Here is a 56107-nt window from a genome sequence, read left to right as displayed (position 1 = left end):
GCGACTTGCCCGCGCCGACTTCGCGAATCGCCTCGATCAGCTCGATCGTGTCGATGTCCTTGACCACGTAGCCGCTGGCCCCGGCCAGGATGGCATCGAGCATGGCCTGCTCGTCGGTGAACGAGGTGAGTATCAGACACCGCAGCTCGGGATGCTGATCCAGCAGTTCACGGCACAGCTCGATGCCATTGCCGTCGGGCAGCCGCACATCCAGAACCACGACGTCCGGGCGTAGCGCGGGAATTCGCGCCAAGGCCTGCGACACCGTGCCCGCCTCACCGACGACCTCGAGATCGGACTCGGTATCGATCAGATCCTTCACGCCGCGACGCACGATCTGATGGTCGTCGACCAGGAAAACACTTGTCATCGCAAATACCTCCCAGCAGGGTCCCTTCAGCCTAGTCACCTGTCGGCGCCGCGTCGGGTCGATTGCCGATCGGTGCCGAAGGTCAGGTGTGACAGTGACTTTCGGCCCTCCCGTCGTCGATGTGGCGGATGTTGCCATCGAGTCCCGAGGGTCGGAACCCAGCACAATCGAATAGTGAGGTCGTCATGAGTGCGTCAGGGAAGTGGTCCACCCCGGCCTTCCCCGACATCGTCGTGTTTCCGTGTGGACCGATCGAGGAGTTGGAACTCGAGCGCGTGGCCGGGGCGGTCGGGCGACTGCTCACCCGGAGTGGGGTCGGGGGAGGGGCCAGGGTGCGAGTCGTCGGCGCGAATTGCCGGAGTGGAATACAGCTGGTGCAGGTGAATCTGTGCGTGGACGGTATTCCGGCGCGCGTGCAGACGGTCACGCCGGTGCCGGGCATGGTGCTGCCGGTCGTGCTGCGGCTCGAGCGGCTGATCGAGCGGTTGACCACGAAGCAACGGGTGGCGCTGGAGTTGGAGCCGATGCGGCAACTGCTCGCGGCATCCGGCCAGGGCACGATCACCCGCCGCAAGAATTACTCGCTGCTGGTCGGCCCACCCGATGTGGCGGCCGCGATGCTGGACGCGATGGATTATGACGCGCACCTGTTCATCGACGCCGAAACCGGTGCCGACGCGATCGTCTACCGCGCCGATCCCGCGGGCTTCGGGCTGCTGCGTGCGCTCGACCCGCCGGCCGAACCGAGGCCGATTCCGGAGTTGTCCGAGACCGCGGCCGTGGATCGGCTGTGCACCGTCGGCCTGCCCTATCTGTTCTTCATCGACCCCGCCAGCCACCGCGGGCACCTGCTGTACCGCCGTTACGACACCGACCTCGGGCTGATCACCCCCCGGCTGGCCAGCTGAAGGTCGCGTTCAACAGCGCTGGGACCAATGTCCCCGGATCTAGGGCATCCCGGCTCTGTCGACGACCATGTCATCCCGGGCACAGTTGCATCGGAGCCGGCCACCAAAGGTCGGGCAGCAGCAAGGCGGCACGAACGGTCAACCGCGGGAGCGAATCTCGGGGTGGGCGATTCGACTCACCGGAGCCGTGCGGGCAACGGATGAGTCGCATGTGGCGATGGACGACCACACCGCGATCCGACCGACGAATTCGGCCGTCGCCGCCGAAAGCTACTTGCCCACTGTCGTGGCCGGTTCCGTTGTACGGTCTCGGTGATTACTGCGCTCGCAGGACCATGATGCCCGGGGTAGTACGCACGTAGTCGGCGAAGGGGGAGTCGACCACCTGGTTGTCGGCGGCGAGCGAGGACGCGTTGCGGAAGACCGGGCCGTTCGGTGTCATGACGAAGATGCCGACGTGGGTGACATCGAGTCCCGGCTGGTCGGCGTACGCGCCGACATAGTCACCGGTGCGGAGTCCACCGATGACGCCCTGGTCCACCGCGGCGCTGGGGATGTAGGTGATATCGCGATCGACGACCGGCAGGCCCGGAAGATATGTTCCGCCATCGGCTTTCGCGTTGAGGTGCTTGTAGACGGTCACCGCGACCGGGCTCAGTGTGCCGGTGATATCGGTGGCCGCGATGCGCGCGGTATGCGACCAGTCGCTGAAGAAGTGCTTGCGCTGCCGGAACTCGACGCGGCTATCGGTGTAGCGGGTCGCGATCAGATTCGCCACGAACTGGTCCCGATCGATCGATCTGCTCAGCGCCTCGACATAGTCGAGATAGGTGAAGCAATCCACTCGCCGCAGGTCGATGACCAGCTGTTCGGGCTGGTCCGCCGAGCCGATGAGCATATCCGCGCCATACGGTGTCCCGAGCAAGCGACTCGACAGCCGTTCGATCAGCTCACCCTTGCTCGCACCGGGCGCGGTAGCCCGCAGCGCCAGCAACTCATCGATCTTCCCGGTGGTGACATCATCGGTGACCGGTGCCCCGGCCGCGGCGGGCACAGTCGGCATGGCAATCCCGACGAATGCCGAGATGATGAGCAGTGCGCGGGCGATGCTGCGCAAAATGCCGCCAGCCGGGTCCGGGTGCGGGGTCATTTCTGCCACGTTAGTCGGCGTCCCGCGTTCTTCGGTCGCCGAACTCGAAAACGCCGTGGTGGCTTCATGATCCGCTGGTGATTCCGTCGCGAACCCTTCATTCCGAGTCGAACAGTTCGGACACGGGATGATCACGATGTTGCCGTTTCGTTATGCAAACGGTGCTCCGGTGGACGGATATTGCCTGGTCGAGCGCGAATCGACCGGACTTACAAATGCAAGCTCGTCGCGGTGTCCCGCGGGCGCCGCACTCGGCGCGACGATTCCCGGCAAGTGTGGCAGGCTCACTGATCGAGGCCGGGGTGCAGAGGTTGCTACTCGCACAACGGTCGGCGTAACCACGGGAGACCCCAGCTCCGGCTGGGGTCTTCGTGTGTCGGCGGCATGTTCGTCCTCGAACGGCGCTCATTGATGCCTATTCCGCATTGATGTGAGCTCAGTAACGGTATCTGTTAAGCATCAGTTACCGACGTAAAAGTTCGTTACGGCCGACCCGCTGCGTTTGTTGGCGCGGAACCTTCGTGTAACGATACTTTCAATCGCGAACGAACAAATCATCCCGAAGTGTTCACCCACGGTAGATACGGTCCCCATCGTCGCACCGGATTTGTCTCCTTCGGTGTGTTCGCATGCGGGTCGAATTGCCGGTCGTGGCTGTCTCGCGCATTTCTGCGCGAAAAATGAGGAATGGTGCACGTGAGTGAGTTCTGGAGTCTGAGTTCGTCGGCAGCTTTGGTCAGCGTCGGCATCTCATTGTATGGCGTCGTCGCATATCTGGTTGGAATCATGGACGGCGGCACGCGACCGCGTATGGCGTCGTGGGTGGCCTGGTGTACTGCCAATACCGTATTCGCGGTAGTCGCATATCTCGAGGGCGCATATCTCGCCGCCGGTATCAATGCCGCGTCGGCAAGTATGAATGCCGCTGTTATCGCCCTCGGTTTGCGGCGCGGTACGAGTCTGCGGCCCAGCGACAATATCGATTGGGCCTGTCTGCTCTCATCCATCGCATGTGTGCTGGTCACGGTGGAGATTTCGGAGAAGACGTTCGGTGCGCTGGTGGCCATCTGTGCCAATCTCATCGCCACCGTCCCGACGCTGCGGCACGCCTGGTCGAAGCCTCAGGAAGAAACCTGGCAAATGTTCGCCGCGAATGCCTTCGCCGGTGCGCTCGGTGTGCTCGGGGTACTGTTGGCGAGCGGATATCAATTAGCCACCGTCGCTGGTCCGCTGATTACCACTTTCGGAAATGTCGCATTGGTATCGCTCACCGTCGGCCGCGGGCGGATCATCGAAGAAACTGTTGTGCCCGTGAGAGTTGGTTAGCCGACAATGCGATCGATAATCTCCAATATCGGCGACTGTTTCACCGATCCCGGTGAATTGACCCCGGGACAGGCGCGCCGGGCGCTGGCCATCCACAATATCTGTTCACCGAGCTGTCGCATCCTGCAGCAAGCAAAATCGACTCCGGCTGCCCCGTCGACGCATTTGGTGGCCGGGGAGGGCATGACTGCGCAATATGCGACCGTAGAATTGATCGGATACGGCGAAGTATCCACCGGATATCTACACTGAGTCCTCCAGCAATAATCCGGTTTCCGGGTCGTACCAGCGGCGGGCCTGCGGCGGCACGTGCAGGTTCAGCGCATCGCCCTGGTCGGCCCGGAAGTTCGGTGGTGTCTGAACTTTGACGGTCTGTCCGCTGACCTCGGTGGTCAACAGGGTGGACGAGCCGAGCGGCTCCAGTACCTGGAGTTGCGCGCGCACCGAATCGGTGCCGGCTTCATCGCCGACGACAATGGCCTCGGGCCGGATGCCCAGAGCGAGCTTCTTACCGTTGAACGATGCGAGCGTGGCGGGAGCCGGCAGCGACTGCCCGCCGAGATCGATACTCGGTCCGTCGTCGCCGACATCGACGATCCCGGTCAGGAAGTTCATCGGCGGGCTGCCGAGGAAGCCGCCGACGAATTCGGTTGCCGGACTGTCGTATACCGCTGTCGGCGAACCGCACTGGACGATCACCCCGTCGCGCATGACCGCGACGCGATCGCCGAGCGACAGTGCCTCGACCTGGTCGTGGGTGACATAGATCGTGGTGGTGCCGAGCTCGCCGACCAGCTTCTTCAACTCGGCGCGGAACGACAGCCGCAGCAGCGCGTCGAGATTGGACAGCGGCTCGTCCATGAGCAGCACATCGGCATCCATGACGATCGCGCGTGCCACCGCGACGCGTTGGCGTTGGCCACCGGACAACTTCGCCGGATACCGATCCAGGTACGGCGTGAGTTGCAGCAGATCCGCGGCCCAGGCCACTTTGCGCCGGATCTCCACGGCGGGCACGCCGTGCACTCGCAGCCCGAAGCCGATATTGTCGGCGACCTTCTTGTTGGGGAAGACGGCATACGACTGGAACACCATCGACAGATTGCGTCGCCGCGGCTCGAGGTAGGTGACATCCTTGCCGCCGATCACGATCTGCCCCGAATCGGGCAGTTCCAGCCCGGCGATCATCCGCAACAGCGTCGTCTTACCGCAGCCGGACGGCCCGAGCAGCACCATGAACTCGCCATCGGCGACCTCGAGCGTGACCTGGTCGGTGGCGCGCACCGTGCCGCCCGGGTAGGTCTTCACCAGATCCCGCAGAATCACCTCGGCCATGTGCGGTACACCTCTGTCATCCCTACCTCTGTCATCTCAGCGTCGTCCCCCACATATTCACCAGATAGCGCCGCATCACGAAGATGAAGACCAGTGCCGGAATGATCAGCGCGAACCCGCCGGCGAACCGGTACGGCGTGGACGCCTCACCGAGCGTGGTGAGCACCTGCGCGGGCAGGGTGCGGTGTCCGAGCGTCACGATTGTCGCGCCGAGGATCTCGTTCCACGACAACACGAACGTGAAGATCGACGATGCCGCGAGACCGGGAAGCGCCAGCGGCACGACGACTTTGCGTGCCGCCTGCCAGCGGGTACAGCCGAAGACGCGCGCCGCCTCCTCGAGGTCTGCCGGTACCGCTACGAAAATGCTCGCCGTAATGAGCACGGTGGTCGGCAGTGCGAGTGTGGTGTGCACGAGCGTTACGGCGAATACCGTGTCGTAGACATCCAGCCGCAGGAACATCGTGGCCAGTGGCACCGAGAGCACCACGATCGGCAGCGCCCGCACAAACAGGATAAATATCTGGTAGGTGTCCTTGCCGCGGAAGGTATTGCGGGCCAGGGCATATCCGGCGGGTGCACCGATGACCAGCGACCACAGCACCGTGTAGAGCCCGACCAGCACCGAGTTGCCCAGTGCCGGAATGGTTCCGGTCGCGCGGAAGAACGAGTGCAGCGTCTCGGTGGAGAATTCGCTGGGCAACAATGGCTTCGGGTACTTGTTCAACGCCTCGCGCGAGGACACCGCGGCGAGTCCGATCAGCAGGATCGGCAGCGCCATGAACAGCGTCACCGCGATACATGCCACCTGTACCCCGATTGCGCGCCAGCGACGGCGGCGCAGCGGTGCGCGATCGATCGGCGGCAGCGTCGTCGGCTCACTCATCGCGACCCCTCCGGTGCCCTGATCGTCCGCAGATAGAACACCGCGGTACCGAGCGAGATGGCAAGCACCACAAGCGAAACCGCGCTCGCCACCGCCGGATTCTGCAGATTCGAGTACCACTCGTAGGTCTCGCCGACCAAGAGCGGAAAGTCGCGCCCGGTGAGTGCCTGCGCGACGGCGAAGGCCTGCAGCGCGAGGATGGTGCGCAGGATCAGCGCGACCTGCAGACTCGGCCCGAGTTGCGGCAGCGTCACATGCCGCAGCCGCTGCCAGAAGTTGGCGCCGAATACCTGCGCGGCCTCGTCGTAATCCCGTGGAATCAGCTGCACGCCCGCCACCACGATGACGAAGACCAGCGAGGTCGCCCGCCAGATCTCGGCGATCACCACCGCGAGCAGCATGGTGCCGGTGTGCTGATAGTTCAACCACTGCACGCCGTCCTCGGACAGCCCGAGCCAGACCAGCAGTGAGTTCAGGTATCCGCGATTGCCGAAGATCGACAACCACACCAGGCCGGCGGCCAGTTCGGAGATCGCCAACGGCACACACCACAGGTAGAAGTGGCCACTCGCGAACCGCGGCCGCGCCTGCATCAGCAGCGCCATGCCGACCGCGAGCACCAACTGGATCGGCACCACGATCACGATCAACAACAGCGTATTACGCAGTGATGTAAGGAAATACGGGTCGTCGAACAAACGCCGCCAGTGCGCGAGCGTGAAGCCGTGATCGTCGCCGAACGCGTCGAAGATCGCCCGCACCAATGGCCACCCGAACAGCGCGGCCAGCAGCACGATCGAAGGCAGCAGCAGAATCCACGGGGAACCGAGTCGCGCGCGCATACCTACCCCACCCCGCAGCGGTCGGCGACGGGATCCGGTGCCCAGCACGGCACCTTCAGTTCGTCGAGTATGCCCTGCAGCACCCGGGCCTGCTGATCGAGTGTGGATCGAATATCGGCTCCGTCCAACACAATCGAGCGGAAGCTGTCTTTGAACACCTTGCTCACCTCACCCTCGCGCTGACCGAGACCGACCGGCGGCAGTGACAGGATCGCGCCCGACGCCTGCTGCTGTCGGTGCACGGCATCGGCTTCGAGCTTGACCGCCGGAGGCAGATCCTCGGGGATGGCGGTGTCGACCGACGGGAAGAAGCCGTTGGAGCGCAGCAGTTCGATCTGGGTTTCCGGCTTGGTCAGCGCGCTGATGGTGCGCTGCGCGAGTTCGGCATCGGTGCTGCCCTTGGGAATCGCGAGCCCGGCGACCACGGCCATATAGCCGAGACCGTGTTTGCCGCGCGGTGCGGGCAGCATGCGCCAGTCCTGCGGGTCGTGCTCGGGCGCGTGTACGAGGCGGACGACGTGATCCCAGGCCATGCGCACCTCGCCACCGGCCAGTGGTTCCTGCATGAAGTCGTAATTCGTACTCGACTGTGCGCAGTTGGCCCACAGTTCGCGGAAGTACTGCCAGGCGGTCACGGCCTCGGCCGAGCGGAAGGTGGTGATCTGACCGCCCGTGAACGACGGCAGCAGGTAGCCCTGTGTGAAGCGATGCAGCAGTCCCTTCGGACCGGCGGGCAGTCCGAGCATCGGTCGGTTGCCATTGGCGCGGCGCGCGGCGATCGCCCAGTCGAGGAACTGGTCGTAGGTCAGTGCGGTGGCATCCGCGCCTGACGGCAGGTGTTGCAGTGCGTCGGCGTGCGCGGCGAGTACATAACTCGCGGTTGCCCAGGGGATATACCACGTCCGGTCGGTGCCGGACCTGGCAAGCTGCAGGTAGGCGTCGGGCCAGCCGCGATTGCCGAGGTCGGCGAGCAGGCCGGTGAGATCCTCGAGGTAGCCGTCGGCCAGCGGTGCGATATCGCCGTGCAGCCCACCGAGCAGACCGATCTGCGTCGAGCCCGCTCCGACCTGGCTGCGTACCTGACTCGCGAACGGACTCTCTTCGATGGTCACATAGCTGACGCCGGGTGCGGTCTTGCCGAGCAGATTGCGGAACCGCTCGGCCTCGTCGGCGGGGCGGAATTGGGTGGAGAGGAAGACCATGCCGCCACTTCCGGTAGTGGCGAAGCCGGTGCACGCGGCAGTGAGCGCGAGGGTACCGATGCCCGCCGCGCCGAGGAATGCCCGACGCGTCAGTCCGGATGTCGGCATATGTGGCTCCCGAGGCAGGATTGGGGCCGGGCGAGCCGATACCAAACCATCATGCCCAGATACAAACAGATGCACGCGCACAATCGAGCGTGCAACTTCCCGTGACTGAGAATAAAACCCGAGTTGTGTTGCGGCACAAATAAAAAGGAAGCTACCCCTCTCAAAAAACTTATGAGAATCTTTGGATAACGAATTCTTTACGCACCGCCCCGCCGGATGGCCGCGCCCCCTATGCTCGGGGCTTTCACGAGTGATAGACGCTGCGATAGATGAAGAAACGGATAGCCGCATGACCGCCAGGACCGACCTAGAACACGAACTACGCGGCCCGCTGGCGGCAACCGGGCTGATCACCGAGCAGGAGGCCGCCGAACTGCTCGAGATGTTCCGCTCGGCCAAACGACTCGAGACGGCGGCGCTCATCGACGCTATCGATGAGATGGTCGGCGCGCTGCCCCGGCCGTTCCGAGCGGTGACGAAAAAGATCATGTTCGGGAGTCGGCTCGGCTGATGAGTGATCTGGTAACCGGTGCCCAGATCGTCCTACTGTCACGGACCTTGCATGCCCCCGTGGAGCGACTGGCGCATCTGGAGCGGTTGGGCAGTGAGAATCTGCACGAACTCCAGGAACGGCTGGCGGGACTGATCTTCGACCAGCACAACGAGACGTTCGAGCGGATCAGCAAACTGGTGCCGATCATTCCGCTGCGCATCTCGATGCCGCTGGTGCAGCGCCTCGTCCCGCCGATGATGACGGGCCGGGCCGCGGGCGCGGTCGGTGTCGATCACCCGAAAAAGGCAGCCGAGACGGTTGCCATGCTCGCGCCACCGTATGTGGCGGACTGTGCGCCGTATATGGACCCGCGCACCGTCGGCCAACTCGCCGGGGTGGCGCCGCCGGAACCCATCGTGCGGATTCTCAACGAGATGTTGGCCCGCAAGGACTACATCACCGCGGGGCCGTTCCTCGACGCCTTCGCCACACCGACCCTGGTCGCGGCCTTCGAGCAGGCCGTACTCGATGACGAGGGTCTGATCTACTCCGCCGCGTACGCCTATTCGGTGGCGGGCGTGAGCACCATCCTGCGCCAAATGCTGACCGGGCCGCGGCAGCGGATGCCGCGGATGTTGCACACCGTGGTCATCGGGTCGACCGGGCTGCAGTTGGCCGCGCTGTCGACATTCGCGCGCTGTGAGACCGAACTGACCGCGTCGATCGGCGATGTGCTGCTCAGCATCGGCTCCACCGAAATGATCGGCAATCTCATCGCGACCTATTTGCGGGCCGGTGCGGCGCCGGAGCTGTTGACCTTCATCGGACGGCTCAGTCCCTGGGCTCTCGGCGCCTTGGCCGCGAATCCGATCGTCGCGAACGACGCGGCATTGGCCGGACTCGTCGGCAGCCTGGAAGGCCGCATCGAGTCCGACCTGTGGCGTGGACTCTTCAGCCTGATGTCCCATGCCGACGCCGGGATCCAGCGACGCATGGTGGCCCTGCTCGCGCAGATGAACGATGCGATGGTCTCCGCCCTGCCCGGCATCGCCACCGACGCCCACTTCTGGCCGCTGCTGCTGGACCTGGTCGCCGCCGCGGACACACCGGTCCGCGGCCGCTTCGAAGCGATGTGGTCGAACCTGCCGCCGGAGCGCCGCATCGACCTGGAGCACCGCATCAGGGAACTCGGCCTGAACATCCGCCTGGCACCGGTGACCACCACAACGCTTTCGATAGACGAGGTGTTCTACCGCCGCCGCCAGATGCGCCGCCGCTACAACGCGGCACAGAGTTGGGACTGAGTGCGCACGGCGCGAGCATTGCTCTAGCTGCGAGATTGCTCGCGCGACGGTGGCCGGAAATCCCGATTCGGGCAGGTTGGGTCAGGGGCTGACGAAATCTGCTGTCTATCTGACCGATCCGGTCGGGGCTACCGACAAAGCCTGGATTCCGGCGTTCAATTTCGAGCACATCGCGTACTACGCGACCTTTCGAAAACGCCTGGAAGGTAAGACAAATGACCGAGTTCGTGACATTCGAGGAGGGGCGGATCGCCTGCGATGTCGTCGGGGACGGACCGCTGGTGGTGCTTTCCCACGGCATCGGAACTTCCCGGCACGACTATCGTCATCTCGTACCGCGACTGGCCGCCGCGGGCTATCGGGTGGTGAATGCCGACCTGCGTGGACATGGCGAATCCAGCCCCGGCTGGCCGTCGGTGACCGGGAAGGCGGCCATCAGCCGGACCGATGTCGCGGGCGATCTGCTCAGTGTGATTCGGTATTTCGGCGGCCCCGCGGTGGTAGTCGGCCACTCCCTGTCCGGCGGTGCGGCGACCATTGCCGCGGCCGAGGCACCCGAACTGGTCAGTGCCATTGTCGAGATCAACCCGTTCACCAGGAGGCAGCGACTGGATGTCGGCGCTCTGTGGGCGGTGCCGCGGTACCGGCACGGGGTGGTGCGGTTGCTGGGCGCGCTGCTGCTCGGGTCGCCGCGGCTGTGGCGCAGATACCTCGATATCGCCTATCCGACCAAGCCCGAGGACTTTCCGAGCTACCTCGACGGCGTGTTCACCACCTTGCGGGAACCCGGCCGGTGGCGCGAGGTCCGCAAGACCGGCAAGACCACCCCGGCCGATGCCGAGGTGGCGCTGTCGCAGGTGCACCGGCCGACGCTGGTGATCATGGGCGCCGAGGATCCCGATTTCCCGGACCCGAAGGCCGAGGCCATGTCGATCGTCGCGGCCATGCCCATGGGCATCGGCAAGGTGGCCGTCATCGAGCACGGCGGGCACTATCCGCACGCACAGTTCGGTGACCGTGTCGCCGAATTGATCATTCCCTTTCTCGGACGGCATGCCGCCGGTGTGGTCGCGCCGGCCCGGCACGCGGGGTGATCGGTCTGCACATTGCCGGGACAGTCCTGGGCGTGTGCGGTGATGATAGGGATGTGTCGACGCCTCGCACGGTTGTCCTCGTGGTCTACGACGGCATCCAGCTGATCGAATTGGCGGGTCCGATGGACATCTTCGGTGCCGTCAACGCCGTCGTCGGCGCGCCGGCCTACCGGGTGGTGACGGCATCGCCGCGCGCCGGTGCCGTCACCGTCGACGGCGGGTTGACGATGAATGTCGAACATTCCCTGCCGGAACTCGCGGCCGGTGCGGACGAAATCGACACCTTGATGGTGATCGGAGGCAACGGTGCCTTCGTCCCATCGGTATCCGCCGACGTGGTGCGCGAGCTCCCGGCCATCGCTCGGCGATCGCGGCGGGTGACGTCGGTATGCGCAGGCTCGCTATTGCTGGCCGGGGCCGGATTGCTCGACGGTTATCGCGCGACAACGCATTGGGGCGCATGTGCGGTGATGGCCGAGCGCTTCCCGCGGGTGCTGGTCGAACCGGACCGGATCTACGTCAACGATGGCAACCGGTGGACCTCGGCCGGGGTCACCGCGAGCATTGATCTCGCGCTCGCCCTGGTCGAGGCGGATCACGGTACCGAGGTGGCGCAGTTGATCGCCCGGTGGTTCGTCGTCTTCACCCGCAGGCCTGGGGGCCAAGCGCAATTCAGCGCTCAACTACGTGCGCAACCGGCGCGTACCCCGGCGATCCGGGCCGTACAGCAATGGCTGCCCGACCATCTGGACGAAGACCTGGGTGTGGCCGCGCTTGCGGCGCGGGCCGGGCTGAGCGAGCGCGCCTTCGCTCGTGCATTCCGCGCCGAAACCGGCAGTACCCCAGCGGCTTTCGTGGAGAATCTGCGCATCGAGGCGGCCCGGCGACTGCTCGAGACGACAGATCTGACGGTGGTCGCGATCGCCAAGGTGGTCGGCTACAAGCACGGCGAGACGCTGCACCGGGTCTTCTCCCGACAGCTGGCCACCACACCCGATCGCTACCGACAGCATTTCGCGATTTCCGGTTCCGGTCCGGATACAGACGATGTCAGCTTCCGGGAAAGCCGGGCGGCAGCGGCTGGAAGTCTGCCTTGAACTTCGGCCCCGGCGGCAGACCACGCAGCACTGCGCTGGTCCAGGCCACCGCGGGCGGCCAGCCGGTGACGGCATTGACAATGTGTTCGGGGACGGGAACGGTGTAGAAGCGCAGATCCGCGCCCCGCTCCCAATAGCTTTGGACAGTCGGCAACACCACCGATGGCGGGATCAGTTCGTCCCACAGGCCGTGCCACCACAGTATCGGCGTATCCGGAAGGTACTTGCCCAAGCTGTTGTCCCGCAACACCCGAAGGATCTCCGGGGATGACTCCAGCGACTTGCCGGGCTGATAGTAGGCACTGATGGGTCGATAGACGCCGGTGAGCGCAATGGTTGCATAGCAACGACTTTCGACATCCGCGAGGATCTGCTGCCCGTCAGCCGTCAGCAGTTCGGCGGGATCGAAGACATCCGGATACTCCCGGGCCAGACTCGCGAAGCCGAGCCACATGGTGAAGTTGCTCGTGCCGGTGAGTCCGGGTTCATATCGGGTCGCGTACCCGGCCTCCGCCACCAGATCGCCGGGTGTGCCGCCGACGGTGGTGCCGAGCAACCGCACGTCGGGTGCGTAGCTCGCGCGCAGCTCGGCCGCGCGCATGGAACCGGAACCGCCGCCCGAATATCCGTATAGCGCGATGCCGGAATCGGTCAGTCGGAGGGCCGGATCGTTCTTCACCGCGCGCAGGCTGTCGAGGACCATCTTGCCCTCCGCATAGGTGTTGAAGGTATTGAACTTTCCGTCGAAGTCGGGCACGTTGATCGCGAAACCCTGTGCCAACCAATAGATCACCAGCGCCGACTCCTTCATGGTGCCGGTCTGCAAGGTATGCGAGGGATTGCAGGCCGAATCGGTGGAGTCGATCGCCTCTTGGAAGGACAGCACCGGCCGGGGGCTGCCCTGCCACGGGATGCCCGGCACCACAACAGTTGTCGCGGTCACGATCGGATTGTCGTGCACATCGTTCGAGCGGAACAGCAGTTGCTTGGTGTAGACCGGGAACGGAATGCCGAGCACCCGCGTCTGCACTTCGCGGCTGCGCACGATCTGCCCTGGCTGATACGAATTCAGAGCCGCGGGATCGTCGTACCACGGGTCCTGATCCGGTGACGGGATCGGCAGCAGATCGTAGATCTGCGGCTCGGTCGGCAACTGCGGCAGTTGATTCTGATCCGGCGGGAAGGTCGGCGGGAAGACCGGATCGGCGGCTGCCACCCCGCCACTGCCCACCGTCAGACCTGCCGCCACCGTCAGGCCCGCTGCCGCCGCCAGCACCGCGAGCCGCCGCCGAGATCGCTTCATCGCATCCTCCGAATCTCCCTTGATCCGCCAGCCGATCCTGGGGTCGGCTTGCTGGATTCAGCTCACCGCAATCGGCCGCGCCGGGCTATCGGCATGATGCAGAGCTTGGACTTCGGGTTTTGTGCATGTGCACGAGCCGAGCCCGGCCGGGGTGTCGAACGCGGCATCGCCCCGCGGGGTCATCGGAGTACCCGTTGAACCTTCAAATAAAACGCATTGAATGTGCCGCTAAATAACGGTACATTCTTCCGCGACATGACTGCTCACTGGAAGGCCTGGTCATGATCGCAGTTCGGGGACCAGTCGAGTTGTCGGCGCTCGCGGATGCACTGCACGCCGAGGATGTCGGTTATCGCAGATCGCTGCGCGCGCGCCAAGTGCAGATGATCGCGATCGGCGGGGTGATCGGCACCGGGTTATTTCTCGGTGCCGGTGGCCGGCTCGCCAGCGCCGGACCGGGATTGTTCCTGGTGTATGCCGTATGCGGCGTATTCGTCTTCTTCATCCTGCGCGCGCTCGGCGAACTCGTGCTGCATCGGCCATCCGCCGGATCGTTCGTCTCCTATGCGCGCGAGTTCTACGGGGAGAAGCTGGCTTTCGCCGTCGGATGGACCTACTTCTTCCACTGGTGCATGACGGGGATCGTCGATATCACCGCCATCGCCACCTATGCGCACTACTGGGGCGTGCTCGAGGTCGTCCCGCACTGGGTGATCGCGCTCATCGCCCTGATCGCGGTGGTGAGTACCAATCTGATCTCGGTGCGCTGGTTCGGCGAACTGGAATTCTGGGTCGCGCTGGTCAAAGTCGTTGCCCTGGTCGGCTTTCTGATCATCGGCACGATCTTCCTGGCCGGCCGCTTCAAGATTCAGGGTGCGCCGACCGGTATCGGGGTGGTCACCGGGCACGGCGGACTTTTCCCGACCGGCCTGCTGCCGCTGGTCACCGTGACCACCGGTGTTGTATTTGCCTATGCCGCAGTCGAACTGGTCGGTATCGCGGCCGGTGAGGCGGAGCATCCGGAGACGACCATGCCGCGGTCGATCAACTCGGTCATCGCCCGTATCGGACTGTTCTATGTCGGTTCGCTGGTACTGCTCGGACTGCTTTTGCCCTATACGGTCTTTCGGGCCGGTGAGAGTCCGTTCGTCACGTTCTTCGCGAAGATCGGCGTGCCGGCGGCAGGTTCGATCATGAACCTGATCGTGCTCACGGCTGCCTTCTCGAGTCTCAATGCCGGGTTGTACTCGACCGGGCGGATTCTGCGTTCGATGTCGATGAACGGCAGCGCGCCCGGTGTGGCCTCACGCATGTCGCGCAGCGGTGTACCCTACGTCGGCATTCTGGCCACCGGTGCCATCGCCCTGGTCGGGGTCGGACTCGATGCGGTGGTGCCGGACAAGGCCTTCGAGATCGTGCTGAACGCATCCGCACTCGGCACCATTGTGTCGTGGACCGCGGTCCTGCTCTGTCACCTCAGACTCTGGCGCGAATGGCGCCGCGGTTTGGCCTGGCGCCCGGCCTCCCGCCTGCCCGGCGCCCCTTACACCGATGTGGCGACCCTGCTCTTTCTGGCCACGGTCGTAATCCTGATGGCCTGTAGCGGCGATATGGTCCAGCGCATCGCCGTACTCGCCATGCTCGTCATCCTGGGGCCGGCCCTGATCGGCGGCTGGTTCCTGGCTCGCCGAAAAGTATTGCGAATAGCCCGCATCCGCCAACATCACACCGGCCAATTCGCCGTAGTGGCCGAGCGTCCACCGCTCGGTCCATCCGCCGAGCCGGAAGTGATCATCGAGACCGCCAAGGCCCGCTACGTCAACCCGGACTCGTTCTAGGAGCCGAAGCACGTCGGGTGCTCATCCGACGATTCGTGCGACAGCAGCTGCTCGCGATCGCAGCGATGGGCGGGCAATTGTCATTATTCCTCGATCGGGATGTCTTCCGTCGTCGGGATCGACCGGTTGCCAGCGCTGGAAAGTGCTGGGATACCGACACTTCCGCCCAGTAGCTGGCCACTTGTAACCCTTGGTTCTCGATGACCATATGTGCCGTTACGGTGTCCTGCGCGCGTCGAGCCGCGCGAATATTCCGCGACCGCGCGGGGCGAACAAGTGGTGAACAGCTGCGGTCGGAGTGGATACGAAAAGCCAACGGGCTCTGATGGTTTCGCTGTGCGCTGTTCACCGATCGGAGGGGGGTCGTTCAACGCGCGTCGTTAGCGTTGATGGTCATAGCCGGAGACTGTTGAGCAGCTCCGAGGGTCTATCGGCTTCGATGCTCGTCTTGCCATGCCGTGCCTGTGTTTGGGGTGCGCGGAAACGAATCAGGTTGTGGTAGTGAACAACTGGAGATCGGATTACTGGGATCCGGATCGATGGCAGTTGCCCGCGGTGCTGCGGCGGTGTCGTACGTGGATACGCGCGACGCGGCGGCGGCGCTGGACGGTCGCCGTCCTGCTCACAGTCTTCGTTTTGGTTGTCTTCCCGGGCCTGCTCGGTGCCACGGCCTCGGCCACGGCCGAAAGCGGCACCCGCTCCGCCGGGTCGTCGGTCGGCAGCGCGCTCGGCTGGACCCATGTCGCCGATTCCTCGGGGGTCGAGGCCGCCAGCTATGTGTTCGCCACCGACCACGGTGGTGTGCTCAATCCGGGAAGTACCGCGATATCCCTGGTGATCGGCCTGGAGTTCGCGGGCTGGAAAATCATTGTGATCACGGCGATCTGGCTTATCGGCTACGCCCTGAGTTTCGAGTGGCTGAACATCTTCTCGAAGGCTCTGCTCGGGGTGGCGCACAGCCTGACCGGGCAGATCGCGACGCCGATCATGTTGGTGACCGCCGCGACGATCGGTGCGTTCTTCGTCGCGTGGTTCGTCGTACGCGGCTTCTACTCCAAAGCCACCCTGCAAATGGCAACCATGATCATGGTTGGGTTGCTGGGGCCGATATTCCTGGCCGAACCACTGGCCGATGTGCTGTCGTCGAACGGTCTGCTGGCGCAGGGCCGCGATCTCGGCATTTCGGTGGCGGCCGGATTGAACGGCAATAACAATGTCGATCCGTCCCACATGGTCGCGACCATGCAGGGCACGCTGACCGACAACTTCGCCCGTCGTCCACTGCAAGTCTGGAACTTCGGGCATGTGGTCGACGAACGGACATCATGCCGTGCCGCGTGGTCGGCCGGTGTCACGGCGGGCAGCGAGGACCGGGTGAAGCGGGGCATCGGTTCCTGCGGGGACAGCGCGGCCAAGGAATCGATGGAGAACCCGAATTTCGAGCAGATCGGCACCGGCCTGTTGCTGCTGCTGGCCGGGGCCATCCTGCTCGCCTTCGGGGCTGTGCTCGCGATCAAGGTGATCCGGGCCGCACTCGACACGATCTACCACGGGTTGATGTCGATCTTCGGTTTCGCCGCAGGCGGATTCGTCTACGGACCGACTCAGACGTTCCTGATCCGCAATATCGTCGACAGCTTCGTCGCCGCGGCACGCATGACCGCCTACACCATCTTTCTCGGCGTGTATGTGCTGATCCTGGGGGACCTGTTCAAGCTCGCCGGCGATCAGGTGATGGTGGTGTTCATCATCGGCGCGATCTTCGAAATCGTAGCGATCCTTCAGCTCAAACGCCTCAGTCACAGTCTGGACCGCGGCAATGAGTGGATCGCGAACCGGTTCGCACTGGCCGTGCAGGGCAGCGGTGGTGGCGGACGCGGTTCGGGTGGCAGCGCGACCGCCCTCGGTATGGGCGTGGCCGGGGCGGGGCATTCCATGCGCATGGGCATGCTGCCTGCTCTCGCCGCCTTCAGCACCGTCAGCAATTCGCCTGCGACCGAATGGTTGTGGGGACGGACCCGTTCACCGTTGCGGCCGTTCTCCCGCACCGAGCGGAGTGCCCAGTTGGGTCAGTGGGGGTTTTGGGGTGCGCCAGGAATGGGTGGGCCCAGGGGTTCCTACGCCCAGGCATACGTGCACCGGCCCGTATTCGGGCGGGCCGCCCGGGAGGCCGCGATTGCCGCGCCGGGCGGTGGCATCAATACCGTTCGCGGCGCGGCTGCGGCGCTGCAGGGTTTGGAGGATATCGGCGGGAAGATCAGCGATGCACCGGCTGCGCTGCTCGCCGCCGGATTCACCGACGAGAACATCGTGTTCAACGCCATTCGCTCGTGGTCGATTGTCGACGGCAATTCCAAGGACTGGACGATGGCCAACAACCATCTCGGCCACGTGGTCGCCGCGGTCCAACGCGTCCAGGACTCGTCGCTTCGCCTCATTGCGGGTGGCAGCGATCCCGGTGAGGTCGCAGCGGATCTCGCCACCCTGCAGGCCGCCGCATTCCGATACCGGCGCTCGGTCCCTCAAGGCGTCACTCTCGATCAGGGCGCAGCCAACGGAGCAGAGCAGCGATTCGTCGATGCATACCTGAACGCACCTACAGCGGAAGTGGCCCAGGATCTCCAACGAGTCGCCAATGGCGCTGCCGCGACCGGTCCGTTGGCTGGTACTCAATTCGACCAACTGGCCGCCCAGCGCATGATGGGGGCGATCGGAAGCAGGCAGGCGGACCGTGTGCTGGACAGCGTCAACGACGCATTGCGTGATCCGACGAACCAACAGTTGCTCCGCGTGGCTCGTGGCAACATCTCCGACGCGACCCTTACCGACCAGGCGTTGAGTGGAGCCAAACGAACCGCGACGAATACACCGACGCCTCCGGCGCCCAACAGTCCGCCGCGGCCCGGCTGGGCTCGGCCGATGGCCCAGGTCGGCCGTCGGCTCAACTGAACTGGTGCGCTATCCGGTCAACGCATCCCGGCTCATCGGCCACGACCTGTGCAGATCTTCTTGCCGATGGCCCAACGAGTGGTGCCGGTGGGGCGCAGGTCGTAGTGGCGTGGATGTTCAGCTGCCGAATGTTTTGTGTCGCTTCACCGTCGACCGCCGGGTGCGTATCGCACATGGATAATCTGCCGACTTTCCCGCCGGGCGATCACAGGGTACGGCGTTGGATCTGGTCGCCAGCGGGTCCTGAGTCTTCGCTATCCGGTGCGGCCGGTAGTCCTTCGCTCGCCCGAAGCTTTTCCGCCATGGTGGCGAGCAGATTCTGCGAGTCCTCGGAAAGGTCGAAAGCTCGGCTCGATAGCCGGCGCAGGTGATAGCCCTGGAGCTGCGACAGCAGTTCCAGGTCGTGGTCGATTTTGGCGGCGTAGACATCGTCGAAGAAGTAGTCCGGTTTGACCTTGAAGAATTTGGCCAGGGCGGCCATGGTCTCGTTGGACGGGTTGGTTCGCTGGCCCGATCGCAGCTGGGACAGATAGGGTTTCGAGATCGGGTGCCCGGAGTTCGTCAACGCGTCGGCGACCTCCGCATTGGTATGCGATCGGCGGCCCGGGGGATGCACGGTTTCGAATAGCTTGTTCAACCGCTCGGCGAAATCAGCCATCTGAGGTGCCCATCTTCTTCGCTGTCCTGGTGAACCGGTCGTCGGTTCGATGTGCGCTGTCGACGAAAACCGCTCCAGTCCATCGGGTCCGAAGTCGAATCGCAAGTGTGTTCGGTTGAGTACCCGGGATTGCCCGGTAGGAAACGGATCGAAACATCGGCCTCGCAGGTTACCGTGCCCGGTCACGGACCACTCGGGCGACGTCGGCCCGCTCGACACCATCGGACTCGATCCGGCCACCTCGGCCGCGCAACTCGATGTGCAACCGTCGACGAGGATGGTCGAGCGACTCGGCGCCGCGGACTTACAGCACTCGATCCGGTGCGACGGAACGGATCGGTCCGCTTAGCATGGAAGCCACGTACCGGCATGGCAAGGGGGAGCGGCAGGGTGGCAGACGCGTCGGACCATGAACGCGCACGCGAGCAGACCTTGAGCTGGTTGGTCGCGGCGGTTCGGCGCGGCGACTACAGTGAGGCCGCGCAATGGCTGGAAACCCTTGCGGCCGTGGATGATCGGTTCGAGATCAGTGGTCCGCGCACGGTGGCTCGCTGGCATCAGCGCGCCAAGCTGTACCGGCAGGCGGGACGGGTGCCCGATCCGCTCACGGTCGAGGGTGCGGCCGCGGACTACCGCGGGATGTTCGGCGCGCTGCTGAAACACTCCTTCGACGGCATCGCGGTGAATGCCCGTGGTTCCCAATGGTTTCTGGAGGTCAGCGATTCGTTCTGCGAACTCACCGGATACCGGCGCGAACAGCTGATCGGCTGGACGGCCGTGGATCTCGGACTGGTCGCCGACGATGCCATCCGCGCCGAAATCGTACGGCGCACCGGTGTGGGACTCGAGGGTGTCTACCGAAGAACCTTGCGGCGCAAGGACGGTGCGGTCCGGATCGTCGAATTCTCACAACAACTGCTGCCCGGCGATGAATTGGTGATATCGATTATCCGCGATATCACCGATCGGCCGCACCCGGACGAGATCGCGGCCGATTCGGATAGGTGATCCCCTGCTCAGAGCTCGTTCAGGCCGATGTGCCCGTCCTGCAGTGCGCGCGCCGGCAGTGCGGCCTCGGTCGGTGCCGGTCGCCCGGCGGCATGGTTTTGTCGCGGATGCGCGAATGCGAAACCGGCCGGAGCGGTTCGTCCTCGCTCCGGCCGGTTCGTCACTTGCGGGGAGTTATTCTCGGTTGAACCGCTCCCGGACCGCGTCCATGCGCGCACGCAACTCCTCCGGGACGATCAAGCCACGATCCATCAGCGTGTGGGCGGTCACGACGACCGATCGGGTATGTACCGGAAAGTCGTGGTAGATCGTCTCACCGAGGGCATCCTCGGCATGGCGGCGTTCCAGATTGTCCAATGCGCCGCGCCAGGACAGGCATTCGCACGTCGCCTGCATGCTCGACTCCCAGGGGTCGGGCCTGCGATCGAGTTCGGGGAGCGCGTGCTCGCGCCGCGATTCGGGATCCAGGGTGTGCAGAAGCATCTCGTAGGGACTGGTTGTCACTGCCCACTCCTTCCCGAGGCGGCCTCGACCTGGTCCGGCGGTGCCTGCGCGGTCCAGTCGACCTGCGGCACCGCCACGCCGATCATCGTGTCCCGGGTGACAATGGCCGCCAGCTGCTCCTCGGTCCAGCCCTCGGTGCCCGCCGGGCGCATCGGCATCACCATGAACCGGGACTTCTGGTTCGAATCGTGCACCCGGACCTCGACCTCGGGCGGAATGTGCAGGCCGAATTCGGCGAGTACCTCCCGGGGCCAACGCACCAGGCGCCGACGGTAATTGGGGGTGCGGTACCAGTCCGGAGACATACCGAGTACCGGCCGCGGATAGCACGAACACAGCGTGCAGACGATCACGTTGTGCACCTCGGGCGTGTTCTCCAGCACGTAGAAGTAGGTGTAGTCGCTCGGCGTACCGGATCCGGTCGGGTCACGCCAGTCGATGCCGACCTCCTTGCATGTTTCGGTCCCGTCGGCGAGTAGGCGCGCCTTGAACTCGGGATCCGTCCACGCCCTCGCGACCAGTTTCGATCCGCCGTGCGGGCCGACCGATTCGGCCCATTCGGAGAATCGTCGATGGTCTTCTTGCGAAAAGAGGCCTTTTTCGATGGCGAGCTCGCGAACCGCCGTCTCCAGAATCTCGAACTCGCTGATCTCTGAGCTCGTCTGGATCGGCGCGTGCGCCCCGTGATCGTGGGTCTGACTCACTTGGCATCCTCCTCTGCGGGCTCGAGCCAGCGCTCGGAGACCTCTGTCTCCAGGGTGTCGACGTCGAAGCCGGTGTATTTGGGCCACAGATCTGTCTGACGGAACCGCACGACGTAGAACGGTTCGAAGCGACCGTCGTCACGTCCCCATGCCTCGTCTTCCGGAATCACCCACTCGGGCCGGTATTCGACGACGACACCCGTGCGGCCGCGCGTATATGACTGAGTGCGGGTGTGGAACATCGACGTCGCGTCGCGCACCGTGACGCGATCGCCGATCTGGTACTTCCTGGTCATTGCCGCGCCTCCATCCGTGCGCGCACCTCGTCCAATTTCGCGGACAACTCGTCCGGGGTGATCAACCCCTTGTTGATCAATACCTTCGCCGCGACGGTCGCCCAGCGCGCGTAGTAGGGCAGACCGAAGTACAGGGTCGCGCCGAGGTCGTTCTCGGCCCGTCGGCGTTCTTCGGAATTCCACACACCACGCCAGCCGAGGCATTCGCACGTGACATAGGTGTTCATCTCCCAGGGTTCTTCGACCTTTTCCCGGTATTCGATCGGCGCATCCGGCTGTCCGCCCACGTCGTGCAGGACGTGTCGGAGGGCGGTAAATAATTCGTTCGATATCTCGTACGGCGAGTCCAGCGGTTTGCGGAACGCGGGAGCGAGATCTGCTACGCGGGTTTGAACTTCGTCGAATCGGTTCGGTGCACTCATGAGGTCTCCGTAGTGACGGATCCGATGTTCCCCCGGCCGGGTGATCGCATACGGCGTACATCCGGCTGCGGGGCGGCGAGCCCCTATCCAATTGCGTTGATCCGACTATCAAGGGTACACGTCAAGATCGTTCCATTGCCGCCGTCGCCGCCCGTCGTGTCACCCGAAAGGCCGCTGTGACCTGCATGGACGCCTGCATCGGCCGCGCGACGACAGGCTGCACTCGGCTAAGCGCATACCCCGCGGGGTATGCTTGGCTATTCGATCGAAGCGAGTCGAGGAGAAGGTCTCATGGTTGGTGACGAGGAGAGCATCGCCCAGGTGCTCAACCGCTTGCGCCGCGCACACGGACAGCTCGCGGGCGTGATTTCGATGATCGAACAGGGCCGGGACTGCAAGGATGTGGTCACCCAACTCGCCGCGGTATCCCGCGCGCTCGACCGCGCGGGCTTCAAGATCGTCGCCAGCGGGCTGCGCGACTGCCTGACTCGGGAAACGGCCGATGGTTCGGAACCGATGACCGTCGACGAACTCGAGAAGCTCTTCCTGGCGCTGGCCTGACCCGAAGGGGCCGTGGCGAACTCGTGTCGCGGCCTTCGGCGCGGCAGCACCGGTCACGATCGTGGCGGCTGCGGCGAGTTGCCGGGCAGGCGGTGTGCGGGGCGGGTGTTCCTACTCGGTGCCGTGGGGTGCTGGTTCTGCGGGGTGGCCCTCCAATTCGGCTGCGGCTCTAGAGATTTCAGCTGCGTCGGCGGGTGGGACGCCCAATGTGACGAGGCAGGCGCGAGCCGCTGCCACGGCCGGATCGGCCGCCGTCCAGGTTTCGTCGTTACGAGCCTCGAGCAGGGCCAGTACCAGGCCGGTGAGGGCGCGCGAAAGCACTTCCGGGGGCAGGTGGTCGGAGAAGACGCCGAGTTGCTGGCCGTGGCGCAGCATCGCCGTCCCGTGCTCGTGTACCGGTGCCAGCCGTTCCTCGATCCGTGCCCCGAGGTTCGTTGCGGTGAGTCGCAGCAGCAGGCGGTACTTGTCGCCGACACGCCAGAGGGCCATCGTGCACCTGGCCGAGGTGATCGCGACCGGTTCGTCGGTGTCGAGTGCGCGGAGGGTGCGGGCGAGGTCCTCCGACGCCAGGTCGAGGATGCCGTCTATCAGCGCGTCGCGGGTGGGGAAGTGACCGTAGAGAGTTCGGCGCACGACACCGGCGGCCTGCGCGATCTCCTCCATGCTCGCGGCGGGATTGCGGGCCAGCTCACCGGCGGCGACGTCGAGAATTCGCCGCCGATTGGCCTGTGCCCGGGTGCCCGGCGTCATTGGTGCGGTCATGGTTCTGGTCGCGGTCATGTGAGTCCCTTCACGTTGCAGGCTCTCACAGTTGCACGGTGTTGTGCAAATCCCCTAAGTTGCACATGAACGTGCAATTGCACATCGGCGTGCAACTAACGAGAGGAATGCAAGTGTCTTTGCTAGTCACCGAACCGGTCGAACCGGGCACCGTCTACGGCCGACGATGGGCCGCGCTGGCAGTGCTGTGCCTGAGCGTTCTGATCGGCGTCATGACCAACACCTCGCTGATCGTCGCCGCCCCCGATATGACCATCGATCTGGGCTTGTCCAGCCAGGACCTGCAATGGATCATCGACGCCTACACCATCCCCTATGCCGCGCTGATGCTGCTCATGGGCGCGATCGGTGACAAATACAGCCGCCGCGGCATGCTGCTGCTCGGCCTCGGCATCTTCGCCGGCGGCGCGGTGCTCGGCTCGGCGGTCGACAGCGCCGACTGGGTGATCGCCGCCCGCGCGATCATGGGCGTCGCGGCGGCGATGATCATGCCAGCCACGCTCTCGCTGCTCGTCGCGACATTCCCGAAACGGGAACGCGCCGTGGCGATTACGATCTGGACCGCGACCACCGGTCTCGCGATCGCCGTCGGCCCGCTGGTGGCGGGCTGGCTCCTCGAGGACAACGGCTGGGCATCGACCTTCCTCATCAACGTGCCCATCGCGATCGTCTCCGCCGTCGCGGCCCTGGTACTGGTCCCGCCGTCACGGGCGCGCACCACACAGCGGCTGGACCTGCTGGGCGGCGGCTTGTCCGTGCTCGCCGTGGCCGCGCTCGTCTACATGATCATCGAAGGTCCCCGCAACAGTTGGCACACCTCCGCGGTGGTCGCGGGCATCGTGGGCGCCATTGCCGCGGCCGGGTTCATCAGCTGGGAATTGCGTCATCCCAACCCGATGCTCGATGTCCGCAAGTTCGGCAACCGTGCGTTCGCCGGTGCGAATCTCGCTGTGCTGCTGTTCTTCTTGGCCGCTTTCGGTTCGATCTACTACGTCACGCAGCATCTGCAGTTCGTGCTCGGATACGACGCGCTGGAGACGGGTGTGCGGCTGCTGCCGTTGGCGGGCGCTGTGTTCGTCGGCTCGGCGATCACCGGCGTGCTGACGCCGCGCCTCGGACTGCGCGCCATGGTCGTGGCGGGCATGCTGCTCGGCATTGTCGCCCTCGTGGTTCTGACCCGGGTCGACGCCGAATCCGGCTACGCCGCGTTCGCCTGGCCGCTGGTGCTGATGGGTCTCGCCATCGGCCTGAGCGTCTCACCGGCCACCGACACGATCATGGACGCCTTCCCGGAACGTCTGCTCGGCGTTGGTGGCGCGGTCAACGACACGTCCGTCGAATTGGGAGGCACGTTGGGGATCGCCATCCTCGGCTCGCTGTTGGCGACTGCGTACGGCGATGAGATCGGTCCCGTCGTCAACGGTCATCTGCCCGCGGAAGCCGCTGACGTGGCACAGGATTCCATCGGCGGCGCGCTCGTAGTCGCCCAGCGGATCGACGCCGCCGGCATGCACGAACAGGCTGCCCGACTGGTGTCCGCCGCGGATGCCGCCTTCGCCCACGCGGTTTCGCATACCAGTCTGATCGCCGCGATCGTGCTGACGGTAGGCACGCTCGGCGTTGCGGTGCTGCTTCCCGGGCCGCGGCGACGGTCCACCGTTGTGCCCGCTTCGAATGCGGTCGAAGAACCGGTGGTGGTCGGCTGACCGTGCCCGGCCGGCCGAGGGGCCGGACGCCGGTTCCGATGTCGGGCCCGACCAGCTGGAGCGGAGGGGTGCGCGGGTTGCTGACCATTGCTGCGTTTATGATGAAATCGTCAGTTACTGTGTTATCGTACCAGTGTTGTGCGCGATCGCTTTGCTGATGTGTCAATTGGTGTATCGGTGAGAGGACCCGTATGTCCCGGTATCTATTCGCCCTCGGTCAGGTCGTAGCACGTCGCCGCTGGTGGGTGCTGGCGCTGTGGATCGCTGTGCTGGTCGGTGCGATCGTCTTCGCCGCCGGTACCGGTGGCAAGACCAACGACAACTTCACCGTTCCCGGCACCGAGTCGCAGGATGCTGTGTCATTGCTGCAGCAGCGGATGCCAGCGTTCAGTGGTGCGCAGATGCAGGTTGTTTTCGCCACCCCCGGCCTGGCCAAGGTGACCGACCAGCAGGTGACCGCTGAGATCGAGAAGGTCATGGCGGGGTTGAAGGGACTGTCGCAAGTCGCGGCGGTTGTCGATCCGTTCCAGGCGCAGGCGGTTTCGCCGAATCAGCGGGTGGCCCTGGGCAGCGCGCAGTTCTCGGTGTCCGCGGGGGAGGTCGGCGAGCAGACCCTCGACGATGTGGATCGCATCGCCGATTCGGCGCGCGATGCCGGTCTCACGGTGGAATTCTCCGGTGCGGTATACCCGGGCTTCACGGCCGAGATCCCGCATACCCCAGAGGTTCTCGGCATCGTCGCGGCATTCGTCGTGCTGCTGATCACCTTCGGCGCGGTTGTCGCCGCAGGCCTGCCCATCATTACCGCGTTGATCGGGGTGGGCATCGGGCTCGCCGGGATTCTGGGCGTGGCCGCTTTCGTCGACGTCGCCTCGGCGGCGACGTCGCTGGCCTTGATGCTCGGTCTGTCCTGTGGCATCGACTACGCGCTGTTCATCCTGTCGCGGCATCGGCACCAGATGGTGTTGGGAATGGCTGCGGCCGAGTCGATTCCGCTGGCCGTCGGGACCGCGGGCAGTTCGGTCGTGTTCGCGGCGGTAACCGTGATCATCGCACTGTGCGGTCTGGCGGTGGCGGGCATCCCCTTCCTCACCGTCATGGGGCTGACGGCGGCGGGTGCGGTGCTGGTCGCCATGCTGGTGGCACTGACGCTGCTGCCCGCGCTACTCGGCTTCGCCGGCGATATGGTCGCCAGATTCATTTCGCCGCCGCTGCATCCGGGAAAGCCGGAGGCGGTCGCGCGCATCGCCGCCTACGAGCCGGAGCGCACATTCGGGCACGCGTGGGGCCGATTCGTCACCCGATTCCGGGTCCCGATGCTGGTTCTCGGTATCGCGATTCTCGCCCTCCTGGCCGTCCCCGCCACGCGCATGGACCTCGGACTGCCCAGTGGTGCAACGCAATCGGAGTCGAGTACCGCCCGGAAGGCATACGGCATCGTCAGCGACTCGTTCGGTCCGGGATTCAACGGCCCCCTGCTGGTGGTGACCGACCTGTCGGCTGCTACCGGCCCGGATGCCGGACAGACACTGATGGGTCGACTGCGACAGGAGTCCGATGTCGCCGCCGTCCAGCCCGCCGGCTCCGACAACGGATTGCTGCTGATCCAGGTGATCCCGAAGACCGGTCCCAACGACTCCGCGACGACCGATCTGGTGAACCGGCTGCGTGACGATCGCGACCGCATCGAAAGCGGCACCGGCGCTACATATCTGGTCGGCGGTACCACGGCGGCGAATATCGACACCTCGAATCAGCTTGCCGAGGCGCTGCCGATCTTCCTCGCGGTCGTCGTGGGTCTGGCGCTGGTATTGCTCACGATCGCGTTCCGCACGATTCTCGTACCGTTGTCGTCGATCGTCGGCTTCATCCTGTCGGTCTTCGCCGCCCTCGGCGCGCAGGTCGCGGTATTCCAATGGGGTTGGGGTGCAAATCTTTTCGATATCACCAAGGCGCAGACGCTGAGCTTCCTGCCGATCATCACACTGGCCATCATCTTCGGCCTTTCCAGTGACTATCAGATCTTCGTCGTCTCCCGGATCAAGGAGGAATACACACGCACCGGCGAGGCGATCAGTTCGGTGCAGAACGGTGTCGCCCACTCCGCGCGCGTCGTCACCGCCGCGGCCCTGATCATGTTCGCGGTGTTCGTCGCCTTCACCACCACCGACAACCCGATCGTCAAACCCTTGGCGTTCACCCTGGCGGTCGGTGTGCTGCTCGATGCCTTCATCGTCCGGCTGACGCTGGTGCCCGCGGTCATGGCCATCATCGGCAACCGCATGTGGTACCACCCGCGCTGGTTCGCGCGCTACGTCCCCGACCTCGACATCGAGGGCGTCGAACTCGAACACCGATTCGCCCACGACGCCGAAGCCGAAGTGCCACACGGCATTACCGGAGCATCATGACGCCCGTTCGCCGACGGCCGCGAAGCGAATTGCTCCGCTAACCGAGCAGCACATGCTCGTTGGTCACGAAGTAGGAGGACCTGGCCAGGTCGATGAAGTTCTGCTCGTCCTGAGTCAGGCGGTCGTTGGCCTCGACCCCGGCCGGTGTGGCGAATGCCGCGATCACGGCTTGTTCCGAGGGGAACCAGACCTCGACGATGCCATCGAATGCCTCGCCGGTGCCCCGCGCGGCGGCGAGCAGCAGGTTCTGCGTCGGATCCGCCGTATGGCTCTGGACGTAGCGATAGCCACCGAGCACCGTGATCTGCTCGACGGCAAGGGGGCCGTGGTGATTCAACCAGTAGTCATAGAACTGAGCGGGCGACAGATCCGCCCGGCGTCGAATGGCGCACACCAACTTCACCGGATCGGATGGCGTCCCCGCATCCGCCTCGGGCGCGTGAGATGCCAGGATGGCGCCGAGTCCCGCCGCCGTCGTACCGGCCATGAAGGCACGCCTCGAACCCGCGCGCTCCCGTGTGTTCGCTTCCAACTCCGCTCCTCCCTGCGGTAAGCCGCAGGTTTTCGACCAGGCGTTCTACGACGCTTCTGATCATTTGATCAATTATGATGAGACTAACGGTGGCGCGGCGATGACGCAATGATCACATATGACCAATTGGTCAACTGAGGTCCACACTCGGCAATGCCCGCTCAGCCGCGAGCGACCGGAGCCGCATCAGGCGCTGTCGAACGACTATTCGCGTTGCGGGTGCCGAGATCCACGGCATCGAGACCGTCACCACTGTCGAAGATTTTCGGTGTATGTCGGCCGAACGACCGACTGGATGTCGGCCACGCGGCGAGGCCGGGCGGTAGATTATCGGCTGTGCAGTCGGACGCGGCGAAGATAGCCGACCTACTCGATCGGGTGCTGGCGATCGTGGCGACCGAGCCGCAGGATCTGAGCTGGCAGTCGCGGTACGCGGAGCACGGGGAAATCGTCGACGATCTGACCGATCACGCCGCACGGTTGCGGCAGGGGGATTCGAGTCGGTTGTCCGACCTCCGATACCTCTTCGCACCGACCGGGCCGCTGTGTGAAATCGCGGCCAGCAGTGGATGGTTGGTGAGCTACACGGAGCTGGGGAACCGATTCGATCAGCTGGCCGCGCCGCTTGATCCATTCATCCATTGAATGGAATGTCGGTAGTGGCGCGCACCGCAGGCGCATCATTCTCGGATCGAGAACCATTCCGTGGCGCTACACCGCCGTGGCTATTCGCTGTCGCGATCCGGCGCCGTCGTGGAGTCATACGTCTCGTACCTGCGTCGCAAAATCGATACCACGGAGCCCAAGCTGATCCGCACGATTCGCGGTGTCGGCTATATCATGCGCCGACCTCGATCGGACACTGTGCCGCCGCAATCCTGATGGCCAGCTCGGAATCTCTTGGGAATCAGCTTGATCGGCTTGAGCCCACTTCCGCACCAGACCTACCGTTCGTTCGGCGGAGTGCTCGCTTCGCAGAATGGAAAGGGAATACCGAAAAGTGTCAAGAAATGCCGTCGCGATCCATGCGATCGCCGCCTTGGCGGTGCTGGGTACCGCGCTATCGAGCAGTGGGTGTAGCAGCGATGAACCCGCCTCGACTACCACCACTTCGACGACTCCAGCGGCCGGCGGGAACCAGCCCGCCGATCCGATGGCCGAGTTCCGGGCCTGCATGCAACGCAAGGGGGTGAGCATCCCTGCCATGCCGCCGGGCGGCCCCAGTGCACCGGTTCCCAATTCGGCGTCTTCATCCGGACTGCAATCGGCGTTGCCGACACCGACTCCGCCCGCAATGTCGCAGGAGCAAAAGCAGGCCGCTCAGGAATGCTCTTCGCTGGCTCCCGCGCCACCGACCAAATAGCGAAAGAGGTCTGGCGGCAACTCTTTTCGGTGCTGCCGCCGGACCAGCCAACTGGTCATCGTTCTTATCGAATATCGTTCGCGTGTCGGGTATTTCGTCGTTGCGAGGTCCTTGCGCAACTCGAAAAATCTGCCCGGCTGGTCGCCCGACGACGACGGTACCGCCGAGTGTGCGGGGGACGGCCTCGCCGAACTCGGATGCCGACTGGACGTTTCCCGGGAGCGAATGCGGCTCGTCCCATCGGAAAGCCTTGCTAAACTGCGACAACGTGGTTTATCTAAGCCACGTGTGAGTTGTCTGCGAATCCCTGGTTTCGGTCTGCTCGACCTTGTCGGACATGTGCAAGGCGAGCAGGCTGCGTTATCGAATGGCGATCGATCGACGAAGGGAAAACCATGGCTGCGATCACGTCGAAAACAAATGCCACACGCCTGCGGCGTTATGTCGCGAAAGCGTCCGTGGTCTGCGCGATAGTCGCAGTGCCGATGGGTATTTCGGCGCTCGCGAGCGCCGAGCCGCAACCCGGCCAGCAGCAAGAACAAATCCAACCCGGACCCGGCCAGCAGAACCCGGGCACCGATCAGCCGGGCCAGGACAATCGAGGCCCGGACCAGCAGGGTGGTGACCGCCGCGGGCGGCATGGATATGTGGTGCCCGAGGGCTACAACGACAATCCGTCGGCGCCGGGGTGGCCGGGTGGCGGTGAGCCGCCGACGTGGTGGTGGCAGGTGCTGCGCGCATTCGGACTCGCCTGACGCGTACCGCCGCGACATCGCCGAGCGTGCACAGCAGGGCCAGCGTAAGCACCTTCGATTCTAAAAGCAAGAGTATTGCGTTAACTATGTTGGTTGCGGCCGTGCTGCGGCGTGCCGAGCCGGCCCGGCCGCTATCGGGTCAGGCCTCGCAGCAGCGTGTCGACGATCTGTGTGATCTGGAGGTCGTCGACGGGTTGGCGTACCAGCAGGGCTCGGAAATGCAGTGGGGCGATGAGCATTTCGAGGGCAACCCAGGGGTTGGTCTCGGGGGCGAGTTCGTTGCGAGCGACGGCGCGGTCGATCATGACGCTTGCCGCGTGGTATCGGGTTTTCCAGAACTCGGCGCGACCACTGCCGATGGCGGGATCGTCGTCGGCGACAGCCATCGCCCTGGCCAGGGCGATGCCGAGTGGCGTGGCCAGGTAGGCCGCGGTCGCTTGGGCCAGTGCGATCATGTCGCCGCGCAGCGATCCGGTGTCGGGGATCGGCAGCTGCTCCTGACTGCGGTCCAGTAGCGCATCGAGCATCACGTTCTCGGTCGTGCCCCAACGTCGTTGGATCGATGTCGCGTGGACGCCGGCTCGTCGAGCGATTTCGCTCATCGTCACCCCGCCGGGGCCGAGTTCGGCCAGGGCCTCCAGGGCTGCCTGTAGTACCGCGGTGCGAACTCGCGTGGACCGGCCGCCGGGGCGGCGTCGCACTTCGTTCCGAAACTCGTCCTGACCCACCGATAGCACGATAATGCATGCCTATTGCGTTAACGTTGCGCGCTGCGTGCCGTGCCTGGCCGACATCCACAACGACCCGGCCCTCCCGCGCAGGACGCCCGCACCTCGGGGCGCAACCGCCGGACGGGTCAGCCGGCCGGCGGTTCGGCGCAGGTCTGCTCAACCTGCTTGTCATCCATCTGGTTTCGGACCTCGTTATGGGCCGCGTGCTCAGGTTGTCGCTGCGGCGGTGCCGTGCTGGAATAACAACGTAGAGGTGCTGCACCGGGCCCCGCTTTCCGCTGAGCGCAGAAGAATTGCCGCTGTGCGCAGGACCGTCCGTGACCGCGATCGTGGACGGCGCCGGCCGAAGCCGCCGTGCCGCCCCGGACGGTGCGCTCGACAGGCACATCACTACCAGGAGTGGAGCGGATGACCGACACGATCAATCTCATCGAGTCTCTGACAACGGATTCGGTCCTACCGCACGAACGCACCGATTATTGGGCCGCGGTGCTCGAGTCTCACCAGCGCCGAATTTTCGGATACGCCTTCCCTCGCGGAGACTTCTACGGCCGCACCGTGCTGCGACGTACCGGCAACTACCAGATTATCCGATCCAGGTCCGACGCCGTGGTCTATTACCGCACCCCCGGGCAGGTGCGCGTCGACTCCGATGACGACTATCGTTTGCTGCTGCCCGTCACCGGGCGCATGGCTATCTGGCAGGACGGTCAGCATGTGCCGCTGCTGCCAGGTATCGGCTGTTTGGTAACTATCGACCAACCGTTTGCCTACGCCCAAGCCGACGACACCGAGGGGATGGTCATGACCATCCCGCGGCGTGAGATCGATCACCGCCTCGATCGCGCCTCGCCGCCCGCACAGCTCTGGGACTTCACCACGGGACTCGGACGAGTTGTCACCGACATGGCCACTTCTTTGGTCGCCGAGCGCGACTCTCTGGGCCACCGCCAATTCGATGCCGTATCCGCCCGGTTGGTCGATCTGCTGTGCATGCACATCCTCGGTGACCACCCCACCGAATCCAGTCACCTCGAGGATCTGGAATCCACCATCCGGCACTATGTCCGCACGCACGCCCACGACCCCGAACTGACCGGCACCACCGTCGCCCAGGCTCTGGGCTGGTCCTTGCGTCGGATCCAGGTCGCCCTGCAGCGGGCCGGTACGACACCGCGTGAGCTCATCAAGGAAGAACGCCTGCAGCTGGCCTACTTGCGACTGCAGGACCCCGCGTACCGCGATCGGAACATCACCACTGTCGCAGTCGAACTCGGCTTCAGCTCCGCCAGCGCGTTCAGTACCGCCTTCCGACATCGTTTCGGCACCAGTCCCCGCGATATCCGGCACGCCTGAGCACACGGAGCCCACTGCGGCACAACACCTTCCGACGCCCACACGGCCAGGCCAGGCCAGGTCGACCGACCATCGCGCCGCGTCTTTTGCAACCATCGTGCAACGGGCGTTTACCTGTGGCTTTTCGGCATCCGATGGACCGGCGTGTGGTGCTGCCTCGGCTCGTACACCAGGGCAGGTATTCACCGATTAGATAGTCGTAGCCCCGCGGCCTTCCCCGGGTAAGGAGTGGCGGCGTGTGTCGCGGGGCTGGTTCGCGATCTTGGTCGGGTTAGTCTTCACATCGAGCCGCGGGCAGCGCCGGCCCTGGGTGTTTTCACATCCGGTGCTGTTCGGAGCAGCCCTGAGCGTGGATCAGTGGTCGCCGGCAAATCAGTTCCGGACATAAGCGCACCGATGTCGACTCGCTAACGGGAGGATGCGTGAACTGGGAGGCGTGGCAACGGAGTTGGGATCGGCAGCAGGAGCTGTACCTGCCCGATCGCGAGGAGCGGTTCCGGGTGATGCTCGAGGTCGTCGAGGCGACGGGCGGCAAGTCACCGTGGGTACTCGACTTGGCGTGTGGGACCGGCAGCATCACCACCCGGTTGTTTGCCAGGCTGCCCGAGGCGATGTCGGTTGCGGTGGACAGGGATCCCACGTTGCTCGCGATGGCGCGGGGATCGTTCGACGGCGATTCCCGTATTGCGTTCGTGGTCGCCGATCTGGAGGAACCGGGGTGGACGCTGGAACTGCCTGCCGAGCCGTTCGATGCCGTGCTGACCGCGACGGCCACACATTGGATGCAACCAGCCACGTTGGCCCGGTTGTACGCGGACCTGGCGACATTGGTGCGCCCGGGTGGGGTGTTCGTCAATGCGGATCACGTGCCCGATCCCGAGACCCCGAAGCTCAACGCCGTCGACGAGATCATCCAGCGCAGCCACCAGGAGCATGCGCGGGCCGAGGGCGCACGCGATTGGGACGAATGGTGGGCCGACGTCGCCGATGAACCCCGGCTCGCCGCCGAATACGCAGCCAGCCGTGCGATTTTCGACAGCAGGGTCCGGGGCGTACCCCAGCCGCTTGCCTGGCACCGCGCTCGGCTGCGCGAGGCCGGATTCGCCGAGACCGGAGTGGCGTGGCGATCCATCACCGACGCGGTGATCGTCGCTATCCGGTGACCGTCGCGGCTGCCTGAGTCGGCGATCGCGTGCACGTCGGCGATAGGTCGCGACCATCGAGGGCCGTGCGGGGAGATCCATCGTCACGACCACGTGCGCGCTCGCCCACCCGCCGCGTCACCGTGGCTGGTCCGGACAGCGCGGTATGCGGTAATCGAGGATGTCGTGGATCCGGCCCGGTTCGCGGCGTCGACTGTTCGGACCGGCGGGCTGTCACGGGCGCGCTCGGGTTATCGGTTTCGGTCGGCGGGGGATGGTTGCGGGCTGCCGCGCAGGATGCGGACGGCTTCGGCGTTGATGGCCTGCTGCAGTTGGGCATTCGGGATGTTGTCGATCACGCGGATCCGGAAGCAACGGCGCCTGACCGCGGCTTGGGCCGTGATGTGGGCGCCGCATGTGCTGATACTCCTGCCGCTGTAGGCCGCCGATCAGATCACGGCCCTGGCGGTGGGGACCATGCTGCTCGGCAAGCCCTCGGTACTCATCGCCGTCGCGATTTCATGGCTGTGGGTCCGCAGGCGATAACCGACGGCAGATTGCACGTCACATATTCACCCCGCGTTCAGCCGGGGCGAGTAATCCGAAGTCATGGTGACCCAGCCCGACCGGGTGATGCGGTCCAACGTGCTGGAGCGCGATTGGACCATCGATATTGTGCGGGTCTGCTCGATCACGGTGGTGGTTGTCGTGCACTGGATATCGATCAGGGTCGCCGTGGTCGATGGCGCCGTCCGCGGCGACCAGGCGCTGCACGGGTGACCGATCTGGGCAGTGACCTGGCCGCTGCAGGTGATGCCGATGTTCTTCCTTGCGGGCGGATTCACCAACACCCTGATCGTCGACCGATACCGTGCCCGAGGCCGGACCTACGGGGACTACCTCGGGTTGCGGGTGCGGCGGCTGACCACCCCGATGATCGCGCTGATCGCCTTCATCGTCGCACTCGAAATCGGCCTCGACGCATTCTCCGAACCGGCCGCCGCGGCGACCGCCGATATCGTCGCCAGCCCGCTGTGGTTTCTCGCGGTCTACCTGATCGCGGCCATGGTCGGGCCGTTTGCCGTTCGCGCACACGATGTTTCGGCATTGCTGGCGCCGGTGGTGTTGCTGGGCTGCTCACTCGCGGTTGACGTGCTGCGCTTCGGCGGGGTGGACCGGTTCGCCGAATGGAATCTGATATTCGTCTGGCTGTTCTGCCATCAGCTCGGAATCGGCTACGCCCGTGGGACATTGGACCGCATCGGGGACGGCGGTGTGCTGCTGATAGCGGCGGCCGGAATCGGCCTGCTGATCGTGATGGTCGTGCCGGGACCGTACTTTCCGACCATGTTCGGGCTGGCCGATGCCCCGGTCTCCAATCTCGCACCGCCGACGACGGCGATGTCGATTCTCGCGGTGACGCAGTTCGCGGCGCTCGTGCTGGTATCCCGGCGGCTCACCGGATGGGCCCCGCGCGGTCGTGCCCGCCGCGTGATCACCACCGTGGCGACACAGTTGATGAGCATCTACCTCTGGCATGTACCGGCAATGGCCATCGTGACAGGGGCGGCGTTGGCGGTTCCGGTGTTGCTGCCCGACGATCCCGGCACCTGGTGGGCCGCCCGCCCGCTGTGGATCGTCGCGGCCGCGGTCGTACTGTTCGGATTCGTCCAGATCAGCGGTCGGTGGGACGCGTTCTGCGCCCGATACGCGGCCCGCACCGCAACACTTCCGGTTCTTGCAGGCTCAGTTCTGGCGACGGCGGGTATCTTCGCGCTCTGGCGCTACGGCCTTTCGCCACATGGCATAGCCGGTCTCGCCGCGCTCACTGTCGTCCTCGCCGCCGCACTACTCACCACGACCCGACGAATCACCCCGCCCGCTGATGACCGCCCGTCATCCGCGCGAACCGGATGACGACTTTCGGATGCGCGAACCGACGAGTTTTCGTCCGCGCCGAGCTAGAGCGACGTACCTTCCGTCGCCATCACCACACCGGCGGGCGGTTCGGACGGCATGGGCAGTGGGACTCAGTTGGCGGCCAGGCCACGGGCTACTTCGCGCCGATGCCGTCGCGGAAGAAGTCGCTGAGCTGCTCGCCGAACGGCTTGGCGGTCTGGGTGTTGTAGTCGTTCCAGCCTTCTTGCTGTGCCTGCTGTAGGTAGTCGGGCAGCGGACGGTGCAGTTCTTCGCTGACGGCTCGGTCGTGCAGCCGGCTCATCGCATCGCGCAGGCTCCCGCCCGCCGCGGCGGTGTTGTCCAGTTCGAGTTCACCGCCGCGGGTCGAGTAGTCGTAGAGTTCGTACTCCTCCTCGCGCGACGAGTCGATCTCCGCGGAGCCCTGCGCCCAGTGCGAGTAGCGGACGAACTTCGCGTCGGCGGTCCGCACGGCCACCACATGGCCGGGTGCGTCGCGGTCGAACAGCACCGCGGCTTCCTCGATGGAGTGTTCGTCGGTGGTGTGCACGATCCAGGGCCGCCCCGGCGCGTGCGGGTCGCGGCAGATCGCGGCGATGTCGTGTCTGCTTGCCAGATGGGTGTAGCGGTCGTCGCCGCGCCAGCCGTTGCCGCCCGCGCCGATGGTCAGGAGCAGTGGGGCGAGGTCGATGCTGGAGGTCAGCTGGGTGCGGGTGCCGGCCGCCGGAGTGAGGTCACCGCGCGGGTCGTAGACGTACAGCGGCACCCTGATGGCCTCGTCATAGGCTCCGCCGCCCTTGCCGTGCAGGCCGTGGGAGCCGGCGTAGTCACCGTGATCGGAGGTGAACACCACCACGGTATTGGCCGCCACCTCCGGACGGGTCGCCAGTTCGGTCAGCACCCGGCCGATCTGGATGTCCACCTGCTGCTGGAACCACAGGTAGAGATTGAGCAGTTCGATCCACTCCTGGTCGGCGTCGGGGGTGCCGTACGGGGCGACGCCGAAGGTCGCCGCCGACACCTGCACCAAGGCCAGCTGCAGCCGAGGCTTGCGCGAGAGTTGTTCGAGGGTCTCGTGATTGGCGGGCAGGGTGTCGATCCAGCGTGGAATGTTGTTGAACGCCAGGGTGCGCCGGGTCCAGCGCGGCCACCACTGGACATCGTGTGGGTTGACCAGCGACACCGTCGTGCACCAGGGGCCTTGGCCCGCATCGGTATCGAACCAGTCGACGAACTGGTCGACGATCCGGCCGTCCATCTGCAGGCCCTGCTCGGGCGTGCCGTTGGGCGAAGGGTAGGTGCCGCCGTCGAAGCCGTGCCGTGCCAACCCGCCCGGCGTCGTGTCGGCTTCGTGGCCCAAATGCCATTTGCCCCACCACGAGGTGCGATAGCCCTGTTCGCGCAGCATCGAGCCCCAGGTCGGAAAGCCCGGCGACAGCTGCGAGGTCGAGGTCGACAGACAGCCGGTCTGGTGTGAGTACAGGCCGGTCACCAGCGCGCCGCGGGAGGGCGTGCAGTCGTTGGCGGCGGTGTAGTGCTGTTCGAACGAGACCGACTTGGACCGCAATCCGGCGATGTTCGGCAGGATGGTGTCGAGCACGGGCTGGTCCGGGAACCACATGGGGGCCCGCATCTCGTCGACGATGACGACGAGAATGTTCGGCTTGTCGGGGTGGATGTCCATGCGCGGCCCGGCGGATGCGCTCGGGCTCCCGGTGGTCATGGCGGCGGTCGCCATGGCGGCGGTCGCCGCCGCTCCGCTACCGAAGAACCCACGCCTGCTGATCGACACTGTGCCCTACTGCCTTTCGCTCGTGATCGGGTCGCCATCGGAGAAGGCGGTGCGAAACGGTTTGTCGAAGCGAGCCGGCTGCTCCGAGGCGACGCGGCTGCGCCGTGGTCCTGACACTAAATGTTATTGCATCATGAGTGCAACTTTTTCTGCGGCTTGTTAGGGTGATTCGCGATGGACGGACGCACCGCTCGGGCGGCAAGGAATCGCCAGGCGGTGCTCGATGCCGTGCTGGCGCTCACGGAAGAAGGCAATCTGCAGCCGACCGCACGGGCCGTGGCCGAGCGAGCCGGGGTCGCGACCAGGTCTGTGTTCCATCACTTCACCGATCTCGAGTCGCTGTATGCCGACGCCGCCCAGACACAAATCGAGCGACATTGGGTCCGCCTGCTCCGACCGGTGACCGGCGATCCGGGGCAGCGCATCCAGACCCTGGTCGAGCTGCGAGCCGAACTGTACGAGCGCATTTCGGGCACCCGCCGCGCCGCCGTACTGCGCGAGCACGAATCCGCCGTCCTCGCCGAGCGTTTGCACGAAAGCCGCGTCGCCCTGCGCGCCCACCTGCGCGTCAACCTCCCCGAACTCGAGCGCCTCGACCGCCCCGTCCGCGAGGCCGCCTACGCCGCCGCCACATGGGAGACCTGGGACGTATTGCGCCGCCATCAAGGCCTCTCCGCGGCGGCCGCCCGAGCAGCCGTCGGCGCTACCCTTACCGCCCTGCTCGCCCCCGCGCCGACCGTCATCGACGGAAACCGAAAGTTTCGCGCCGAGTAGCCATCGGCCGCACGACGAACTTCGCGACCTCCGGCTACTCGAGCCAGGCCCAATGGCCGACGCCGGCCAGTGTCTCGATGCGGGAAGGTCTGCCGGGTGTCCTCGCCCCCACCGCCCACGCCCGACTGGTGGCAGTCGGGCGTGGGCGGATCGTAGTGTCGGCGTTCGTGGTCGATACCGGATCGGTCGGGTGCGGTCGACCGGTCAGATCACCGCGACCTGCGACTGCTCCTCATGTTGTTCGGCGAGCCGCTTGGGTCGGGTCTTGGGACCGAAGAGTGCGAGCACGATCGCGCCCACGATCCAGGTGCCGGCGATGAAGAAGAACACGCTCTGATAGCCGGACCGGTTGTACAGCGCCGCGACGATCAGCGGGCCGGCGGCATTCGACAGCCGTCCCAAGCCGTAGGAAATGCCCGTGCCCAGCGAACGGCTGCGGTTGTCGAACAGTTCGGGGGAGTAGGCGTAGCCCAGCGCGGTATAGCCGCGCTCGACCAGGTTCACGAGGAAGCCGAAGACGACGATCAAGACCGGATTGAAGGTGAGGCCGTAGAACAGGCCGCACAGCGCGATGATCGTGCCGAAGGCCACCAGGCACCATTTGCGCTCGAAGCGATCGGTGACAAGGGACGCCAGGTAGGAGCCCAGCGGTGCGCCGACCGTGGTGAGGGCCACGTAGAAGACCGACTTCTCCACGCTGAAGCCTTCTTTGGCCAGCAGGGTGGGTGCCCAGCTCGAATAACCGAAGAAGCCGATGGTCTGCGTCACCCACAGCACCGTGAGCAACAGCGTCGGTGCGAGGTAGCGCTTCTGTAGCAGCAGCCGCAGCGAGGCCTTGGCAGGCTCGACCTCGCTGGCCGGCGGCACAGGTTCGGGAAGTGGTCCCTTCTCCGCGGCGACCACGGACTCGATTTCGCGGAGAACGGCGTCCGCGGCGTGGTAGTCGCCGCGGCTTTCGTACCAGCGCGGTGACTCCTTGATGTGCCGAATGAAGAACACGAAGGCGATTCCGAGGGAACCCCAGACGAATACCAGCCGCCACGACCAATCCGTCAGCGGTACGACCGCACTGGCGATGAGGTTTGTCGCCGGAGTTCCGCAGATGCCGATGACGATGGCATATGCCTGGTATTTGCCGCGGACGGCGGCCGGGTACATCTCGTTGACGTAGATCACCGCGACGACGGTCATCGCGGACAGTCCCGCCGAGGTCAGAATTCGGAATACGCCGAGCGATGCGATATCCCAGGAGAATGCCGTGGCAAAGGAAAAGATCCCGAAGAACAGAGTGGTCAGAGTGAGGGCTCGTTTACGGCCCCATCGGTCGGCGATTCCACTGGCGATTACGGAGCCGAAGAACATGCCGATGAACGACAGCGAGGTGACGTAAGCCACCTGGTTGACGGTGATGCCCCACAGGTGGATGAGTTTCGGTGCCGTGGTCGCGAAGCTGTTGATGTCCGCGAACTCGAAGAAGTAGGCGAAGGAGACGGCCAGCAGGGTGACCTTGTGGAACCGAGAGATGGGCAGTCGGTTCAGTCGGTTCACCGCATTGGAGTGCTGCATGGGATGGCCCTTGTCGAAGAGGTGGAACAGGTGGATCAGCAGGCTTCGCCGGGCCAGTACAGCCGCATGGGGTTGTCAACGAGCAGTTTGTGTTGTTGTTCGGCGGTCACCGCCACCGTGCGCACGTAGTCGACCAGCAAACCGTCGTCGGGCATGTGGTCCTTCAGGTTGGGGTGGGGCCAGTCGGTCCCCCACAGCACTCGGTCCGGGAACTCTTCGACGACTCGCCGCCCGAAGGGGACGACGTCGGTGTACGCGTGCTGTTGGCCATCGAGGGCCGGTGGCCCGGTGACGGTGAGGCGTTCGGGACACGTCACCTTCACCCACACGTCGTTGTGCTCGACGAACCGCAGGAAGCGGGTGAACTGTGGGCCGTCGACCGGTTGGGTGACGTCGGGTCGTCCCAGGTGATCCACCACCAGTGGGGCGGGGAGCGCACCGAAGAAATCTTCCAGTTCCGGCAAATCGCCGCTTTCGAAGTAGAGGACGATGTGCCAGCCCAGCGGCGCGATCCGCGCGGCGATGGCAGCCAGATCGTCTTTGGGTGAGGCGTCGACCAGACGCTTCAGGAAGTTGAACCGCACACCCCGTACGCCCGCCGCGTCGAGCCTGCGCAGCTCGGCCTCGGTGATGTCGGGACGGATCGTGGCGATACCCCGTGCCATGCCGCCGGACGACTCGACGGTGTCCAGCATCGCGCTGTTGTCCGCTCCGTGGCAGGTTGCCTGGACGACGACGCAGCGGCTGACGCCCAGGTGATCGTGGAGCGCGCGAAGTTGGTCCTTGCTCGCGTCACAGGGTGTGTACTTGCGCTCCGGGGCGAAGGGGAACTGGGCCTGCGGGCCGAATACGTGGCAATGGGCGTCGACAGCCCCCGGCGGTAGTCGAAACGTGGGACGGGACGGGTTGCAGTACCAGTCGAGCCATCCGGGGGTCTTGGGCGAGCGGCTGCTGCCGGCGGCAGCCGTGCCGTCGCTCGCGTGAAGAAGGGCGGACAACCTTGTCCCTTTCGTCCAGTGGAGCACATCACAGTAAACATGACGCTACATTGACCGAGATATAGCACACAATAGTTCTCGCAAAATTGTTAACAATCTGGTCGCGGAGGTCGACGGCGACGACTTCGCGACGCCTGCATCCCGAGCTCGGCTGGTGCCCTGGTTGGACGCACACCCGTCCTGTGGAGCCGAGTCGTCCACGACTCGCGAGTCCTGGGCTCTCCCGGGGCAGGATCGGACATTCATGTCTGCGCAAACCGGGATCCGGTGTGCGGAGCGGGGAGCTGCCCGATGTGTGCGAATGCGTCTGGCCCAATGCTCGCTCCGGACGGTCGATCTGCAGGTCCCGACGTCATTTCTGCTTCCCACCGGCGGTGAGTCGGCCGCACGCGGACGGACATACGCTATGCACCGTTCACGCAGTGCACCACAGGATTTATGTCGTCGAAGGCTACCGTCGGCTGCCTGCAGTCGGTCGAAGGAAGTCGTCATGACCAGATACGCGCATTTCGTCGGAAGCCTGCCCGAGGCCCTGATGACCAGCGATCGAGAAGTCCTCGGATGGTTCATCGACCAGAGCGACGGCTGGCCGCTCTCCGCGGTGCCGCGCGACCTCGATGCGGACTGGGTCGTCGCGTATCTGCGTGCTCTCGAGGAACGCGACGCCTTCGACATCGTCCGTGCCGGCGACTACGCCGACTACAGCGATATGCGCAGCTACGGCGTGCGGCCCGGCCACATCCTCGAACCACGCGATGTGGCGATGGGCCGCGTCGAGCGGATCGGTGCGATCGTCTCGGAGTTCGAGGCGCTGCAGCGCAGTCGTCCGGAGTTGGCGGATAAGCGAGTGCAGATCAGCCAGCCCAGCCCGTTGGATCTGGCCCTGTTCGTTTTCGCCGGCGCCGCCGTCTCGCTCGGCCTCCCCGTTGGGCCTGCGGTCCGCAACGCCGGTGTGGTCGCCACGGCTCTTCGGCATCTGCCCGTATTCACAGACGCGGTACTGCAGGAGATGTCCGAGGTGACCGCCCGGTACGGCGATCGCGTTGTGTGGCAGGTGGAGTCACCGATCGCAACTCTCGGCATGGTCAAGGCCGAGCAATTGCGGGTGCAATGGTCATTGGGGCCCCTGCTGGCACGCCAGCTCGGCGGATTTCTCGTCCGTACCAACGAGATCGGCGCGGCGACAACCCTGCACCTGTGCTACGGCGACTACGAGCACAAGAACCTGCTGACCCCCCGGGGCTTGGCGCCAGCGGTGAACCTGCTCGGTCACCTCTCCCGGCTGCTGCGTCAACGCGGGGTGCCGCTGCCGGTCGTGCATGTTCCGTGCGCCTACGGTGCCGATCCGGCACCGTTGGATCCGGCGTTCTACCGCTCGCTGCGGCGTCTGGATCCCGGCTGGCAATTGATCGCCGGTGTCGTGTCTCCCGATGAGGTGGACGACAGCATCCGCGCGCTGACACTGTTCGAGCAGGCATCGGGCCGTGCCGCATACGGCGTCGCCACCGCGTGCGGGCTCGGCCGCCGAACCGTCGACGAGGCTCGGTCCGCCGCCGCAGCCACGGTTACCACAGCACGCGCCGACGCGGTGCATTCGCTGACCAAGCGGTCTGGGTAGCGCAACGTCTGATTTGCTTGGGGGCGTGAGGGTTACAGACAGCGGTAAGCGGACCTGGTACCTGCGACGCAGATTCCTGCCGTGGCGACGGCTTGTTCAACCGTTCAATATCGGGATCGAGGGCACGTACTTCCGATACGAGGTGCCTGTCGGAGCCCCGCCGCCCTCGGGGCCGCACGCGGTTCAGCAACTCACCCCGCGCGCTGCCCGCCGCGAACGACGGCGGGATGATCGAGAGCGCAAGCTGGACCGGCTCGAAGGCTGGCAATGGCTGTACTGGTTTCCAGTGCTGCTCCTGATCCTCGCGCTCGTCGGTGTCATCGGCCAGGCACTCGAGCTGCTGATGTTCTTGGTCTTTCTGGCGCTGTGCGTATGCGCGTCGGTGGAGTTGATGGTGCAGTCGATCGTGGCGACGCTCCTGGCGGTGCCGAGGATGCTCGGCGCGGTTCGTTCCCGAGTCGATGTGTATACCGAAAACGGCAACCGACTGGCCTCGCTTACCGTGCTGTACGTGCCCGGCCACTGGCGGGCCAAGCGGCTCATGGTCGCGCTGGCCGAATTGCGACGCGCCGCGAGTCGGCCGTTCGACCCCGTCCATGACCCCCGAGCTGTCGAGTTGCTCCAGCGATATCGGGCCGAGCTCATCCGCCACGAAAGCCTCTGGACCACACCGGTTCCCGCGAATGCCAGTTCCTCGTCGAGCGACGTACGGCAGCAGATCGGGTAGCCGGATTTCGGACTAGGCCGATCCACCTCGGCAGTGCTCCGACATGGTTCGAGAGCTCAGAGGGTGCGCCCTCCGCGCCGTCGAGCCTCCGACCACGCGAGGCGTTGACCGCTTCGATCAACGAGGCCGAGAGCGCGTGCCGCCGAGCGTTGGACCGATGCGCGTGCAATGCTCACGATCGCCTTCTCCGCGGGGACCTGTGTGCCGCGCAGCTTCGGCGCGATTATCACCGCGATGGTGATCGTGGGCATCTCGGCGCGATCGGACGCTTCGCCGACCGGTGACCCGTTCATTGCGGCGCCCATTCCGACCCCAATATTTGCGGGCACCTGCTAGCGGGTGCCGGTACACCCAAGCGACTTGCATTCAGGGATGGGCTATTCCGCGGCAGTCCGAAGAGGCAGCGTCCAGGCATGATGTGCGTGTCGGCGCGGGGGATGTATCGACAGCGGGTACGGTCTCTATCCGCAAGCGATGAAGTTGTGTCACCGCGGACCTGTACCAGAGGCTGTGCAGGAGGGCTCACGCAATGTCGCAGCGTGTTTTGCTGCTCTGCAGCGCCGAGAACGGTCTTACCCGACGCGCGGCCGCCGCGCTGTGCAGGGCGGGACGGGTGGTTCGAACCGAAGTTGTCGCCGGTTCCGGTGCGATGGATGCCGCGGTCGCTCCCGCGGATTTCGATCTCATCATCTGCCCGTATCTGAAATCCGCTGTCCCCGAACACATCACCAGCCGCTGGACAACGCTGACCATCCATCCCGGTCCGGTCGGCGATCGTGGTCCGCACTCGCTGGATTGGGCGATAGCGAATGCCGAACCGAGGTGGGGCGTCACGGCGCTCACCGCGGTTTCGGAGATGGACGCGGGCCCGGTCTGGGCTTTTCGCACTTTCCCACTGCCCCACGGTTGCACCAAGAGCGCCATATACAACACAGTCGTCGCCGATGCTGCTGTGGAATGCATTCTCGAAGCCGCCGACAAGGCATCCGATCCCCGATACATACCGGTTGATCAAGTGGGTGCGCCGCGAGAAATTCGCGGCGCGCGCCCCAGGTCGGCGATGCGGCAATCCGACCGGGCCATCGACTGGGCCGGTGACGCCCACACGATCGCGCGCCGGATCAACGCCGCGGACGGTTCTCCGGGCGTGCTCACTACGCTGCACAGTCATCCCGTATACCTGCACGACGCCCATCCCGGGACGCGCATCGGCCGAATCGGCGAGCCTGGGACTATCGTCAGTCGCGCGTACCACCGCATCGAAATAGCTTGTGGCACAGACACACTCTGGATCGGACACCTCCGCGCGAAAACGGCGTCGGACGGCTGCAAAGGCCCCGCGACCAATGTGCTGCGCCGGATGCGCTACCCGATCCTGACCGTTCCGCAAAACACCGCTGCCACCTACCGTGACATCCACTACCGCCGCGAAGGCAGCAGCCCGATTGCGACCATCACCATCGACGCCTACAACGGCGCATTCGACACCAGTTTCTGCCTGCGTCTGGCCGACGCGATCCGTTTCGCGGGACGGCAAGGCACGGACGTGCTCGTAGTGCGCGGAACCGAAAGCAATCCGCACTGGTGCAACGGGATCCACCTCGGGGCCATCGAACATGCGGTCGACCCGGCCCGCGAAGGCTGGGCGAATATCACCGCGATCAATGCCGTGTGTCGCGCATTGCTGGAGTGCGCCTCGCAGGTCACCGTTGCCGCTCTCACCGGCTCGGCGGGTGCCGGCGGGGCGATGCTCGCCCTGGCCGCCGATGTTGTCGTGGCCCGACAGCGTGTCTTGCTGAATCCGCACTATGCGACGCTCGGACTCACCGGTTCCGAGCTACACACCTATACCCTGCCGCATCGGGTGGGGTCTGATCGTGCCCGTGCGCTGCTTACCGATTGTCCGAGCCTCGATACCGTCGAGGCGCACCGTGCGAATCTCATCGATCGTGTCGGCCCCGACCGCGAATTCGATTGCTGGCTCGACGACCTCGCCCGGGAGTACTGCCGCCCGACCGTGTGGGCTGCGGCCATGCGGGCCAAGCGGGCCCGGCTGAATATCGACCTGCCTCCCGGCCGTATAGACGCGATCCTGACCGAGGAACTGGCGCAGATGTCGGCTGATCTTTTCGGCGACCGCTACGGATTCGCGGCACGACGGCATGCCTTCCTCCGCAAAATCCCGAAACCCGCCTCGGTTCGAGTCCACCGCGAGGTCTGACGCCCGCGTTCAGCGCGTACCCTACCCAGTGGGGATCGCTCAGCTGGAACGAGTCGGTGCGGCGATGCCATGGCAGGATTAGTGCTTTCGGCGATCGAGGATGAACGTGTGACGTCGCTCGGTGCGGGTACGACCGAGGTGATGGCGGACCGCATCCGCGTTGCGCGAGTGGGTGAGTGATTATGAAGACGAGATCGCCGGAGACGGTGACATGCCGGGGATGTCAGTGCTGGTGGCCACTGAGCGCGCACAATGTCTGCCATTGTTCCCAATGCCATCAGACGTTCACCGGTGACAAGGCTGCGACGCGGCACTTGGTTGTGGACTATCGCCACAAACCGCATGTCATCTGTCGAACACCGGAGAGCGTCGGCCTTGTTGATGCCGGACGCGATTACCCCTGCTGGGGCTTGCCGCAGAATTAGCGACCACTCCGGCGGCTGGAAGACCGTCCCGAACGCGGACCATTCTCACCGGGATTCGCGCATTGAGTTGTGAAATGCTTTGCGCGCCAGCAGTATTGGGAAGCCGTAACGCAGCCGGGCAACTACAGGCGGTTCAGTCGTGCGAAACGGCGACCGGACGCGATGCTCGGGCTGACCGAGGACTTCGCAAAGGCATCACCGACGCCGCCTGGCAGCACCGCCTCCGCGGGGTGACCTGACCCGGTGCGTCGGCCGGTGTATTCGATCATCAGCCATCCCAGCCCTGCGCGATAGAGCAGGGTCGGTGCCCCGACGACCCGCTGGGCGAGGCGCGGTGGCCTTCGTGTCAGGGGTTGGTTTCGTGCGTGATTCGGGTCAGCGCCCGACATCTGGTTCATCGGTCTGAAGTCCCGCGCTTGGGCTCGTTCGAAGACTGCTGTTCAAGGCCGAATTAGTTTGAGAGCAGCCAGGGGCCGGTGATCGTCAATTGTCAAGTACCCTGCTTGCCAGCGAGCACGGTCAGGTGGGTATATCGCTGTGGATCACGCGGAGATTGGGGTTGCCAGGATCTCGCCCGATGCACTTCATGTGAGTGGCGGATCGTCCGAGCCGCCCATCGCGCGGATTCGGAACGCGCCGGGCGTCTCGTTCGTGCGCTGCCGGAAGAATCGGGTGAAAGTGCGAGCATCGGGCAGGCCGACCCGGGCTCCTACGACGGCCAAGGGCAGATCGGTATGCACCAGGAGGCGTTTGGCCTCCAATATGATGCGGTCGTCGATGTAATGCTTGGCGCCACGACCGGTGGCGTTCACGGTCGCGCGGGTGAGGGTGCGCACGCTGTAGCCAAGGCGGCGGGCGTAGTCCTGAACCCGGTGGACGCGGGCAAAATCTCGCTCCACTGCGGCGCGGAAGTGGGCAAATACCTCGCCTCCGGCGGGGCGGCCGTCCGGTTCGTCGTGCATGTGGGCCAGTCGCAGGATCAGCGCTGTGAGTAGATGCCGGGTGATTTCGACATGCACGGCGTGCGGTACATCGGTGCGGCGCAGATATTCGGCGGCCAGTAGTGCCAATGTCGTATCGAGTGCCTCCCGGTCTGCCGGGGCAGGACGCAGCGGCTGCGGAGGACCGGGCAGGTCGGCCTGCACGGAGGCCACGGTCGCGGAGTCGAGGAACCCAGGCGGGAAGAACACCACAGTGCCGCTGGCGGTTTCCAAATCCCGGCGGAATTCGTGAGTCTGTCCGGGCCGCACCCACAGCCAGTCACCAGGCTCCAACACGCAGTCGGTGAGATCTACCGAATGCCGAAGCTGTCCGGTCTCCAGCGCGATCAGGTGGTGAAACCGCGGTCGTGTCGGCCGATAGGGGTTCACTCCGTGCACGGCCGCGCGCTCGCGAAGTTGCTGGAAATCGCAGATCTCAATCCCCTGTGGTGTACCGAGCGAGGGATAGAAGGGGACCTCGACCACTCGGTGGGGTCCGTTGCGATTATGTCCGTTTTTGCCCATAGCCTGTCTTAAGACTAACCAATTCGTGCTGGTCAGCCCCCTACCGTTGAGATATCGGAGCGACAGTCTATCCGAGATTGTCACAGCATTCCGCTTGCGAAGGAGGTGCGGCGTGCGACTGATTGTCGGCATGACCGGTGCGACCGGTGCGATCCTCGGTCTCCGGCTGCTGGAGAACCTGGCGAGGCTGCCTGAAGTCGAAACTCATCTGGTGCTCAGCCGCTGGGCCCGCGTGACCATTGAAAGCGAGACCGGGCACAGCGCCCGCGAGGTGAGCGCGCTCGCCGATGTGGTGCACAACCCGGAGGATCAGGGCGCGACCATTTCTTCCGGTTCGTTCCGCACTGACGGCATGGTGATCGTGCCGTGCTCGATGAAGACTCTGGCAGGCATCCGCACCGGATATGCCGAGGGTCTGGTGCCACGCGCGGCAGACGTGATCCTCAAGGAACGCCGGCCGCTGGTGCTGGTGCCACGGGAGACACCGCTGTCGGATATCCATCTGGAGAACATGCTGGCACTCTCGCGTATGGGCGCGCGAATTGTGCCGCCGATGCCTGCCTTCTACAACCACCCGCGAACCGTCGACGACATCGTCGATCACGTGGTCGCACGGGTGCTCGATCAATTCGATCTGCCCGCACCCGCCGCGCGGCGGTGGGCAGGACTGCGCGCCGAACGCGCTGCCCGGCAACCGGTTCCGGCCGGTCGCTGACACCTACAGGGACTCACTGGAAGAGATCGGAAAGGAACTCGACGAGATGGCACACGACGACCTACGCAGCTTCTTGGATTGCCTGGAGAAGGAAGGGCAACTGTTGCGGATCACCGAGGAGGTGTCGCCCGAACCGGATGTGGCAGCTGCCGCGAATGCGGCCTGTCGGCTCGGCGACAACGCTCCCGCATTGTATTTCGACAACATCACCGGATTCACCGACGCGCGCATCGCCATGAACGTGCACGGCTCCTGGGCCAATCACGCTCTGGCGCTGGGACTTCCGAAGAACTCAGGGACCCGGGAGCAGGTCGAGGAATTCATCGGGCGCTGGGCGAAGTTCCCTGTGCGGCCCGAATGGCGGGACAACCCTCCCTGGGCGGAGAACTCAATGGAGGGCGAGGGCGTCGACATCTTTCAAGTGCTGCCGCTGGTGCGGCTCAATGACGGCGACGGCGGGTTCTACCTGGACAAGGCCGCGGTTGTATCCAGGGATCCCGAGGACCCGGAGAACAGCGACAAGCAGAACGTGGGTATCTACCGCATCGAGGTGAAAGGCAAGCGCAAGCTGGCCATGCAGCCGGTGCCGATGCACGATATCGCGTTGCAGTTGCGTAAGGCCGAAGAGGTCGGCGAGGACCTGCCAGTAGCCATCACCCTGGGCAATGAGCCGGTGATCTCGATCGTCGCGTCCACCCCGATGCGATACGACGAGAACGAATACGAGTTGGCTGGCGCGCTGCGTGGCGCTCCTGCGCCGATCGCCGAAGCGCCGTTGACGGGACTGCCGGTGCCGTGGGGATCGGAGGTCGTCATCGAGGGGGTGATCGAGGGACGCAAGCGTGAAATCGAGGGCCCCTTCGGCGAATTCACCGGCCACTACTCAGGTGGCCGCAATATGACAGTCATCCGGATCGACCGGATTTCCTACCGCACGGACCCAATCTTCGAGCACCTTTACATCGGTATGCCATGGACTGAGGTGGACTACCTGATCGCCGCCAATACCTGTGTGCCGATCTATCAGCAGCTCAAAAAGGAGTTCCCGGAGGTGCAGGCGGTCAACGCCATGTACACGCACGGTCTGGTGGTGATCGTGTCGACGGAGAAGCGTTACGGTGGCTTCGCCAAGTCTGTCGGCCTGCGAGTGCTCACCCTCCCACACGGATTGGGTTATGCGGCAACGGTGATCGTCGTCGACGAGGATATCGACCCGTTCAACCTCCCGCAGGTGTTGTGGGCGCTGTCGGTCAAGATGAACCCTCGCGAGGACCTGGTGGTGGTGCCGAATCTGCCGGTGCTGGAGTTGGCTCCGCAGGCGCAGTCCCCGGGCATCGTCGACAAGTTGATCATCGATGCCACGACACCGGTGGCGCCAGACAATCGCGGCAATTACAGCACTCAGGTACACGATCTGCCCGAGGTCACCGAATGGGTGCAGCGCCTGCAGCAGATTGCCGGAAAGTGAACCAGCAGAAGGGAATTAAGACCATGACCAATCAGACTATCTGCCCACGTTGCGCATTCGAGGACATCGAGCACATCTTCTCATCGCCAGCACCCGGGAAATGGAATGTACTTCAGTGCCCGCAGTGTCTGTACATGTGGCGCACAAGTGAGCCTGCCCGTCGCACCGACCGTGACGCCTACCCGACCGAATTCATGATAACCGTCGAGGACATCCGGAATGCTTCCGAGGTCCCCGCGGTCCCTCCGTTGCGAACGAGGGCGTAGACAAATGGCTCAGTATCCACTCGACATCCTGGGTGAACTTACCGAATGCAATACACTCACGCTGGCCTACGCGGATGACAACGGGCCACAGGCATGCGCGGTCTTCTACGCCACTGCAGAGACCGGGACGTTGATCTTCGCAAGCTCGCGGCGGACCCGACACGGTCGAGCCATGGCAGTGCAAACGTCTGTCTCTGTTGCGTTCACAATTCAGCAGGACGGGCTGGCATGGACGGACATCCGTGGCGTACAGGGCACTGGCACCTGCTTGGCCGTGCCCGACAACCAGCGGGCGAGGGTCCAAGCCGCTTACCTCGGCCGGTTCGAGTTCGTTGCGCGGAACCCGAAGCTGACACAACAGCTGGACTCCGGTGACTTATGGGAGATCACGCCGAATTGGCTACGCCTGATCGACAATTCACGGGGGTTCGGTCACAAGACCGAATGGGCCGCAGATTGTCGAACCGATACCGCATCGAAGCCCGCAGCAGCGCTTCGTCGCTGAGCGCGCCGAGTTCGCTGGGCCGCTGGCTCATCGACTACGCCGAGACTGTTGCAGACCCGCAGCATCTCCCCGCCCGTGTACCGCAAGTATCTGGGGCTATATCCGCAATGACATCACCCCATTCTGCGGTGAAGACGCTCCGATCGATGCGGTGACTCAGGACAGCGACGCGGCGTGGATCGTATTCCTGGAGCAAGGACAAGGGTAACGGGCCCAAGACGATCAAGAACAAGCACGGATTTCTCTCGGCCGGACGGCGTGCGGCCGTTGCGCGGCGCCCGGTCGCGCTGCTGCCGTTCAATCCGTGCAGCGGCATGCGGCTGCCCCCGGGTAACGGAAGCGAGATCGACATCTTCGACAACGAGTGGTGCGAGTCGCTCGAGGAACTGATCATCGAACGGTGGCGTCCGCACGCCGAGTTCGGTCTGGTGTCGTTAGCGCGGCCCTCAGAGATAGGTGCCCTGCTCGTGCGCGATGTTCACCCGGTCACTGGCTTACCGATATCTGAGCCCTTTCACCCGCAAAGCGCTCTGGCGTGGTGCCGACCCGGAGGAGTTGATCGCCCGTTACCCCGCGGCGCTGAAGCCCCTGCGGCACAAGCACCTGACTCCGTACACGCTGCGGCATACAGGCATCTCCTGGAAATTACAGGACGGCGTACCGATCTTCGTGGTCTCCCGCGACGCCGGGCACGAATCGGTCACCGTCACCGACCGCATCTACGGCCACAACGACCGCCGCGCCAGCGAATCGGCGGCACAGGCGCTGCGCCAGATCGGAAAAGTCGTGGCGGCCTTCGACTGCAGCGTGCCGATGCTCGCCACCGTGAGTGGTGCCACCCGGGACCGGCGATATCGCGATCTCGCTCGCCCAACTCCTGCCCACCGCGGAACTGATGGTCGTCACGACACCTCAGCAGACGGCGGCCCGGATCGCCGAACGAGCGGCGCCGGGCTGGGCGCAGTCCGCCATCCCGCTTCGCCGTCACCGATCACGGATCGATCAGTCGATCGTTCCGGCCTGGCGCATCGGATCGGGAACGGATGGTTGCGGTTCTCCGCTGAGTTTCCGGAGTGTGGCGGTGCAGGCGTGAAGCTCGTCGAGCGACACTCCAGCGGCCTCGGCGCGAAAGAACGATTGCAGCTGGCACAACGATTCCTGTTGTGCGGCAAGGCCTCGGGGGGTCACTTCGAGTCTGGTGACTCGACGGTCGGTAGATGACACCGCCCGCTGCAGCAGCCCGGCGGCGACGAGCTTCTCGACATCTGACGTAATCGTGCTCGGTAGCACGTTGAGGTATTCGATCAATAGCCCAGGGCGGTCGAGACCGGCATAGACGAGAAAGATGATGCCGAGGGCGCGTTCGGAGATCTCGTTGCTTCGCGCTACCGGCACAGTCAGGTTCGAGATCATCCGCCGGATGTCCGTCACGGCACCAAGGAGCTCGACGATATCTCTCTCGCTGGCAGCGCCAATGGTGTCGGTCACGTCTCAAACATACTCCACAATCTTAAATGTTCATTATCTGAACTATATTGAGGGTGTGGCGGATGAAGGCGTCAGCATGGTCTGGATCGCTGGTTAGCAGCGCGACCAGTTCGACATCCTCGCATCCAACCGCAGCCCCGCCGCGTCCACTCCGTGGATCGAGACAGGACGACACCGCTACCTGCCGAGACCGCAGTGCTCGTACCGGCACGGGAGACCGACATGGCATGCCAGTCGAGGTCGGCAGCATTCAGCGGTGGCCACGCGCCGGCACCACCCTGAGATCCTCGGACTTCAACCGCGGCAGCCGCACTACCTCTGCGCACCAGTGCCACTGACAGGCGAAGCCCGTGCTCAATAATATGAATATATAGTCATCCATGATGATGTCATCAAAATGGTTACTGCGGGCAGCGAACGGGAGAAGGTAGGTATGCCGGAACGCACCAACATACTGATCACAGGAGCCAGCTCGGGTTTGGGAGCGCAGATGGCTCGCGAATTCGCCGCCCGCGGAAGAAATCTCGCGTTGTGCGCGCGCCGCGTCGAACGACTCGAGCGGTTGCGGACCGACCTGCTGCGGTCTCATCCCGGCATCACCGTGACGGTCGCCGAGCTGGATGTGAACGACCACGACCAGGTATTTACGGTGTTTCATGAATTCGAGCGCGAGCTGGACGGCCTGGATCGGGTGATCGTCAACGCGGGCATGGGTAAGGGGCAGCCGATCGGCACCGGTCGTTTCGATGCCAATCTGCGGACCGCGAACACAAATTTCCTTGCGGCGCTAGCGCAGTGCGAAGCAGCGATGGAAATCTTCCGCGCTCAGAACCGCGGCCACCTCGTGATGATCTCGTCGATCAGTGCGTTGCGCGGGCTGCCGGGTTTCATGTCGATCTACTCTGCCACCAAGGCCGGCGCCGCAGTCCTGGCCGAGGCCATCCGCGCCGACGTTCTCACCTCACCCATCGCCGTCACCACCCTGTATCCCGGCTTCATCGAGTCGGAGCTGAGTGCTCGGGTCGGAAAGACGCCTCTGACGGTCTCCACCGAGAGCGGCGTGCGCGCCATGGTGAAAGCCATCGAACATGAGGCCGCCGAGGCGAAAGTTCCTGCCTGGCCATGGATTCCCATCGGCTTCGCGCTGCGTCACTTGCCGTTGCGCCTGGTCGCGAAGATGAGCTGACGACGGCGCCCGACGCTACTCGGAGTAGCCGGTCGCCGAGTGATCCGGTGGTGTGGTTCCGATTTCGGCGCTCAATGCGTCCCGTCGTATGCGACACGTTCCCATTGTTCATGATCGCGATCGATTCTGATATTTTCCTCAGATACGATTCTTATCACGGATTCGATTGGAAAGAGGGAACCGATGGCGGCACAGCCCGTGGTACGCAACCGCATCGACCGGCGTCGGGAGCGCACTCGCAGCGCACTGTTGGGTGCGGCGCGGAAGTTCTTGTCGGAGGGGCGTTCCGCGGTGAGTATTCAGGAGATCACCGACGCGGCCGATGTCGGGTTCGGGTCCTTCTACAACCACTTCACGTCCAAGGAAGAGCTTTTCGACGAGGCCGTCCGCTCGGTATTGCAGGTCTACAGCGAGATGCGCGATGCCATCGTGGCGCTGTATGAGGATCCGGCGGAGGTGTTCGCGGTGAGCTTCCGCATGACCGGCCGCCTGCAGCGTCAAATCCCCGAAGGTGTTCGCGTACTTCTGAATTCCGGCATGTCGGTGCTTCTGCGCGACGACGGCCTGGCCCCGCGCGCCCGCCGCGACATCATCGCTGCCCAGGAGGCAGGGCGGTTCGAGGCCATGGATCCGGACATGGCCATCATGGCCGCGGGTGGCGCACTGATGGGGCTGCTGCAAATGCTCGACGCGCGACCGGATGCCAACGCCGATGCGCTCACCGACGAGATGGCGTTCCATGTGCTGCGGATGTTCGGGATGAATAAACGGGCAGCGCAGAAGCTGAGCACTAACCTGCTGCCGCCACAGCCTCAGCTCTGACTTCCCGGCGTTCGGCCGCTGTTGCCCGAACGCCGGGAATGATACTCAGTTCGCGCCGCTGGCGCTCAGGTCGAGTGCGATGTCGACGATCATGTCTTCTTGTCCGCCGACCAGGCCGCGGCGTCCGGCCTCGGTCAATAGTGTGCGCACGTCCGTCGCCGTGGGCGACCTCCACCGCGTCGACTCCCGCGGCATCCAGCGCCGCCGCGACGGCGGCAACGTTTTTCGGCGTGATGCGGTGGCGCAATGCGTGCATACCATCGCGCAGCGTCACATCCTGCAAGAAGACTTCCGGCATTACACACTCTCCGGGATCGGCACCGAAACCGGTGCTGCGGCCAGGCGTTCGGCGACGCGCAGTGCGACCGAGGTCATGATGTCGAGATTTCCGGCATAGGACGGCAGATAGTGCGCCGCGCCTTCGACTTCGAGGATCTCACCGGCGCGCGCGCGGACTCCACGTCGTCGGGACCGATCAGGTCGCGCACCGGAGGAACTGGGACACCGAGGATGGCGGCACCTTCCAGGCGCTGGGTGGTGGTCTGCACGCCCATGGTCGTAGTCATCGAGCCCCCTCGAGGTGGCGGTCCGGGCTATCCAGTACCGGCAGTATCGAATCCGATGTTGTCGGGGCCGAACGAGCCGGCAGGGCGACCGAACCGCTGAGCTGCCGGAAGAGTTCGGCGATCAGTGGACCGCTACCGCCGGCCGCGGCGATTCCGAAAACGAACCTGTCGGGGCGGAGCAGCAGCACACCTCCGGTGCCGACGCCGGCCTTGGTGAACCAGCGGGTCAGTGCGCCGGTGTGGTCCTCGATGTCGGCATAGTCCGCGCCGGTGGTGCGGCCCTCGCCCGGTGAGCCTTGTGGTCGCCCGCCGATCGGGTACACGGTGACGAAACGCGTGCCCAGCGCCCGCAAGGCGGCCAGGTCTTCGGCGCCGAGCTCGATGCGGGGGTCAACGCCATAGCCGATCAACGGCGTCGACGCGGTACGCCTGCTCGGCCGATCGCTGTCCACCGACGCCGGGAGAGCGATTCCGGACCCGGTGTGGGCGCTTTGTCAGCCGCCACGGAATAGGCCCGCCGGCTCCGACGGCACTGCACGACCCAGCCGAACCGCAGTGTTGACCGCATCGTTGCGAGCTGCCGCCATAGTGTGGAGGGCCGGGCGCACCGACTCGCCGCTGGTCGGTCCGTTCCAGGCGCCGCGATCACCCCTCAATTCCGCCGATGCCGGTCCGGATCGTCGGGTCTGCGCCGCGTCGATCGAGCTGGACCGGATCAAGCGGCTGTCGAGGCTGAGCGAGACCACGGTCAACGATGTCGTTCTCACGGCGTGCTCCGCCGCGCTGCGCCGGTATCTGCTCGACATCGATGGTCTGCCCGCGAGCCCGTTGGTGATCGGATGCCCAACCTCCATCGCTCCGCCGGCGGGATCGTCGGCCAGCTCGGTGGGCATCATGTTCGTCGACTCAGCCACCGACCGGGCCGATCCCGGCGTCCGGCTGTCGGTGATCTCCCGGTCGACGAGAGCGGCGAAATCCCATCTGGCGACCCTGCCGCACGAGGCCCTGGTGAGCCACTCGATCCTCGCCATGGCACCGCACACGCTCCGGCAACTCGTCCCCGGCGCGGTCGGACGCCTCGCGCCGATGTTCAACTTGATCGTCTCGAATGTCCCGGGCCCGGACCGGCCCTGCTACCTCGCCGGAGCACGGATGGTCGGGCTGTACCCGCTGTCACTGGTGTTCAAAGGCGAGGCGCTCAACATCACCGCGGTGTCCTACGACGGGCGGATGCACCTGGGATTCACCGCAAGCGGAACTGCGCTCCCCATGGTCCATCGCTTTGCTCGCTATCTCGAAGACTCGATCAACGAACTCGAAAACCACTACACCGCAGTAATTCCCGATCGACCTCGTCCCGCGTGAATGAACCTCCGAGCCCGTCGTCTGATCGACGGTGGTGTCATTCGGTGCGGATGACGGCGACTGAGCGCTCGACCGTGTAGGCGTGGGCCGCGGTGAGCACTCGGGCCTGATCGTCGATGACGGCCGAGACCCCTGGTGAGGCGAGCAACTCCGTCAGGTGGTCGCGGCTGCTCGCGCCGATCACGAGCGCACCGTGGTACCGGCGGTGGGTCGGATTGTCATGGGAGACACCGGGAGTCAGGTGGGCCAGTGGGGTGTACGGCAGAAATGTGTACGTCCTGAGATCGCGGGCGCCCGCCGTGTACAGGGCCGGACCGAGTTCCTCGTGGATGAAGCGGCGGAAGGCACGGCCACTCACACCCCGGCGTCGCCGCAGCAGAACGGCAGTCCGATGCGCCACGGCATCATCGTGGCCAGTGGTCCACCACCGTCCACCGCGCGGGCCGGTCAGGTGGCCGAGGACTCGCTGGAAAACGTTCTGCTCGTCGAGGAAGACACCCGGCATGTGCATCGGCGTGGTCAAGGCCGCGACGGTCAGACTACGCAGCCGCACCTCGGCGAACCCGTCCACTCGCCACGTCGGAGCAGTCAGAGTCCCGACCCGTGGCGTCACCGGCCAGTATCCGTGGTCGGCGGTTGAGAACTGACGCTGGATGTACTCGCGGATGTACGGATGCCGCCCGACGACTTCGGCATGCGGCCCGGCCCAGTAGGCCGTGGCGATCTCGCGCGGCATGTCGTCGCGCAACGACACCGGATACAACGCGGAGCTCGTATGCAGGAAACCTGTCATCGTCGAGCCTCCTTATCGGCCAGGTCCAGCACCTCGGCGAATCGGCCACCGCGCGTCAACGTCCGCTCGCTCAGCGGAGACCAGATCCCGCGCAATACCTCGAGCGCTCGCCACCTCGCCGGAAACACCAGCGTATCGGTGCCCGTCACCATCGCCGCAGCCATCGCTGCTCCATAAGGTTGTAGGTGTTCAGGGCCGGACGCTCTGGATGCCCAGGGCGGCGGGGTGTGGCTGATCGCTGCTTGCCGTTGGGTGG

55 protein-coding genes and 2 pseudogenes (1 of these 57 cut by a window edge) are annotated in these 56107 nt (G+C 64.8%); 31 read left to right on the top strand and 26 right to left on the bottom strand.

Translation table 11 applies throughout. The features are described 5' to 3' along the window. A protein-coding gene (locus AB0L58_RS25695) for a response regulator transcription factor (RefSeq protein ID WP_364390237.1) crosses the window boundary here: on the bottom strand, positions 1 to 370 show its 5' portion. The gene continues 278 nt to the left of window position 1, outside the view; 370 of the gene's 648 nt are visible here — the first part of the coding sequence; its start codon is at positions 368 to 370; its stop codon lies off the left edge, out of view. Between the two features lie 185 nt (positions 371 to 555). Between AB0L58_RS25695 and AB0L58_RS25690 the strand changes: the two genes are divergently transcribed. Beyond that, positions 556 to 1278, top strand: a complete 723-nt coding sequence (locus AB0L58_RS25690) for a sigma 54 modulation/S30EA ribosomal C-terminal domain-containing protein (RefSeq protein WP_364390236.1) — start codon at positions 556 to 558, stop codon at positions 1276 to 1278. Positions 1279 to 1594: 316 nt separating this feature from the next. Here AB0L58_RS25690 and AB0L58_RS25685 read toward each other — a convergent pair whose 3' ends face one another. After that, a complete protein-coding gene (locus tag AB0L58_RS25685) occupies positions 1595 to 2428 on the bottom strand; it encodes a DUF1460 domain-containing protein (protein ID WP_364390234.1) in 834 nt (277 codons plus the stop codon). A 696-nt stretch (positions 2429 to 3124) separates the two neighbouring features. On the opposite strand from AB0L58_RS25685, the gene AB0L58_RS25680 reads away from it, so the two are divergent. Next, on the top strand, positions 3125 to 3754 hold the full coding sequence (locus AB0L58_RS25680) for a hypothetical protein (RefSeq protein WP_364390232.1): 630 nt from the start codon (positions 3125 to 3127) through the stop codon (positions 3752 to 3754). 6 nt (positions 3755 to 3760) lie between these two features. Next, positions 3761 to 4006, top strand: a complete 246-nt coding sequence (locus AB0L58_RS25675) for a hypothetical protein (protein ID WP_364390231.1) — start codon at positions 3761 to 3763, stop codon at positions 4004 to 4006. Here AB0L58_RS25675 and AB0L58_RS25670 read toward each other — a convergent pair. From AB0L58_RS25670 to AB0L58_RS25655, 4 genes are read right to left on the bottom strand one after another with little or no spacing between them, the layout of a single operon-like run. Then, complete coding sequence (locus AB0L58_RS25670) at positions 3998 to 5089, bottom strand: ATP-binding cassette domain-containing protein (protein ID WP_364390230.1); 1092 nt, start codon at positions 5087 to 5089, stop codon at positions 3998 to 4000. The two genes, AB0L58_RS25675 and AB0L58_RS25670, sit on opposite strands and share 9 nt — an antisense overlap. 31 nt (positions 5090 to 5120) lie before the next feature. Beyond that, positions 5121 to 5975: a carbohydrate ABC transporter permease gene (locus AB0L58_RS25665; RefSeq protein ID WP_364390229.1), complete on the bottom strand. Its 855-nt coding sequence runs from the start codon at positions 5973 to 5975 to the stop codon at positions 5121 to 5123. Then, the gene (locus AB0L58_RS25660) at positions 5972 to 6817 is read right to left on the bottom strand and encodes a sugar ABC transporter permease (protein WP_364390227.1); all 846 of its coding nucleotides are present in this window, start codon (positions 6815 to 6817) and stop codon (positions 5972 to 5974) included. Before AB0L58_RS25660 ends, AB0L58_RS25665 begins: the two co-directional genes overlap by 4 nt. Before the next feature lie 2 nt (positions 6818 to 6819). After that, positions 6820 to 8127 carry an ABC transporter substrate-binding protein gene (locus AB0L58_RS25655; protein WP_364390225.1) on the bottom strand — a complete coding sequence of 436 codons (1308 nt, stop codon included), beginning with the start codon at positions 8125 to 8127 and terminating at the stop codon, positions 6820 to 6822. Positions 8128 to 8416: 289 nt separating this feature from the next. Here AB0L58_RS25655 and AB0L58_RS25650 point away from each other — a divergent pair, with 289 nt between their 5' ends. From AB0L58_RS25650 to AB0L58_RS25635, 4 genes are all read left to right on the top strand, one after another. Next, a complete protein-coding gene (locus AB0L58_RS25650; protein WP_364390223.1) occupies positions 8417 to 8638 on the top strand; it encodes a hypothetical protein in 222 nt (73 codons plus the stop codon). Beyond that, entirely contained in the window at positions 8638 to 9924 is a 1287-nt protein-coding gene (locus AB0L58_RS25645) for a hypothetical protein (protein WP_364390222.1), read from the top strand. The genes AB0L58_RS25650 and AB0L58_RS25645 overlap by 1 nt, the downstream gene beginning before the upstream one ends. Before the next feature lie 215 nt (positions 9925 to 10139). Continuing rightward, positions 10140 to 11018, top strand: a complete 879-nt coding sequence (locus tag AB0L58_RS25640) for an alpha/beta hydrolase (RefSeq protein ID WP_364390221.1) — start codon at positions 10140 to 10142, stop codon at positions 11016 to 11018. A 53-nt stretch (positions 11019 to 11071) separates the two neighbouring features. After that, positions 11072 to 12115, top strand: a complete 1044-nt coding sequence (locus AB0L58_RS25635) for a helix-turn-helix domain-containing protein (protein WP_364390220.1) — start codon at positions 11072 to 11074, stop codon at positions 12113 to 12115. On the opposite strand, the gene AB0L58_RS25630 is transcribed toward AB0L58_RS25635, so the two are convergent. Then, positions 12069 to 13418, bottom strand: coding sequence for a lipase family protein (locus tag AB0L58_RS25630; protein ID WP_364390219.1), 1350 nt, complete (start codon positions 13416 to 13418; stop codon positions 12069 to 12071). The two genes, AB0L58_RS25635 and AB0L58_RS25630, sit on opposite strands and share 47 nt — an antisense overlap. A 281-nt stretch (positions 13419 to 13699) precedes the next feature. Between AB0L58_RS25630 and AB0L58_RS25625 the strand changes: the two genes are divergently transcribed. Next, complete coding sequence (locus AB0L58_RS25625) at positions 13700 to 15256, top strand: amino acid permease (RefSeq protein WP_364390217.1); 1557 nt, start codon at positions 13700 to 13702, stop codon at positions 15254 to 15256. Positions 15257 to 15757: 501 nt separating this feature from the next. Beyond that, positions 15758 to 18205, top strand: coding sequence for a hypothetical protein (locus tag AB0L58_RS25620; RefSeq protein ID WP_364390215.1), 2448 nt, complete (start codon positions 15758 to 15760; stop codon positions 18203 to 18205). A 205-nt stretch (positions 18206 to 18410) separates the two neighbouring features. Here the strand turns inward: AB0L58_RS25620 and AB0L58_RS25615 are convergent, their stop codons facing one another. Continuing rightward, positions 18411 to 18863: a helix-turn-helix domain-containing protein gene (locus AB0L58_RS25615; protein WP_364390214.1), complete on the bottom strand. Its 453-nt coding sequence runs from the start codon at positions 18861 to 18863 to the stop codon at positions 18411 to 18413. 390 nt (positions 18864 to 19253) lie between these two features. Here AB0L58_RS25615 and AB0L58_RS25610 point away from each other — a divergent pair, with 390 nt between their 5' ends. Next, positions 19254 to 19871 (top strand): PAS domain S-box protein, encoded by a 618-nt coding sequence (locus AB0L58_RS25610; protein WP_364390213.1) that lies wholly within the window; start codon positions 19254 to 19256, stop codon positions 19869 to 19871. A gap of 174 nt (positions 19872 to 20045) precedes the next feature. On the opposite strand, the gene AB0L58_RS25605 is transcribed toward AB0L58_RS25610, so the two are convergent. Genes AB0L58_RS25605 through AB0L58_RS25590 form a run of 4 tightly spaced genes read right to left on the bottom strand, consistent with a single transcriptional unit; the run spans position 20046 to position 21797 of the window. Then, positions 20046 to 20354 (bottom strand): ScnB, encoded by a 309-nt coding sequence (locus tag AB0L58_RS25605; protein ID WP_364390461.1) that lies wholly within the window; start codon positions 20352 to 20354, stop codon positions 20046 to 20048. Positions 20355 to 20371: 17 nt separating this feature from the next. Beyond that, positions 20372 to 21079, bottom strand: coding sequence for a thiocyanate hydrolase subunit gamma (scnC, locus tag AB0L58_RS25600; RefSeq protein ID WP_364390211.1), 708 nt, complete (start codon positions 21077 to 21079; stop codon positions 20372 to 20374). After that, positions 21076 to 21375 carry an SH3-like domain-containing protein gene (locus AB0L58_RS25595; RefSeq protein ID WP_364390210.1) on the bottom strand — a complete coding sequence of 100 codons (300 nt, stop codon included), beginning with the start codon at positions 21373 to 21375 and terminating at the stop codon, positions 21076 to 21078. Before AB0L58_RS25595 ends, scnC begins: the two co-directional genes overlap by 4 nt. After that, on the bottom strand, positions 21372 to 21797 hold the full coding sequence (locus tag AB0L58_RS25590; RefSeq protein WP_364390209.1) for a hypothetical protein: 426 nt from the start codon (positions 21795 to 21797) through the stop codon (positions 21372 to 21374). Before AB0L58_RS25590 ends, AB0L58_RS25595 begins: the two co-directional genes overlap by 4 nt. A gap of 291 nt (positions 21798 to 22088) precedes the next feature. On the opposite strand from AB0L58_RS25590, the gene AB0L58_RS25585 reads away from it, so the two are divergent. Further along, on the top strand, positions 22089 to 22358 hold the full coding sequence (locus tag AB0L58_RS25585) for a metal-sensitive transcriptional regulator (protein ID WP_364390208.1): 270 nt from the start codon (positions 22089 to 22091) through the stop codon (positions 22356 to 22358). A gap of 111 nt (positions 22359 to 22469) precedes the next feature. On the opposite strand, the gene AB0L58_RS25580 is transcribed toward AB0L58_RS25585, so the two are convergent. Next, on the bottom strand, positions 22470 to 23138 hold the full coding sequence (locus tag AB0L58_RS25580) for a TetR/AcrR family transcriptional regulator (protein WP_364390207.1): 669 nt from the start codon (positions 23136 to 23138) through the stop codon (positions 22470 to 22472). Positions 23139 to 23251: 113 nt separating this feature from the next. On the opposite strand from AB0L58_RS25580, the gene AB0L58_RS25575 reads away from it, so the two are divergent. Both AB0L58_RS25575 and AB0L58_RS25570 read left to right on the top strand, forming a co-directional pair. After that, positions 23252 to 24844: an MFS transporter gene (locus AB0L58_RS25575; protein ID WP_364390206.1), complete on the top strand. Its 1593-nt coding sequence runs from the start codon at positions 23252 to 23254 to the stop codon at positions 24842 to 24844. 191 nt (positions 24845 to 25035) lie between these two features. Beyond that, entirely contained in the window at positions 25036 to 27255 is a 2220-nt protein-coding gene (locus tag AB0L58_RS25570; RefSeq protein WP_364390205.1) for an MMPL family transporter, read from the top strand. Positions 27256 to 27292: 37 nt separating this feature from the next. On the opposite strand, the gene AB0L58_RS25565 is transcribed toward AB0L58_RS25570, so the two are convergent. Further along, positions 27293 to 27742 carry an EthD domain-containing protein gene (locus AB0L58_RS25565; protein ID WP_364390203.1) on the bottom strand — a complete coding sequence of 150 codons (450 nt, stop codon included), beginning with the start codon at positions 27740 to 27742 and terminating at the stop codon, positions 27293 to 27295. Positions 27743 to 28123: 381 nt separating this feature from the next. Between AB0L58_RS25565 and AB0L58_RS25560 the strand changes: the two genes are divergently transcribed. The 3 genes from AB0L58_RS25560 to AB0L58_RS25550 all read left to right on the top strand — a co-directional run bounded on the left by AB0L58_RS25560 (position 28124) and on the right by AB0L58_RS25550 (position 29905). After that, positions 28124 to 28432 (top strand): hypothetical protein, encoded by a 309-nt coding sequence (locus AB0L58_RS25560; RefSeq protein WP_364390201.1) that lies wholly within the window; start codon positions 28124 to 28126, stop codon positions 28430 to 28432. 45 nt (positions 28433 to 28477) lie between these two features. Next, on the top strand, positions 28478 to 28669 hold the full coding sequence (locus AB0L58_RS25555; protein ID WP_364390460.1) for a winged helix-turn-helix domain-containing protein: 192 nt from the start codon (positions 28478 to 28480) through the stop codon (positions 28667 to 28669). A gap of 876 nt (positions 28670 to 29545) precedes the next feature. After that, positions 29546 to 29905: a hypothetical protein gene (locus tag AB0L58_RS25550; protein WP_364390200.1), complete on the top strand. Its 360-nt coding sequence runs from the start codon at positions 29546 to 29548 to the stop codon at positions 29903 to 29905. Positions 29906 to 30036: 131 nt separating this feature from the next. Here the strand turns inward: AB0L58_RS25550 and AB0L58_RS25545 are convergent, their stop codons facing one another. Then, positions 30037 to 30633, bottom strand: coding sequence for a TetR/AcrR family transcriptional regulator (locus AB0L58_RS25545; RefSeq protein ID WP_364390198.1), 597 nt, complete (start codon positions 30631 to 30633; stop codon positions 30037 to 30039). A 411-nt stretch (positions 30634 to 31044) separates the two neighbouring features. On the opposite strand from AB0L58_RS25545, the gene AB0L58_RS25540 reads away from it, so the two are divergent. The 4 genes from AB0L58_RS25540 (at position 31045) to AB0L58_RS25525 (ending at position 35051) form a co-directional block, all read left to right on the top strand. Next, positions 31045 to 31992 (top strand): AraC family transcriptional regulator, encoded by a 948-nt coding sequence (locus AB0L58_RS25540; protein WP_364390197.1) that lies wholly within the window; start codon positions 31045 to 31047, stop codon positions 31990 to 31992. A gap of 422 nt (positions 31993 to 32414) precedes the next feature. Beyond that, positions 32415 to 33155 (top strand): class I SAM-dependent methyltransferase, encoded by a 741-nt coding sequence (locus AB0L58_RS25535; protein WP_364390196.1) that lies wholly within the window; start codon positions 32415 to 32417, stop codon positions 33153 to 33155. 588 nt (positions 33156 to 33743) lie between these two features. Next, on the top strand, positions 33744 to 33914 hold the full coding sequence (locus tag AB0L58_RS25530) for a hypothetical protein (protein ID WP_364390195.1): 171 nt from the start codon (positions 33744 to 33746) through the stop codon (positions 33912 to 33914). 12 nt (positions 33915 to 33926) lie between these two features. Next, positions 33927 to 35051 carry an acyltransferase gene (locus AB0L58_RS25525; protein ID WP_364390193.1) on the top strand — a complete coding sequence of 375 codons (1125 nt, stop codon included), beginning with the start codon at positions 33927 to 33929 and terminating at the stop codon, positions 35049 to 35051. A gap of 136 nt (positions 35052 to 35187) precedes the next feature. Here the strand turns inward: AB0L58_RS25525 and AB0L58_RS25520 are convergent, their stop codons facing one another. Then, positions 35188 to 36774: a sulfatase-like hydrolase/transferase gene (locus tag AB0L58_RS25520; protein ID WP_364390459.1), complete on the bottom strand. Its 1587-nt coding sequence runs from the start codon at positions 36772 to 36774 to the stop codon at positions 35188 to 35190. A 243-nt stretch (positions 36775 to 37017) separates the two neighbouring features. Between AB0L58_RS25520 and AB0L58_RS25515 the strand changes: the two genes are divergently transcribed. Further along, positions 37018 to 37617, top strand: a complete 600-nt coding sequence (locus tag AB0L58_RS25515; protein ID WP_364390191.1) for a TetR/AcrR family transcriptional regulator — start codon at positions 37018 to 37020, stop codon at positions 37615 to 37617. A gap of 204 nt (positions 37618 to 37821) precedes the next feature. Here the strand turns inward: AB0L58_RS25515 and AB0L58_RS25510 are convergent, their stop codons facing one another. Next, a complete protein-coding gene (locus AB0L58_RS25510) occupies positions 37822 to 39183 on the bottom strand; it encodes an MFS transporter (RefSeq protein WP_364390190.1) in 1362 nt (453 codons plus the stop codon). 35 nt (positions 39184 to 39218) lie between these two features. Further along, the gene (locus AB0L58_RS25505; RefSeq protein WP_364390189.1) at positions 39219 to 40181 is read right to left on the bottom strand and encodes an amidohydrolase family protein; all 963 of its coding nucleotides are present in this window, start codon (positions 40179 to 40181) and stop codon (positions 39219 to 39221) included. A 490-nt stretch (positions 40182 to 40671) separates the two neighbouring features. On the opposite strand from AB0L58_RS25505, the gene AB0L58_RS25500 reads away from it, so the two are divergent. The 3 genes from AB0L58_RS25500 (at position 40672) to AB0L58_RS25490 (ending at position 44747) form a co-directional block, all read left to right on the top strand. Further along, a complete protein-coding gene (locus tag AB0L58_RS25500) occupies positions 40672 to 41799 on the top strand; it encodes a hypothetical protein (RefSeq protein ID WP_364390188.1) in 1128 nt (375 codons plus the stop codon). Between the two features lie 25 nt (positions 41800 to 41824). Continuing rightward, on the top strand, positions 41825 to 42526 hold the full coding sequence (locus tag AB0L58_RS25495) for a hypothetical protein (RefSeq protein ID WP_364390187.1): 702 nt from the start codon (positions 41825 to 41827) through the stop codon (positions 42524 to 42526). Positions 42527 to 43055: 529 nt separating this feature from the next. Beyond that, a complete protein-coding gene (locus AB0L58_RS25490) occupies positions 43056 to 44747 on the top strand; it encodes an enoyl-CoA hydratase-related protein (protein WP_364390186.1) in 1692 nt (563 codons plus the stop codon). A gap of 1009 nt (positions 44748 to 45756) precedes the next feature. On the opposite strand, the gene AB0L58_RS25485 is transcribed toward AB0L58_RS25490, so the two are convergent. Then, a complete protein-coding gene (locus AB0L58_RS25485; protein WP_364390185.1) occupies positions 45757 to 46761 on the bottom strand; it encodes a helix-turn-helix domain-containing protein in 1005 nt (334 codons plus the stop codon). A gap of 28 nt (positions 46762 to 46789) precedes the next feature. On the opposite strand from AB0L58_RS25485, the gene AB0L58_RS25480 reads away from it, so the two are divergent. The 4 genes and pseudogenes from AB0L58_RS25480 to AB0L58_RS25465 form a co-directional block, all read left to right on the top strand. Continuing rightward, on the top strand, positions 46790 to 47392 hold the full coding sequence (locus tag AB0L58_RS25480) for a non-oxidative hydroxyarylic acid decarboxylases subunit B (protein WP_364390183.1): 603 nt from the start codon (positions 46790 to 46792) through the stop codon (positions 47390 to 47392). Between the two features lie 46 nt (positions 47393 to 47438). Then, positions 47439 to 48860 (top strand): non-oxidative hydroxyarylic acid decarboxylases subunit C, encoded by a 1422-nt coding sequence (locus tag AB0L58_RS25475; protein ID WP_364390181.1) that lies wholly within the window; start codon positions 47439 to 47441, stop codon positions 48858 to 48860. Then, positions 48824 to 49126 carry a non-oxidative hydroxyarylic acid decarboxylases subunit D gene (locus AB0L58_RS25470; RefSeq protein WP_364390179.1) on the top strand — a complete coding sequence of 101 codons (303 nt, stop codon included), beginning with the start codon at positions 48824 to 48826 and terminating at the stop codon, positions 49124 to 49126. Before AB0L58_RS25475 ends, AB0L58_RS25470 begins: the two co-directional genes overlap by 37 nt. A 1337-nt stretch (positions 49127 to 50463) precedes the next feature. After that, positions 50464 to 50577: pseudogene (locus AB0L58_RS25465) on the top strand (P-loop NTPase); the annotation flags it as partial. Positions 50578 to 50633: 56 nt separating this feature from the next. Here the strand turns inward: AB0L58_RS25465 and AB0L58_RS25460 are convergent. After that, complete coding sequence (locus AB0L58_RS25460) at positions 50634 to 51119, bottom strand: MarR family winged helix-turn-helix transcriptional regulator (protein ID WP_364390178.1); 486 nt, start codon at positions 51117 to 51119, stop codon at positions 50634 to 50636. A gap of 433 nt (positions 51120 to 51552) precedes the next feature. Here AB0L58_RS25460 and AB0L58_RS25455 point away from each other — a divergent pair, with 433 nt between their 5' ends. Then, the gene (locus tag AB0L58_RS25455) at positions 51553 to 52305 is read left to right on the top strand and encodes an SDR family oxidoreductase (protein ID WP_364390177.1); all 753 of its coding nucleotides are present in this window, start codon (positions 51553 to 51555) and stop codon (positions 52303 to 52305) included. Between the two features lie 183 nt (positions 52306 to 52488). Beyond that, complete coding sequence (locus AB0L58_RS25450; protein WP_364390175.1) at positions 52489 to 53127, top strand: helix-turn-helix domain-containing protein; 639 nt, start codon at positions 52489 to 52491, stop codon at positions 53125 to 53127. 45 nt (positions 53128 to 53172) lie between these two features. On the opposite strand, the gene AB0L58_RS25445 is transcribed toward AB0L58_RS25450, so the two are convergent. The 4 genes and pseudogenes from AB0L58_RS25445 to AB0L58_RS25430 form a co-directional block, all read right to left on the bottom strand. Continuing rightward, a complete protein-coding gene (locus AB0L58_RS25445) occupies positions 53173 to 53322 on the bottom strand; it encodes a hypothetical protein (protein WP_364390174.1) in 150 nt (49 codons plus the stop codon). Further along, a pseudogene (locus AB0L58_RS25440) lies at positions 53273 to 53425 on the bottom strand (4-hydroxy-2-oxovalerate aldolase); the annotation flags it as partial. The pseudogene AB0L58_RS25440 and the gene AB0L58_RS25445, both read right to left, overlap by 50 nt. Positions 53426 to 53498: 73 nt before the next feature. Next, complete coding sequence (locus AB0L58_RS25435; RefSeq protein WP_364390173.1) at positions 53499 to 53693, bottom strand: hypothetical protein; 195 nt, start codon at positions 53691 to 53693, stop codon at positions 53499 to 53501. Then, on the bottom strand, positions 53690 to 54145 hold the full coding sequence (locus tag AB0L58_RS25430; RefSeq protein WP_364390171.1) for a hypothetical protein: 456 nt from the start codon (positions 54143 to 54145) through the stop codon (positions 53690 to 53692). The genes AB0L58_RS25435 and AB0L58_RS25430 overlap by 4 nt, the downstream gene beginning before the upstream one ends. On the opposite strand from AB0L58_RS25430, the gene AB0L58_RS25425 reads away from it, so the two are divergent. After that, positions 54099 to 55058: a WS/DGAT domain-containing protein gene (locus tag AB0L58_RS25425; RefSeq protein ID WP_364390457.1), complete on the top strand. Its 960-nt coding sequence runs from the start codon at positions 54099 to 54101 to the stop codon at positions 55056 to 55058. The two genes, AB0L58_RS25430 and AB0L58_RS25425, sit on opposite strands and share 47 nt — an antisense overlap. A gap of 37 nt (positions 55059 to 55095) precedes the next feature. Here AB0L58_RS25425 and AB0L58_RS25420 read toward each other — a convergent pair whose 3' ends face one another. Continuing rightward, the gene (locus tag AB0L58_RS25420) at positions 55096 to 55851 is read right to left on the bottom strand and encodes a hypothetical protein (RefSeq protein ID WP_364390170.1); all 756 of its coding nucleotides are present in this window, start codon (positions 55849 to 55851) and stop codon (positions 55096 to 55098) included. Beyond that, a complete protein-coding gene (locus AB0L58_RS25415; protein ID WP_364390169.1) occupies positions 55848 to 56015 on the bottom strand; it encodes a hypothetical protein in 168 nt (55 codons plus the stop codon). The genes AB0L58_RS25420 and AB0L58_RS25415 overlap by 4 nt, the downstream gene beginning before the upstream one ends. Positions 56016 to 56107 lie beyond the last annotated feature (92 nt).

The organism is Nocardia sp. NPDC052112 (assembly GCF_040680135.1).
Lineage (GTDB): Bacteria > Actinomycetota > Actinomycetes > Mycobacteriales > Mycobacteriaceae > Nocardia.
This window is presented reverse-complemented; position numbering and strand designations above follow the sequence as displayed.

Excerpts from the sequence above, each read along its gene's own strand:
- AB0L58_RS25690 (WP_364390236.1), top strand. The coding sequence starts at position 556 with ATGAGTGCGTCAGGGAAGTGGTCCACCCCGGCCTTCCCCGACATCGTC.
- AB0L58_RS25685 (WP_364390234.1), bottom strand. The coding sequence starts at position 2,428 with ATGACCCCGCACCCGGACCCGGCTGGCGGCATTTTGCGCAGCATCGCC.
- AB0L58_RS25675 (WP_364390231.1), top strand. The coding sequence starts at position 3,761 with ATGCGATCGATAATCTCCAATATCGGCGACTGTTTCACCGATCCCGGT.
- AB0L58_RS25670 (WP_364390230.1), bottom strand. The coding sequence starts at position 5,089 with ATGGCCGAGGTGATTCTGCGGGATCTGGTGAAGACCTACCCGGGCGGC.
- AB0L58_RS25665 (WP_364390229.1), bottom strand. The coding sequence starts at position 5,975 with ATGAGTGAGCCGACGACGCTGCCGCCGATCGATCGCGCACCGCTGCGC.
- AB0L58_RS25660 (WP_364390227.1), bottom strand. The coding sequence starts at position 6,817 with ATGCGCGCGCGACTCGGTTCCCCGTGGATTCTGCTGCTGCCTTCGATC.
- AB0L58_RS25655 (WP_364390225.1), bottom strand. The coding sequence starts at position 8,127 with ATGCCGACATCCGGACTGACGCGTCGGGCATTCCTCGGCGCGGCGGGC.
- AB0L58_RS25650 (WP_364390223.1), top strand. The coding sequence starts at position 8,417 with ATGACCGCCAGGACCGACCTAGAACACGAACTACGCGGCCCGCTGGCG.
- AB0L58_RS25645 (WP_364390222.1), top strand. The coding sequence starts at position 8,638 with ATGAGTGATCTGGTAACCGGTGCCCAGATCGTCCTACTGTCACGGACC.
- AB0L58_RS25640 (WP_364390221.1), top strand. The coding sequence starts at position 10,140 with ATGACCGAGTTCGTGACATTCGAGGAGGGGCGGATCGCCTGCGATGTC.
- AB0L58_RS25630 (WP_364390219.1), bottom strand. The coding sequence starts at position 13,418 with ATGAAGCGATCTCGGCGGCGGCTCGCGGTGCTGGCGGCGGCAGCGGGC.
- AB0L58_RS25625 (WP_364390217.1), top strand. The coding sequence starts at position 13,700 with ATGATCGCAGTTCGGGGACCAGTCGAGTTGTCGGCGCTCGCGGATGCA.
- AB0L58_RS25615 (WP_364390214.1), bottom strand. The coding sequence starts at position 18,863 with ATGGCTGATTTCGCCGAGCGGTTGAACAAGCTATTCGAAACCGTGCAT.
- AB0L58_RS25605 (WP_364390461.1), bottom strand. The coding sequence starts at position 20,354 with ATGCTTCTGCACACCCTGGATCCCGAATCGCGGCGCGAGCACGCGCTC.
- AB0L58_RS25595 (WP_364390210.1), bottom strand. The coding sequence starts at position 21,375 with ATGACCAGGAAGTACCAGATCGGCGATCGCGTCACGGTGCGCGACGCG.
- AB0L58_RS25590 (WP_364390209.1), bottom strand. The coding sequence starts at position 21,797 with ATGAGTGCACCGAACCGATTCGACGAAGTTCAAACCCGCGTAGCAGAT.
- AB0L58_RS25585 (WP_364390208.1), top strand. The coding sequence starts at position 22,089 with ATGGTTGGTGACGAGGAGAGCATCGCCCAGGTGCTCAACCGCTTGCGC.
- AB0L58_RS25580 (WP_364390207.1), bottom strand. The coding sequence starts at position 23,138 with ATGACCGCGACCAGAACCATGACCGCACCAATGACGCCGGGCACCCGG.
- AB0L58_RS25570 (WP_364390205.1), top strand. The coding sequence starts at position 25,036 with ATGTCCCGGTATCTATTCGCCCTCGGTCAGGTCGTAGCACGTCGCCGC.
- AB0L58_RS25565 (WP_364390203.1), bottom strand. The coding sequence starts at position 27,742 with ATGGCCGGTACGACGGCGGCGGGACTCGGCGCCATCCTGGCATCTCAC.
- AB0L58_RS25550 (WP_364390200.1), top strand. The coding sequence starts at position 29,546 with ATGGCTGCGATCACGTCGAAAACAAATGCCACACGCCTGCGGCGTTAT.
- AB0L58_RS25540 (WP_364390197.1), top strand. The coding sequence starts at position 31,045 with ATGACCGACACGATCAATCTCATCGAGTCTCTGACAACGGATTCGGTC.
- AB0L58_RS25530 (WP_364390195.1), top strand. The coding sequence starts at position 33,744 with ATGGTGACCCAGCCCGACCGGGTGATGCGGTCCAACGTGCTGGAGCGC.
- AB0L58_RS25520 (WP_364390459.1), bottom strand. The coding sequence starts at position 36,774 with ATGACCACCGGGAGCCCGAGCGCATCCGCCGGGCCGCGCATGGACATC.
- AB0L58_RS25515 (WP_364390191.1), top strand. The coding sequence starts at position 37,018 with ATGGACGGACGCACCGCTCGGGCGGCAAGGAATCGCCAGGCGGTGCTC.
- AB0L58_RS25510 (WP_364390190.1), bottom strand. The coding sequence starts at position 39,183 with ATGCAGCACTCCAATGCGGTGAACCGACTGAACCGACTGCCCATCTCT.
- AB0L58_RS25500 (WP_364390188.1), top strand. The coding sequence starts at position 40,672 with ATGACCAGATACGCGCATTTCGTCGGAAGCCTGCCCGAGGCCCTGATG.
- AB0L58_RS25490 (WP_364390186.1), top strand. The coding sequence starts at position 43,056 with ATGTCGCAGCGTGTTTTGCTGCTCTGCAGCGCCGAGAACGGTCTTACC.
- AB0L58_RS25475 (WP_364390181.1), top strand. The coding sequence starts at position 47,439 with ATGGCACACGACGACCTACGCAGCTTCTTGGATTGCCTGGAGAAGGAA.
- AB0L58_RS25470 (WP_364390179.1), top strand. The coding sequence starts at position 48,824 with ATGGGTGCAGCGCCTGCAGCAGATTGCCGGAAAGTGAACCAGCAGAAG.
- AB0L58_RS25455 (WP_364390177.1), top strand. The coding sequence starts at position 51,553 with ATGCCGGAACGCACCAACATACTGATCACAGGAGCCAGCTCGGGTTTG.
- AB0L58_RS25450 (WP_364390175.1), top strand. The coding sequence starts at position 52,489 with ATGGCGGCACAGCCCGTGGTACGCAACCGCATCGACCGGCGTCGGGAG.
- AB0L58_RS25445 (WP_364390174.1), bottom strand. The coding sequence starts at position 53,322 with ATGCCGCGGGAGTCGACGCGGTGGAGGTCGCCCACGGCGACGGACGTG.
- AB0L58_RS25435 (WP_364390173.1), bottom strand. The coding sequence starts at position 53,693 with ATGACTACGACCATGGGCGTGCAGACCACCACCCAGCGCCTGGAAGGT.
- AB0L58_RS25420 (WP_364390170.1), bottom strand. The coding sequence starts at position 55,851 with ATGACAGGTTTCCTGCATACGAGCTCCGCGTTGTATCCGGTGTCGTTG.
- AB0L58_RS25415 (WP_364390169.1), bottom strand. The coding sequence starts at position 56,015 with ATGGCTGCGGCGATGGTGACGGGCACCGATACGCTGGTGTTTCCGGCG.